At 65.1% G+C, this 57,671-nt stretch carries 51 protein-coding genes, 4 tRNA genes and 1 pseudogene (1 of these 56 running past the window's edge); 40 read left to right on the top strand and 16 right to left on the bottom strand.

The features are described 5' to 3' along the window. From DIE13_RS22710 to ftsB, 5 genes are all read left to right on the top strand, one after another. Positions 1–540, top strand: partial view of an alpha/beta fold hydrolase gene (locus tag DIE13_RS22710; protein ID WP_124829380.1) — the 3' portion only. 306 nt of this gene lie to the left of the window's left edge; 540 of the gene's 846 nt are visible here — the last part of the coding sequence; the start codon falls outside the window, past its left edge; it ends in the stop codon at positions 538–540. A gap of 173 nt (positions 541–713) precedes the next feature. Further along, on the top strand, positions 714–2,372 hold the full coding sequence (locus DIE13_RS22705; RefSeq protein WP_124829379.1) for a CTP synthase: 1,659 nt from the start codon (positions 714–716) through the stop codon (positions 2,370–2,372). Continuing rightward, a complete protein-coding gene (kdsA, locus tag DIE13_RS22700; RefSeq protein ID WP_124829378.1) occupies positions 2,369–3,223 on the top strand; it encodes a 3-deoxy-8-phosphooctulonate synthase in 855 nt (284 codons plus the stop codon). Before DIE13_RS22705 ends, kdsA begins: the two co-directional genes overlap by 4 nt. 106 nt (positions 3,224–3,329) lie before the next feature. Then, a complete protein-coding gene (eno, locus tag DIE13_RS22695; RefSeq protein ID WP_006478406.1) occupies positions 3,330–4,613 on the top strand; it encodes a phosphopyruvate hydratase in 1,284 nt (427 codons plus the stop codon). 82 nt (positions 4,614–4,695) lie between these two features. After that, the gene (ftsB, locus tag DIE13_RS22690) at positions 4,696–5,118 is read left to right on the top strand and encodes a cell division protein FtsB (RefSeq protein ID WP_124829454.1); all 423 of its coding nucleotides are present in this window, start codon (positions 4,696–4,698) and stop codon (positions 5,116–5,118) included. Between the two features lie 85 nt (positions 5,119–5,203). Here ftsB and DIE13_RS22685 read toward each other — a convergent pair whose 3' ends face one another. The 3 genes from DIE13_RS22685 to DIE13_RS22670 all read right to left on the bottom strand — a co-directional run bounded on the left by DIE13_RS22685 (position 5,204) and on the right by DIE13_RS22670 (position 7,226). Further along, positions 5,204–5,557 (bottom strand): hypothetical protein, encoded by a 354-nt coding sequence (locus tag DIE13_RS22685; RefSeq protein WP_124829377.1) that lies wholly within the window; start codon positions 5,555–5,557, stop codon positions 5,204–5,206. Positions 5,558–5,725: 168 nt separating this feature from the next. Further along, positions 5,726–6,676 (bottom strand): Hsp33 family molecular chaperone HslO, encoded by a 951-nt coding sequence (gene hslO, locus DIE13_RS22675; protein ID WP_124829376.1) that lies wholly within the window; start codon positions 6,674–6,676, stop codon positions 5,726–5,728. A gap of 25 nt (positions 6,677–6,701) precedes the next feature. Then, positions 6,702–7,226 (bottom strand): gamma carbonic anhydrase family protein, encoded by a 525-nt coding sequence (locus tag DIE13_RS22670; RefSeq protein WP_096507258.1) that lies wholly within the window; start codon positions 7,224–7,226, stop codon positions 6,702–6,704. A 144-nt stretch (positions 7,227–7,370) separates the two neighbouring features. On the opposite strand from DIE13_RS22670, the gene DIE13_RS22665 reads away from it, so the two are divergent. The 10 genes from DIE13_RS22665 (at position 7,371) to DIE13_RS22620 (ending at position 16,429) form a co-directional block, all read left to right on the top strand. After that, entirely contained in the window at positions 7,371–8,237 is an 867-nt protein-coding gene (locus DIE13_RS22665) for a ferritin-like domain-containing protein (protein ID WP_124829375.1), read from the top strand. A gap of 159 nt (positions 8,238–8,396) precedes the next feature. Beyond that, a complete protein-coding gene (locus DIE13_RS22660; protein WP_124829374.1) occupies positions 8,397–9,287 on the top strand; it encodes an alpha/beta fold hydrolase in 891 nt (296 codons plus the stop codon). 82 nt (positions 9,288–9,369) lie between these two features. After that, the gene (locus DIE13_RS22655; RefSeq protein ID WP_124829373.1) at positions 9,370–10,200 is read left to right on the top strand and encodes a 3',5'-nucleoside bisphosphate phosphatase; all 831 of its coding nucleotides are present in this window, start codon (positions 9,370–9,372) and stop codon (positions 10,198–10,200) included. A gap of 72 nt (positions 10,201–10,272) precedes the next feature. Then, complete coding sequence (locus DIE13_RS22650) at positions 10,273–10,905, top strand: L-threonylcarbamoyladenylate synthase (protein WP_124829372.1); 633 nt, start codon at positions 10,273–10,275, stop codon at positions 10,903–10,905. A 48-nt stretch (positions 10,906–10,953) separates the two neighbouring features. Further along, entirely contained in the window at positions 10,954–11,616 is a 663-nt protein-coding gene (locus DIE13_RS22645) for a site-2 protease family protein (RefSeq protein ID WP_124829371.1), read from the top strand. Between the two features lie 8 nt (positions 11,617–11,624). Next, positions 11,625–12,827: a tryptophan--tRNA ligase gene (locus DIE13_RS22640; RefSeq protein ID WP_124829370.1), complete on the top strand. Its 1,203-nt coding sequence runs from the start codon at positions 11,625–11,627 to the stop codon at positions 12,825–12,827. A gap of 9 nt (positions 12,828–12,836) precedes the next feature. Continuing rightward, positions 12,837–13,439, top strand: coding sequence for a class I SAM-dependent methyltransferase (locus DIE13_RS22635; RefSeq protein ID WP_124829369.1), 603 nt, complete (start codon positions 12,837–12,839; stop codon positions 13,437–13,439). A 47-nt stretch (positions 13,440–13,486) separates the two neighbouring features. Then, entirely contained in the window at positions 13,487–14,392 is a 906-nt protein-coding gene (gene dapA / locus DIE13_RS22630; RefSeq protein ID WP_124829368.1) for a 4-hydroxy-tetrahydrodipicolinate synthase, read from the top strand. Between the two features lie 111 nt (positions 14,393–14,503). Continuing rightward, positions 14,504–15,649 carry an outer membrane protein assembly factor BamC gene (gene bamC / locus DIE13_RS22625; RefSeq protein ID WP_124829367.1) on the top strand — a complete coding sequence of 382 codons (1,146 nt, stop codon included), beginning with the start codon at positions 14,504–14,506 and terminating at the stop codon, positions 15,647–15,649. Positions 15,650–15,652: 3 nt separating this feature from the next. Beyond that, entirely contained in the window at positions 15,653–16,429 is a 777-nt protein-coding gene (locus DIE13_RS22620) for an MBL fold metallo-hydrolase (RefSeq protein WP_124829366.1), read from the top strand. A 310-nt stretch (positions 16,430–16,739) separates the two neighbouring features. Here the strand turns inward: DIE13_RS22620 and DIE13_RS33850 are convergent, their stop codons facing one another. Continuing rightward, positions 16,740–16,985, bottom strand: coding sequence for a hypothetical protein (locus tag DIE13_RS33850; RefSeq protein WP_011657350.1), 246 nt, complete (start codon positions 16,983–16,985; stop codon positions 16,740–16,742). Positions 16,986–17,039: 54 nt separating this feature from the next. Beyond that, positions 17,040–18,260, bottom strand: a complete 1,221-nt coding sequence (locus tag DIE13_RS22605; RefSeq protein WP_124829364.1) for a cupin domain-containing protein — start codon at positions 18,258–18,260, stop codon at positions 17,040–17,042. A gap of 32 nt (positions 18,261–18,292) precedes the next feature. On the opposite strand from DIE13_RS22605, the gene DIE13_RS22600 reads away from it, so the two are divergent. Further along, positions 18,293–18,835, top strand: coding sequence for a peptidylprolyl isomerase (locus DIE13_RS22600; RefSeq protein WP_124829363.1), 543 nt, complete (start codon positions 18,293–18,295; stop codon positions 18,833–18,835). On the opposite strand, the gene DIE13_RS22595 is transcribed toward DIE13_RS22600, so the two are convergent. From DIE13_RS22595 to DIE13_RS22575, 5 genes are all read right to left on the bottom strand, one after another. After that, positions 18,815–20,089 (bottom strand): hypothetical protein, encoded by a 1,275-nt coding sequence (locus DIE13_RS22595; RefSeq protein WP_175751592.1) that lies wholly within the window; start codon positions 20,087–20,089, stop codon positions 18,815–18,817. The genes DIE13_RS22600 and DIE13_RS22595 overlap by 21 nt on opposite strands. Then, the gene (gene mutS / locus DIE13_RS22590) at positions 20,070–22,727 is read right to left on the bottom strand and encodes a DNA mismatch repair protein MutS (RefSeq protein WP_124829362.1); all 2,658 of its coding nucleotides are present in this window, start codon (positions 22,725–22,727) and stop codon (positions 20,070–20,072) included. The genes DIE13_RS22595 and mutS overlap by 20 nt, the downstream gene beginning before the upstream one ends. 338 nt (positions 22,728–23,065) lie before the next feature. Continuing rightward, on the bottom strand, positions 23,066–23,950 hold the full coding sequence (gene galU / locus DIE13_RS22585) for a UTP--glucose-1-phosphate uridylyltransferase GalU (protein ID WP_124829361.1): 885 nt from the start codon (positions 23,948–23,950) through the stop codon (positions 23,066–23,068). Positions 23,951–24,671: 721 nt separating this feature from the next. Further along, positions 24,672–26,294: an NAD(P)/FAD-dependent oxidoreductase gene (locus DIE13_RS22580; protein WP_124829360.1), complete on the bottom strand. Its 1,623-nt coding sequence runs from the start codon at positions 26,292–26,294 to the stop codon at positions 24,672–24,674. Positions 26,295–26,607: 313 nt separating this feature from the next. Then, positions 26,608–27,411 (bottom strand): inositol monophosphatase family protein, encoded by an 804-nt coding sequence (locus tag DIE13_RS22575; RefSeq protein ID WP_096507276.1) that lies wholly within the window; start codon positions 27,409–27,411, stop codon positions 26,608–26,610. Between the two features lie 280 nt (positions 27,412–27,691). On the opposite strand from DIE13_RS22575, the gene DIE13_RS22570 reads away from it, so the two are divergent. Both DIE13_RS22570 and cysE read left to right on the top strand, forming a co-directional pair. Next, a complete protein-coding gene (locus DIE13_RS22570; protein WP_124829359.1) occupies positions 27,692–28,516 on the top strand; it encodes an RNA methyltransferase in 825 nt (274 codons plus the stop codon). Positions 28,517–28,817: 301 nt separating this feature from the next. Next, on the top strand, positions 28,818–29,591 hold the full coding sequence (gene cysE, locus DIE13_RS22565) for a serine O-acetyltransferase (protein WP_124829358.1): 774 nt from the start codon (positions 28,818–28,820) through the stop codon (positions 29,589–29,591). Positions 29,592–29,620: 29 nt separating this feature from the next. Here the strand turns inward: cysE and DIE13_RS22560 are convergent, their stop codons facing one another. The 4 genes from DIE13_RS22560 to DIE13_RS22545 all read right to left on the bottom strand — a co-directional run bounded on the left by DIE13_RS22560 (position 29,621) and on the right by DIE13_RS22545 (position 32,362). Next, on the bottom strand, positions 29,621–30,421 hold the full coding sequence (locus DIE13_RS22560) for a UDP-2,3-diacylglucosamine diphosphatase (RefSeq protein ID WP_124829357.1): 801 nt from the start codon (positions 30,419–30,421) through the stop codon (positions 29,621–29,623). Between the two features lie 23 nt (positions 30,422–30,444). Further along, complete coding sequence (locus tag DIE13_RS22555) at positions 30,445–30,936, bottom strand: peptidylprolyl isomerase (protein ID WP_027784822.1); 492 nt, start codon at positions 30,934–30,936, stop codon at positions 30,445–30,447. An 88-nt stretch (positions 30,937–31,024) separates the two neighbouring features. Further along, on the bottom strand, positions 31,025–31,600 hold the full coding sequence (locus DIE13_RS22550; RefSeq protein WP_059450416.1) for a peptidylprolyl isomerase: 576 nt from the start codon (positions 31,598–31,600) through the stop codon (positions 31,025–31,027). Positions 31,601–31,639: 39 nt separating this feature from the next. Next, complete coding sequence (locus DIE13_RS22545; RefSeq protein ID WP_175770082.1) at positions 31,640–32,362, bottom strand: tetratricopeptide repeat protein; 723 nt, start codon at positions 32,360–32,362, stop codon at positions 31,640–31,642. Between the two features lie 234 nt (positions 32,363–32,596). Between DIE13_RS22545 and cysS the strand changes: the two genes are divergently transcribed. The 4 genes from cysS to tilS all read left to right on the top strand — a co-directional run bounded on the left by cysS (position 32,597) and on the right by tilS (position 37,414). Further along, positions 32,597–33,994, top strand: a complete 1,398-nt coding sequence (cysS, locus tag DIE13_RS22535) for a cysteine--tRNA ligase (RefSeq protein ID WP_124829356.1) — start codon at positions 32,597–32,599, stop codon at positions 33,992–33,994. A gap of 43 nt (positions 33,995–34,037) precedes the next feature. Next, a complete protein-coding gene (locus DIE13_RS22530; RefSeq protein ID WP_124829355.1) occupies positions 34,038–34,889 on the top strand; it encodes a DNA-3-methyladenine glycosylase in 852 nt (283 codons plus the stop codon). A gap of 103 nt (positions 34,890–34,992) precedes the next feature. Beyond that, entirely contained in the window at positions 34,993–35,964 is a 972-nt protein-coding gene (locus tag DIE13_RS22525) for an acetyl-CoA carboxylase carboxyltransferase subunit alpha (protein ID WP_006478433.1), read from the top strand. A gap of 43 nt (positions 35,965–36,007) precedes the next feature. Further along, on the top strand, positions 36,008–37,414 hold the full coding sequence (gene tilS / locus DIE13_RS22520; protein WP_124829354.1) for a tRNA lysidine(34) synthetase TilS: 1,407 nt from the start codon (positions 36,008–36,010) through the stop codon (positions 37,412–37,414). 122 nt (positions 37,415–37,536) lie between these two features. On the opposite strand, the pseudogene DIE13_RS33845 reads toward tilS, so the two are convergent. Further along, positions 37,537–37,774 (bottom strand): annotated as a pseudogene (locus DIE13_RS33845) (hypothetical protein); the annotation flags it as partial. Between DIE13_RS33845 and DIE13_RS22515 the strand changes: the two are divergent. The 14 genes from DIE13_RS22515 to DIE13_RS22450 all read left to right on the top strand — a co-directional run bounded on the left by DIE13_RS22515 (position 37,757) and on the right by DIE13_RS22450 (position 54,309). Beyond that, positions 37,757–39,010 (top strand): aspartate kinase, encoded by a 1,254-nt coding sequence (locus DIE13_RS22515; protein WP_059450411.1) that lies wholly within the window; start codon positions 37,757–37,759, stop codon positions 39,008–39,010. The pseudogene DIE13_RS33845 and the gene DIE13_RS22515 overlap by 18 nt on opposite strands. Positions 39,011–39,120: 110 nt before the next feature. Then, a tRNA-Ser gene (locus DIE13_RS22510) sits at positions 39,121–39,214 on the top strand. 184 nt (positions 39,215–39,398) lie between these two features. Further along, entirely contained in the window at positions 39,399–40,772 is a 1,374-nt protein-coding gene (locus DIE13_RS22505) for a hypothetical protein (protein WP_124829353.1), read from the top strand. 456 nt (positions 40,773–41,228) lie between these two features. Next, complete coding sequence (locus tag DIE13_RS22500) at positions 41,229–42,758, top strand: NuoM family protein (protein ID WP_124829352.1); 1,530 nt, start codon at positions 41,229–41,231, stop codon at positions 42,756–42,758. A gap of 268 nt (positions 42,759–43,026) precedes the next feature. Then, positions 43,027–43,914 (top strand): ubiquinol oxidase subunit II, encoded by an 888-nt coding sequence (gene cyoA / locus DIE13_RS22495; protein ID WP_124829351.1) that lies wholly within the window; start codon positions 43,027–43,029, stop codon positions 43,912–43,914. Between the two features lie 3 nt (positions 43,915–43,917). Next, complete coding sequence (cyoB, locus tag DIE13_RS22490; RefSeq protein WP_124829350.1) at positions 43,918–45,924, top strand: cytochrome o ubiquinol oxidase subunit I; 2,007 nt, start codon at positions 43,918–43,920, stop codon at positions 45,922–45,924. Then, positions 45,924–46,532, top strand: coding sequence for a cytochrome o ubiquinol oxidase subunit III (gene cyoC, locus DIE13_RS22485; protein WP_124829349.1), 609 nt, complete (start codon positions 45,924–45,926; stop codon positions 46,530–46,532). The genes cyoB and cyoC overlap by 1 nt, the downstream gene beginning before the upstream one ends. Further along, positions 46,533–46,865 (top strand): cytochrome o ubiquinol oxidase subunit IV, encoded by a 333-nt coding sequence (gene cyoD, locus DIE13_RS22480; protein ID WP_098555674.1) that lies wholly within the window; start codon positions 46,533–46,535, stop codon positions 46,863–46,865. 333 nt (positions 46,866–47,198) lie between these two features. Then, positions 47,199–47,534, top strand: coding sequence for a hypothetical protein (locus DIE13_RS22475; RefSeq protein WP_124829348.1), 336 nt, complete (start codon positions 47,199–47,201; stop codon positions 47,532–47,534). 200 nt (positions 47,535–47,734) lie between these two features. Beyond that, complete coding sequence (locus DIE13_RS22470) at positions 47,735–49,618, top strand: extracellular solute-binding protein (protein WP_124829347.1); 1,884 nt, start codon at positions 47,735–47,737, stop codon at positions 49,616–49,618. Positions 49,619–49,670: 52 nt separating this feature from the next. After that, positions 49,671–50,714 carry a microcin C ABC transporter permease YejB gene (locus tag DIE13_RS22465; RefSeq protein ID WP_124829346.1) on the top strand — a complete coding sequence of 348 codons (1,044 nt, stop codon included), beginning with the start codon at positions 49,671–49,673 and terminating at the stop codon, positions 50,712–50,714. Between the two features lie 75 nt (positions 50,715–50,789). Further along, positions 50,790–51,887 carry an ABC transporter permease gene (locus DIE13_RS22460; RefSeq protein ID WP_124829345.1) on the top strand — a complete coding sequence of 366 codons (1,098 nt, stop codon included), beginning with the start codon at positions 50,790–50,792 and terminating at the stop codon, positions 51,885–51,887. After that, positions 51,884–53,506, top strand: coding sequence for an ABC transporter ATP-binding protein (locus DIE13_RS22455; RefSeq protein WP_124829344.1), 1,623 nt, complete (start codon positions 51,884–51,886; stop codon positions 53,504–53,506). Before DIE13_RS22460 ends, DIE13_RS22455 begins: the two co-directional genes overlap by 4 nt. A 128-nt stretch (positions 53,507–53,634) precedes the next feature. Beyond that, positions 53,635–54,309, top strand: a complete 675-nt coding sequence (locus DIE13_RS22450; RefSeq protein ID WP_124829343.1) for a C40 family peptidase — start codon at positions 53,635–53,637, stop codon at positions 54,307–54,309. Between the two features lie 168 nt (positions 54,310–54,477). On the opposite strand, the gene DIE13_RS22445 is transcribed toward DIE13_RS22450, so the two are convergent. Next, positions 54,478–55,395, bottom strand: coding sequence for a patatin-like phospholipase family protein (locus DIE13_RS22445; protein WP_124829342.1), 918 nt, complete (start codon positions 55,393–55,395; stop codon positions 54,478–54,480). 280 nt (positions 55,396–55,675) lie between these two features. On the opposite strand from DIE13_RS22445, the gene gltX reads away from it, so the two are divergent. From gltX to DIE13_RS22425, 4 genes are all read left to right on the top strand, one after another. Continuing rightward, positions 55,676–57,085 (top strand): glutamate--tRNA ligase, encoded by a 1,410-nt coding sequence (gltX, locus tag DIE13_RS22440; protein ID WP_124829341.1) that lies wholly within the window; start codon positions 55,676–55,678, stop codon positions 57,083–57,085. A 137-nt stretch (positions 57,086–57,222) separates the two neighbouring features. Further along, positions 57,223–57,298: transfer RNA gene (locus DIE13_RS22435), tRNA-Ala, on the top strand. A 141-nt stretch (positions 57,299–57,439) separates the two neighbouring features. Beyond that, positions 57,440–57,515, top strand: a tRNA-Glu gene (locus tag DIE13_RS22430). 80 nt (positions 57,516–57,595) lie between these two features. Continuing rightward, a tRNA-Asp gene (locus DIE13_RS22425) sits at positions 57,596–57,669 on the top strand. The last annotated feature ends 2 nt before the right edge of the window (positions 57,670–57,671 follow it).

Genomic DNA, 57,671 nt, shown 5'->3' with positions numbered 1-57,671 from the left:
GCGGGCTGGCGCTCCGGCGCGCTGCGTGCGAGCCAGTGGGCGGGGCTCGACGAGCGGCTGTCGCCGGCCGCGGCGACCCGCAACCGGCGCACGCGCTGGGTCAGCCGCGATGAAGTGTGGCGGCACTTTCACGACAAGCCGGCGTTCGCCCGCTGGGACGAACGGATGCTGTCCGACTACATCGATCACGGCATTCCGCAGGCGGGCGCCGACGGCGAACGCGCGCTCGCCTTCGACCGGCAGATCGAATACCTGATCTACCGGACGTTGCCGCACACGCTCGGCCCGCGGCTCGCGCACGGCTCGCCGGTGCCGCTCGGCTTTCTTGCCGGGACGCGCTCGCGCGAAGTGCGCCAGGTCGGACTCGATGCGACGCGCCGCGCGGCACGCGGGCGCATCGAATGGCTCGAGGGCAGCCACCTGTTCCCGATGGAGCGGCCGATCGAGACGGCCCGCGCATTGCAGCGGATGCTGAATTCGCTGAAAGCGGAAGAGGGCGGCCTGCCGCGCGACAGCATGGCGCTCGCGAAGAGCGCCTGACGCATCGGCCGGCGCACCGGGCTCGCGGGTGCGGTTGCACCGACCGGCCGGCCGGTTCGCCCGGCCGCGCACGGCCGGTGCGGCGCCGCGCGAAGGGGCGGGATCATCGCGTCAATTGCTGAGAGAAGGGCGGGCTTTACGGTATAATCCGTTTTTCCCGCGAGCATCCAGCGATGACCAAATATGTTTTCGTCACCGGCGGCGTAGTTTCTTCCCTCGGCAAGGGTATTGCCGCCGCCTCTCTCGCCGCGATCCTCGAATCGCGCGGTCTGAAAGTCACCCTCCTCAAACTCGATCCCTACATCAACGTCGACCCCGGCACGATGAGTCCGTTTCAGCACGGCGAAGTGTTCGTGACGGAAGATGGGGCGGAGACTGACCTCGACCTCGGCCACTACGAGCGCTTCATCAGCACGAAGATGCGCAAGGCCAACAACTTCACGACCGGCCAGATCTACGAATCGGTGATCCGCAAGGAGCGCCGCGGCGACTATCTCGGCAAGACCGTGCAGGTGATTCCGCACATCACGAACGAAATCCAGGCGTTCATCGAGCGCGGGGCGGCATCGGCCACCTGCGGCGAACCGGACGTCGCGATCGTCGAGATCGGCGGCACGGTCGGCGACATCGAGTCGCTGCCGTTCCTCGAAGCCGCCCGCCAGATGAGCCTGCGCCTCGGCCGCAACAGCGCGTGCTTCGTGCACCTGACGCTCGTGCCGTACGTCGCGACGGCCGGCGAACTGAAGACGAAACCGACCCAGCACAGCGTGCAGAAGCTGCGCGAGATCGGCATCCTGCCGCACGTGCTGCTGTGCCGCGCGGACCGCCGCATCCCCGACGACGAATCGAAGAAGATCTCGATGTTCTCGAACGTGCCCGAAGACGCCGTGATCTCGGTGTGGGACGCCGACAGCATCTACAAGATCCCGCAGATGCTGCACGATCAGGGCCTCGACCGGATCATCTGCGACGAACTGAAGCTGTCGCCGAAGGACGCCGACCTGAGCATGTGGGCGGAACTCGTCGAGAAGCTCGAGAACCCGAAGCACGAAGTGACGATCGGCATGGTCGGCAAGTACGTCGATCTGACCGAGTCGTACAAGTCGCTGATCGAAGCGCTGCGTCACGCGTCGCTGCACACGGCGACCAAGGTCAACATCGAGTACATCGACTCGGAAGAGATCGAGGCGAACGGTGTCGACAGCCTGAAGCATCTCGACGCCGTGCTGGTGCCGGGCGGTTTCGGCCGTCGCGGCACGGAAGGCAAGATCGCCGCGATCCGCTATGCGCGTGAAGCGAAGGTGCCGTACCTCGGCATCTGTCTCGGCATGCAGCTCGCGGTGATCGAATTCGCACGCGACGTCGTCGGCCTGAAGCAGGCGAACAGCACGGAATTCGATCCGGAAACGCCGGAACGCGTGGTCGCGCTGATCACCGAGTGGTACGACCGCGACGGCAAGGTCGAGACGCGCACCGAGGAATCCGATCTCGGTGGCACGATGCGCCTCGGCTCGCAACGCTGCCCGATCAAGCCGGGCACGATGGCCGAAGAGATCTATGGCAAGGACGTGAACGAGCGCCATCGCCACCGTTATGAAGTCAATAACCGCTTCGTGCCCCAGCTCGAAGCCGGCGGCCTTATCATCAGCGCCCGTACCCCGAGCGAGGACCTGCCGGAAATGATGGAACTGCCGCGTTCGGTGCATCCATGGTTCGTCGGCGTCCAGTTCCACCCGGAATTCACGTCCACGCCGCGTGATGGCCATCCTCTGTTCAAGTCGTTCGTCGAAGCTGCGCTTGCCAACAAGCAGGCGCGCGGAGTGAAAGCATGAAGCTGTGCGATTTCGAGGTCGGTCTCGACCAGCCTTTCTTCCTGATCGCGGGTACCTGCGTCGTCGAATCTGAGCAAATGACGATCGACACGGCCGGCCGCCTGAAGGAAATCTGCGAGAAGCTGAACGTTCCGTTCATCTACAAGTCGTCTTACGACAAGGCGAATCGCAGCTCGGGCAAGTCGTTTCGCGGCCTCGGAATGGACGAGGGTCTGCGGATCCTCGGCGAGGTGAAGCGCCAGCTCGGCCTGCCGGTGCTGACCGACGTGCACTCGATCGACGAGATCGAGCAGGTCGCGTCGGTCGTCGACGTGCTGCAGACGCCCGCGTTCCTGTGCCGCCAGACCGACTTCATCCATGCGTGCGCGCGCTCGGGCAAGCCCGTCAACATCAAGAAGGGCCAGTTCCTCGCGCCGCACGACATGAAGAACGTGATCGACAAGGCGCGCGACGCAGCGCGTGACGCCGGTCTGTCGGAAGACCGCTTCATGGCGTGCGAGCGCGGCGTTTCGTTCGGCTACAACAACCTCGTGTCCGACATGCGTTCGCTCGCGATCATGCGCGAGACGAGCGCGCCGGTCGTGTTCGATGCGACCCATTCGGTGCAGTTGCCGGGCGGGCAGGGCACGAGCTCGGGTGGCCAGCGCGAATTCGTGCCGGTGCTCGCACGTGCTGCGGTCGCGACGGGCGTCGCGGGCCTGTTCATGGAGACGCACCCGAATCCGGCCGAAGCGAAGTCGGACGGCCCAAACGCGGTACCGCTGAACCGGATGAGCGCGTTGCTGGAGACCCTCGTCACGCTCGACCAGGCGGTGAAGCGCAATCCGTTCCTGGAAAACGATTTCAACTAAAGATCGAATGAACCTTGCGGCGGCTTCGCACGTCTGTAGCGAAAGCGCTTCCTGTGTGCGCGCCGTCGCAGTTTGAAGAATCCATCGTCATTCTCAGAGGAAACCCATGAGTGCAATCGTAGATATCATCGGCCGCGAGATTCTGGATTCGCGCGGCAACCCCACCGTCGAATGCGACGTGCTGCTCGAATCGGGCACGATGGGCCGCGCGGCGGTCCCGTCGGGTGCGTCCACAGGCTCGCGTGAAGCCATCGAACTGCGCGACGGCGAAGCCGGCCGGTACAACGGCAAGGGTGTGCTGAAGGCAGTCGAGCACATCAACACCGAAATCTCCGAAGCCATCATGGGCCTCGACGCGTCGGAACAGGCGTTCCTCGACAAGACGCTGCTCGAGCTGGACGGCACCGACAACAAGTCGCGTCTCGGCGCGAATGCGATGCTGGCCGTGTCGATGGCCGTCGCGAAGGCTGCTGCCGAAGAGGCAGGCCTGCCGCTGTACCGCTACTTCGGCGGTTCGGGTGCGATGCAACTGCCGGTGCCGATGATGAACATCGTCAACGGCGGCGCGCACGCGAACAACAGCCTCGACATCCAGGAATTCATGATCGTTCCGGTCAGCCAGCCGACGTTCCGTGAAGCACTGCGTTGCGGCGCGGAAGTGTTCCATGCGCTGAAGAAGATCCTGAGCGACCGCGGCATGAGCACCGCAGTCGGCGACGAAGGCGGTTTCGCACCGAACTTCGGCAGCAACGACGAGTGCCTGTCGACGATCCTGCAGGCGATCGAGAAGGCTGGCTACCGTGCGGGCGAAGACGTGCTGCTCGCGCTCGACTGCGCAGCTTCCGAGTTCTACCACGACGGCAAATACCAGCTCGCGGGTGAAGGCCTGCAGCTGTCGTCGGCCGAATTCACCGACTACCTCGCCACGCTCGCCGACAAGTTCCCGATCGTGTCGATCGAAGACGGCATGCACGAAAGTGACTGGGACGGCTGGAAGCTGCTGACCGATCGCCTCGGCAAGAAGGTGCAACTGGTCGGCGACGACCTGTTCGTCACGAACACGCGCATCCTGAAGGAAGGCATCGAGAAGGGCATCGCCAACTCGATCCTGATCAAGATCAACCAGATCGGCACGCTGACCGAAACGTTCGCGGCCATCGAGATGGCGAAGCGCGCGGGCTACACGGCCGTGATCTCGCACCGCTCGGGCGAAACGGAAGATTCGACGATCGCGGACATCGCGGTCGGCCTGAATGCCGGTCAGATCAAGACGGGTTCGCTGTCGCGCAGCGACCGCATCTCGAAGTACAACCAGCTGCTGCGCATCGAGGAAGATCTCGGCGATATCGCGAGCTACCCGGGCAAATCGGCTTTCTATAACCTGCGCTAACGCGCTACTATCGGGTTCGTCATCTCGACGCCGCTCTGTGCATGTCGCGCGGAGCGGCGCTTCTTATATCTGCGTTTCTTACATGCGGCTTGTCACTGTCGTCCTGATTGCCTTGCTGGCGCTCATTCAGTACCCCCTATGGTGGGGACACGGCGGCTGGCTGCGGGTGCACGAATTGCGTCAGCAGCTTGACGATCAGCTCCAGAAGAATGCGGACGAGAAGTTGCGCAACGAGCGGATCGCCGGCGAAGTGCAGGATCTGCAAAGCGGCACCGCGGCTATCGAGGAGCGTGCGCGCTACGAGATGGGCATGGTCAAGGACGGCGAAGTATTCGTGCAGTTCGTGTCGCCGAATGCACCGGCCGGCCCGCTGAACAATGCGCCGGCAAGCACCTCGATACGCGCGGACGTATCTGCGGCGCCCGTGCGCGTCGTGCCGAACCCTCAGCCGATGGCGAGATCGTCGCGGCATCACGGCGAGAAGGGCAAGGCCGCTCATCACTGAGCGAAGCAGTCCGAATCATTGAAAAAGCGCGGGAAATACCGCGCTTTTTTATTTCCCGGCAGTCGTCAATCGACCCGGCGAAGCATTACCACCACCAGCCCGGATAGCCGTAACCGTAGCCGATGCCGGTTCCCCACCGGTTTCCCCATCCGCCGTAATAGCCGCCATAGATCGTCACGGGCGGCGGCGAGTAATACGCCCACGCGCGTGCGGCCGCCTCGGCCGCCATTGCATTGCTCTGTTCGCGCAGCACCTGCTTGTCGATCTCGTCGTAGCGTTTGCGCTCGGCGCTCGACAACGCGGGCGGTTGGCCACCCGATGCGCCCGGTTCGGGCAGGCGGCTCAGGATAGTGGACGTGGGCTGGACCGCGCAGCCGGCGAGCGCGAGCGTGCCGGCGACGACAGCGGTCAGGACGACGGAGCGGAACGGGTAATCCATGTATCTCTCCAGCAGCCCGCCGACGGCGGGAAGCGGCTTGCACCGAAGGCCGGGCCTGCGGCGCCTGAGCCGTGCGTGCGACGCTTGTGCGTCATTATGCGCCCGCACTCGCACCCGCACCCGCACCCGCACCCGCACCCGCACCCGCATCGCAGGCGCGGGCGCGCGTCAGTGACGCTGCTCGGTCGCGGGCGTGATGCCGGTTGCGAGCTCCGGTGCGGCGAACAACTGCGCGACGTCGACCGGGTCGAACTCGTAGCGCTGGTTGCAGAACTCGCAGTGGATTTCGACGTGGCCGCGCTCGACGATCACGCTGTCGACTTCGTCGCGGCCGAGCATGCGCAGCATCGCGCCGACCTTCTCGCGCGAGCACGAGCACTGGAAGCGTGCACCGGTCGGCTCGAAGTGCTGCACGTTTTCCTGCCAGAACAGCCGCCGGAACACGACTTCGGGTTCGACCTCGAGCAGTTCCTTCGCGGACAGCGTGCCGCCGAGCGTGCAGACACGCTCCCACGTGTCGGCGTCCGTCTCGGCGTTGCGCGGCACGATGCCGCCGTCGCCCGGCAGCTTCTGCAGCAGCATGCCGACCGCGCGATCGCGATCGGCTGCAAGCCACAGCCGTGTGTCGAGCTGCTCCGAGTGGTGCATGTAATGCTCGAGCACCTGGGAAACCGATTCGTGCGGACCGTCGACGCCGTTCAGCGGGACGATGCCCTGGTAGGGTTGCTGGCCCGGCAGCTTGTCGGCCGGGTCGAGCGTGATCACGCAACGGCCGTGGCCGCTCGCGTTGACGAGCGACGCGAAGCTCGTGTCGTCGCCGATCGTCTGGGCCGAGTCGCCGGCGAACTTGGCCGTGGCCCGTATCGACAGATCCGAACTGCACTGGACGACCAGCATCTGGACCGGCCCGTCGCCGAAGATCTGCATGATCAGGGTGCCGTGAAATTTCAGGTTCGCGGACAGCAGCGCGCACGCGGCCATCATCTCGCCGAGCACGGTGCGCACCGGGGCAGGGTAGTCGCGGCGCGCGAGCACCTCTTGCCACGTGTTGCGCAGCGAAACGATCTCGCCGCGCACCGGTGCCGAATTGAACATGAATTTCTGTAACTGGTCGCTCACTCTTCTTCCTTGAAATCCGTGCGAATCACCCGATCCGCACGAGTTGCTCCTTGAAATGCGCACGCCGCTCGACGTACGTTTTCGCATTTGCGCGCAGCCGCGCGATGTCGTCTGCCGACAGCTCGCGTACGACTTTCGCCGGTGCGCCGAGAATCAGCGAATTGTCCGGGAACGTCTTGCCTTCCGTCACGACCGCGCCGGCACCTACCAGACAGTTGCGGCCGATTACCGCTCCATTCAAGACCACTGCCTGAATGCCGATCAGCGAACCCTCGCCGATCGTGCACCCGTGCAGCATCGCCTGGTGCCCGATCGTCACGTTTTCGGCAATCGTCAGGGGAAAGCCGGGGTCCGTATGCAGTACCGCGCCTTCCTGGACGTTGCTGCCGACGCCGACGGTAATCGTCTCGTTGTCGCCGCGAATCGTCGCGCCGAACCATACGCTCGCATTCTCCTCGAGCACGACCTTGCCGATGATGGCCGCCGTATCGGCGACGAACACGCTTTCGTGGATCGTCGGGGCCGTATCGCCCAGTTTGTAGATCGTCACGGAGTCTCCTGGTCTCTTCGATGATGGGCGCCGGTACAATGGCGCGTCTGGCGTGCCCGGCGCGTTGCGTCGCGGCACAAACGCATATTGTAAACCGTCGCGCGCGTGCGCTCCCGCGATGCGGGCGGGCGGTGTCCCGGTCTGATGAACATGGAGTCTTCTTCTGCTGCTGCCGTGCCGGCCTGCATGCGCCGCTTTGCGCTCGATGCGCTGCAGATGTCCGAGCCTGCCGCGAAGGCCGCGCAGGTACGCGCGCTGTACGACTCATTGCTGGCCGGACGGGCCGCGATCTCGCCGTTGCTCGACCTGAGCGAGCCGGCCGGGCTGCCCGGGCGTCCGGCGTGCCCGCCGCTCGTCGAGCCGCGCCAGCTTGAGCGGCGCAGCATGCGCTCGCCAGCCGGGCGCGCGGTGTTGCTGCACGCGCTCGCCCATATCGAATTCAACGCGATCAACCTCGCGCTCGACGCGGTGTGGCGCTTTCGCGGGTTGCCGGACGCTTTTTATGCGGACTGGCTGAAGGTCGCGGCCGAGGAGGCCTATCACTTCACGCTGCTGTCCGATCGGCTTGCCGCGTTCGGACACGGGTACGGCGACTTTCCCGCCCACAACGGACTGTGGGACATGTGCGAACGGACCAAGGCCGACGTGCTCGCGCGCATGGCGCTCGTGCCGCGCACGCTCGAGGCGCGTGGACTCGACGCGTCGCCGCCCATCCGCGCGCGGCTCGTGCAGGCGGGCGACGATGCATCGGCGGCGATTCTCGATGTGATCCTGCGCGACGAAATCGGCCATGTCGCGATCGGGAACCGCTGGTTCCGGCACCTGTGCGACGAGGCGGGGCGCGATCCGGTACCGGCTTACCGCGAGCTCGCCGCGCAATACCATGCGCCGCGGCTGCGTGGTCCGTTCAATTTCGACGCGCGCCGTACCGCGGGATTCGAGCAGGCGGAACTGGACGAACTCGCCGCGCAGGATGGCGCGGACGCGGGAGCCGGGAAGGCTGCGGACTAGCGTGGGCCGCCGGCGCGCCCGACGGCAATCGTCGGCGCCGGCCACCGCTTCATCGCGCCTTGGGTGCGTTGCCGCTAGAGACCCGCCTCCACTGCCGAGTGCCGGAACAAAGGCGTCGCCGCTATAATCGAACGACCATTCTTTTTTTGGGCGGCTGCAATGAATGCCTCGAGTTCTGTTTCCGACTTCGTCACGGTCCGCGGCGTCCGGCTGCATGTGCGGCGCTGGGGCCGGCCTGACGCGCCTACGCTCTTCATGCTGCACGGCTGGATGGACGTCGCGGCATCGTTTCAGTTCGTCGTCGACGCGCTCGCCGGCGACTGGCAGGTGATCGCGCCGGATGCGCGCGGCTTCGGCCTGTCCGACTGGCCGGTCGCGCGGCAGGGTGGCGGCCATTACTGGTTTCACGAGTACCTGGGCGATCTCGACGCGCTTCTGGACCACTATGCGCCGACCGGCGAAGTCAACCTGGTCGGGCACAGCATGGGGGCGAACGTCGTGTGCCTGTACGCGGGTGCACGGCCGGAGCGGGTGCGGCGCGTGGTCGATCTCGAAGGGTTCGGGCTTGCGCCGGCGCGAGCCGAGCAGGCGCCGCGCCGTCTGCGCGGCTGGCTCGACGAACTGCGCGAGCCGCCGGTGCTGCGCCCGTACGCGTCGCTCGACGAGGTCGCGGCCCGGCTGACCAAGACCAATCCGCGGCTCGATCCGCGTCGGGCCTCGTTTCTCGCCGCTCACTGGTCGAAGCGTGGCGACGACGGCCTGTATCACCTGCTGGCGGACCCGGCGCACAAGATGGCGGGTCCGATGCTGTACCGCCTCGACGAGGTGATGGCCGTCTGGACGAAGGTGCGCGCGAAGGTGCTGCACGTCGAGGCCGTCAATTCGCCGACGCTCGCGTACCTTGCCGGCGACATCCCGTTGCCGGAGTTCAAGGCCCGCTTCAGCGCGTTCCCGGACTGGCGCGAAAAGCTCGTCGAAGATGCCGGTCACATGGTCCATCACGACCAGCCCGAGCAGATCGCGGCGCTGATCGAGGCGTTCTGCGCATAGGCCGGCGGCGGCGGCGGCGGGGCAGGCGGGCGGCGGAATTGTCGCGTTGCAGTAGAATGAAGCTTCACCTGCCATACCGACAATGAACGCTGATCTCCACTGCCATTCGAATGTTTCCGACGGGTTGCTGTCGCCTGCCGACGTCGCGCGCCGCGCCCATGCCGGCGGCGTGACCCTGTGGGCGCTGACCGACCACGACGAAATCGGCGGCCAGGCGGCGGCGCGAAGCGAGGCGGAAGCACTCGGTATGCGTTACCTGAGCGGCGTCGAGATTTCGGTCACGTGGGCGTCGCGCACCGTGCACATCGTCGGGCTGAACATCGATCCTTCGAGCCCGACGCTCGTCGACGGCCTTTATCGCACGCGCCACGGCCGTGCCGCGCGTGCGCAGGCGATCGCCGCGCAGCTCGAGACGCTCGGCATTTCGGGCGCGTACGAAGGCGCGCTGAAGTACGTATCGAATCCCGACCTGATCTCGCGCACCCACTTCGCGCGCTTTCTCGTCGAGAACGGCCACGCCGCATCGACCTCCGACGTGTTCGACCGCCTGCTCGGCGACGGCAAGCCGGGTTTCGTTCCGCACCGCTGGGCGACGCTGCCCGACGCGGTTGCATGGATCCGTGCCGCGGGCGGCGAGGCCGTGGTCGCGCACCCGGGCCGCTACCGCTATACGCCGGTCGAATTCGACGCATTCTTCGGCGAATTCATCGATCTCGGCGGCCGCGCGATCGAGGTCATCACGGGCAGCCACACGCCCGACCAGTACCGCGAATACGCGGACGTCGCGCGCCGCTTCGGCTTCGAAGTGTCGCGCGGCTCGGATTTTCATGCGCCGGGTGAGGGCCGTATCGAGCTCGGCAGCCTGCCGCCGTTGCCGCCCGACCTGAAACCGGTCTGGGTGCGCTGGCTCTGACCCGAACCGGCCGTCCGCCGTTCGTGTTGCCGTCGACGCGCGCATCCGACTTTTCCCTCTTTACGTACCCCCATGTCCCAGTTCTTCAGGATTCATCCGGATAATCCGCAGCCGCGCCTGATCAATCAGGCTGCGGAGATCGTCAACAAGGGCGGCGTCATCGCGATACCGACCGATTCGAGCTATGCGCTCGCGTGCCATCTCGACGACAAGGATGCGGTCGAGCGGGTGCGCCGCATCCGCGGCCTCGACGAGAAGCAGCACCTGTCGCTGCTCGTGCGCGACCTGTCGGAGCTGGCCAATTTCGCGATGGTGGACAACCGCCAGTACCGGCAGATCAAGTCGGTGACGCCGGGCCCGTACGTATTCATCCTGCAGGCGACGAAGGAAGTGCCGCGCCGGCTGTCGCACCCTTCGCGCAAGACGATCGGGCTGCGTGTGCCCGATCACGCGATCACGCTCGCGCTGCTCGAGTCGCTCGGCCAGCCGCTGCTCGGTACGACGCTGATCCTGCCGCCCGACGACGAGCCGCTCAACGACCCCGAGGACATTCGCGCGCGGCTCGAGAAGCAGGTCGATCTCGTGATCGACGGTGGCGCGTGCCCGCGCGAGCCGTCGACGGTGATAGACCTGACGGGCGACGAGCCACAACTCGTGCGCGCGGGGCGCGGTGCACTCCAACCGTTCGGCCTCTCGGCCGCGTAAGCGCGCCGTTCATTTTTTGCGCGAATGCGCTTGTTACAATAACGCGATATGGATGCTTCCCTGATACAGACCATCGCCGTCTACGCGCTGCCCGTGATCTTCGCGATCACGCTGCACGAGGCCGCGCACGGCTACGCCGCGCGCCTGCTCGGCGACAACACCGCCTACATGATGGGGCGCGTGTCGTTCAACCCGATGCGCCACATCGATCCGATCGGCACGATCGCGATCCCGCTCGCGATGTATTTCCTGACCGGCGGCGCTTTCCTGTTCGGCTATGCGAAGCCGGTGCCGGTATCGTTCCGAAACCTGCGCGATCCGCGCTGGGGCAGCCTGTGGGTGTCGCTCGCGGGCCCCGCCTGCAATTTCGTGCAGGCGCTGATCTGGGGCGTGCTGAGCGTCGTGCTTGCAGCGACCGGTATCGACGAACCGTTCTTCACGCGGATGGCGTACGCCGGCGTCAGCGCCAACCTCGTGCTCGGCGTGCTGAACCTGTTCCCGCTGCCGCCGCTCGACGGCGGCCGCATACTGGCGGCGCTGCTGCCGCCGAAGCAATCGATCGCGCTGTCGCGCATCGAGCCGTACGGTTTCATCATCGTCCTCGTGCTGGTCGCGACGGGCGTGCTGACGAACTTCTGGCTGCGTCCGCTCGTGAACGCCGCCGCCGGCATCCTGAGTGCCATCCTGTCTCCATTCGCCTCGCTTTTCTAACGACAATCATGTTCCCAGATCGTATTTTCTCCGGCATGCGACCCACCGGGTCGCTGCACCTCGGCCACTACCACGGCGTGCTGAAAAACTGGGTGAAGCTGCAGTCCGAGTACCCGTGTTTCTTCTGCGTGGTCGACTGGCATGCGCTGACGACGCACTATGAAACGCCCGAGGTCATCGAGAAGAACGTGTGGGACGTGCTGATCGACTGGCTCGCGTCCGGCATCGATCCGGCGCAGGCGACGCTGTTCATCCAGAGCAAGGTGCCCGAGCATGCAGAGCTCGCGCTGCTGCTGGGCATGAGCACGCCGCTCGGCTGGCTCGAGCGCGTGCCGACCTACAAGGAGCAGATGGAGAAGCTGAAGGACAAGGATCTGTCGACCTATGGGTTCCTCGGCTACCCGGTGCTGATGGCGGCCGACATCCTGCTGTATCGCGGCTCGCTCGTGCCGGTCGGTGAAGACCAGGTGCCGCACGTCGAGATGACGCGCGAGATCGCGCGCCGCTTCAACTACCTGTACGGCCGCGAGCCGGGCTTCGAGGAGAAGGCGCTCGAAGCCGCGAAGAAGCTCGGCGGCAAGCGCGCGAAGCTCTATCACGAACTGCGCAATGCATACCAACAGGAGGGCGACGACGAGGCGCTCGAACAGGCGCGCGCGATGCTGCACGAATCGCAGAGCCTGTCGATGAGCGACCGCGAACGCCTGTTCGGGTACCTCGAGGGCGCGCGCAAGATCATCCTGGTCGAGCCGCAGGCACTGCTGACCGAAGCGTCCCGGATGCCGGGCCTCGACGGCCAGAAGATGTCGAAGTCGTACGGCAACACGATCGGCCTGCGCGAAGACGCGGAGACGATCACGAAAAAGGTCCGCACGATGCCGACCGATCCGGCGCGCGTGCGCCGCACCGATCCGGGCGACCCCGACAAGTGCCCGGTGTGGCAGCTCCATCAGGTCTATACCGACGAAACGACGCACGACTGGGTGCAGAAGGGCTGCCGCTCGGCGGGCATCGGCTGCCTCGACTGCAAGCAGCCGGTCGTCGAAGGGATCCTGCGCGAACAGCAACCGATGCTCGAGCGCGCGCAGAAGTACATGGACGATCCGTCGCTGCTGCGTGCGATCGTCGCGGACGGCTGCGACAAGGCGCGCAAGCACGCGGTCGAGACGATGCGCGACGTGCGCGACGCGATGGGCCTGTCGTATACCTGAGCTGGCGGCATGCGCGAACCTGTCATTGCCGCCGCGGGCGGCCACGTCGCCCAGACCGAGCCGTCGCGCTGGGTCGCCCGGTGGTCCGGGCTCGTTCCGGCAGGCGGCGCGGTGCTCGACGTCGCTGCGGGCGGCGGCCGCCACGCACGCTGGTTCGCGTCGCGCGGGCATCCGGTCGTTGCAGTCGACCGTGACCCGGCCGCGCTCGCCGTATTGCGCGCGATTCCTGGTGTCGACGTGCGCGAAGCCGATCTCGAGGGCGCGCCATGGCCGCTGCCGGCCGAGCAGTCGTTCTCGGCCGTGATTGTCACCCATTATCTGCATCGTCCGCTCTGGCCCCATCTGCTTGACGCATTGGCGCCGGGCGGCGTGCTGATCTACGAAACCTTCGCGCAAGGAAACGAAACGGTCGGCAAACCGTCCAATCCCGCGTTCCTGCTCGCTCCTGGCGAGTTGCTGGACGCGGTGCGCGGCCGCCTGCGGGTGGTTGCGTACGAGGACGGTTTTGTTGCCGCGCCGCGCGAGGCATTCGCTCAGCGCATCTGCGCGGTACGCGAGGGCGCGACCCCGACGGCGGGGGCGGGAATTCCACGTTACGAACTGCCCGGCTAATCCGCTACAATCTCAACGTTTACCGGTACATCAATCAATCGCGTTTCATGGCTAACGGCACCCAAGACGGCATTCAAATCCGCGGCAGCATCCCCGCGATCGTCACCCCGATGCTCGAAGACGGCAGTCTCGATCTGCCGGCGTTCCGCAAACTGATCGACTGGCATATCGAGGAAGGCACCGATGCGCTCGTCGTGGTCGGCACGAGCGGCGAGTCGGCAACGCTCAGCGTCGAAGAGCACATCCTGATGATCCGCACGGCGGTCGAGCATGCGGCGAAGCGCATCCCGATCATCGCCGGCGCGGGCGGCAACTCGACGGCGGAGGCAATCGAGCTGACGAAGCACGCGCAGGCCGTCGGCGCCGACGCGACGCTGCAGGTCGTGCCTTACTACAACAAGCCCACGCAGGAAGGGATGTACCGGCACTTCAAGACGATCGCGGAAGCGGTCGACCTGCCGGTGATCCTGTACAACGTGCCGGGCCGTACGGTCGCCGATATGGCGCACGAGACGACGCTGCGCCTCGCGCAGGTGCCAGGCATCATCGGCGTGAAGGAAGCGACGGGCAACATCGATCGCGCCGCGCACCTGATCAAGGCCGCGCCGAAGCATTTCGCGATCTACAGCGGCGACGATCCGACTGCGATCGCGCTGATGCTGCTTGGCGGCCACGGCAACATTTCGGTGACGGCAAACGTCGCGCCGCGCGCGATGAGCGACCTGTGCCGCGCGGCGCTGGCCGGCGACGTCGCAACGGCGCGCGAACTGCACATGAAGCTGCTGTCGCTGCACAAGAACCTGTTCATCGAGGCGAACCCGATTCCGGTGAAATGGGCGCTGCAGGCGATGGGCAAGATGCAGGGCGGCATTCGCCTGCCGCTCACGCCGCTCGACGAGCGCTGCCACGATGTCGTGCGTTCGGCCCTCGTCGAGGCCGGCGTCCTCGCCTGATGCCGAGGCGGCCGCGTCCTGCGGCCGCCGGCTCGACCCCTCATCAACCCGCACCGGCCGGCTCCGTCCGGCGCCGCTCCTGACGAGCGTTCTAGCAAGACGAAGGATTTCATGAAACGTTTCGCCTTTTCCTCTCGCGCCATCCAGGTTTCAGTGGTGGCGCTGGCGCTGGGCGCGCTCGCCGGCTGCGATACGCTGAACGACTACCTGGCCCCTGACCGGGTCAACTACAAGAACACGGGTTCGGCGCCGCCGCTCGCGGTGCCGAGCGACCTGAAGCCCGTGCCGACGACGCAGCAGTTCGTTGCGCCGCCGACCAACGCCGGCCTCGGCACGCTGCCGCCGCGGGCGACGACGACCGCCGGCAACGCTACCGACGGCGTCCCGAACGCACAGGATCCGCTCGGCATGCATATCGAGCGCGATGGCGACCACCGCTGGCTTGTCGTGGACGGGCGCACGCCCGAGCAGCTGTGGCCGATCCTGAAGGAATTCTGGCAGGAAAACGGCTTCTCGCTGAAGACCGACGCGCCGTCGACCGGCATCATGGCCACCGACTGGGCCGAGAACCGCGGGAACATTCCTGACGACTGGTTTCGCCGCACGATCGGCAAGGTCATCGACTTCGCATACTCGTCCGGCACGCGCGACCGTTTCCGTACGCTCGTGACCCGCACGCCGAACGGCAACACCGACATCTCGATCACGCACAGCGCGATGGAGGAAATGATGGTCGGCCCGCAGGGCGGCACGTCGTCGCGCTGGGAAGAGCGTCCGCGCAATCCGGTGCTCGAGGCCGTGTTCCTGTCGAAGCTGATGCAGAAGTTCGGCCTGACCGATGCGCAGGCGAAGCAACTGCTGGCCGATGCGCATCCGGCAGCGGCGCAGGCGCAGGTCAGCGATGCGAGCAACGGCGCGGCGACGCTGCAACTGGCCGAGTCGTTCGATCGTGCGTGGCTGCGTGTCGGTCTTGCACTCGACCGCACCAACTTCGCGGTCGACAATCGCGACCGCGAGAAGGGCCTGTACACCGTCCGCTACGCGAATACGATGGAAGAGCTCAAGCGCGACGGACTGTTCGGCAAGCTGTTCTACGGCGGCCCGACGGCAGCCAAGCCCGGCAAGGAATACCTGGTCAACGTGCGGGCTCAGGGCAATGGCGGCACGCAGGTCGCTGTGGTCGACGCAAACGGCCAGATCGACAACTCGTCTGATGCGCAGCGGATCATTTCGCTGCTCCACGCGCAGTTGAACTAACGCGTGCGCTTCGCCAGCCTCGGTAGCGGCAGCGAAGGCAACGCGCTGGTCGTCGAGGCCTCGAGTGGCACGACGACCACCCGCGTACTGCTCGACTGCGGCTTTTCAGCAAAGGAGGTCGAGCGCCGGCTCGGCCGCCTGAATCTCGGCATCGACGATCTCGATGCGATCCTCGTCACCCACGAACACAGCGACCACGTCGGCAGTGCGCTGACGCTCGCGCGGCGCGGGTCACTGCCGCTCTACATGAGCTGGGGCACGGCACGCGCGGTGGGCGCGGACGAGGCCGATGTTGATCTCCACGTGCTGTGGGGCGACGAGACGGCTTCGATACGCGATCTGGCCATCATGCCCTATACGGTGCCCCACGACGCGCGGGAACCGCTCCAGTTCGTCTTCATGGACGGTTGCAGCCGGCTCGGCGTGCTGACCGATGTCGGGATGGCCACGTCGCACATCACAACCGTCCTGAGCGGCTGCGACGCACTGGTGCTTGAATCCAACCACGATACCGCGATGCTCGCGGGAAGCCGCTATCCGCAATCGCTGAAGGCACGGATCGGCGGCAATCACGGCCACCTGAGCAACGATGCGGCGGCCGGTATCCTCGCGTCGCTCGAACGCAGCCGTTTGCGGCATCTGGTTGCTGCGCACCTGAGCCAGCAGAACAATCGGCCGGAGCTGGCCCGCCAGGCGTTGGCCGGCGTGCTGGGAACGGACGGGGAGGAGGTGGTCGTGGCCACGCAGGATGCGGGCTTCGACTGGCTGACGCTCGGCTGAGCGGGGGCGGGCGGCGGCGCCTGGCCCGATCCGACGGTTGTCCGGCACGATGCGCGTACCGGCAGACGTAAAAAAACCGGCCCCTCGGGCCGGTTTTTTTTCAGCTGACGCTGAGGCTTACTGGCTTGCGCCCGAAGCCGGAGCAGCCATAGCAGCCGAAGCGTCCGACGCTGCAGCAGCCGTTGCGTCGCTCGCAGCAGCCGCTGCCGACGAAGCAGCAGCAGCAGCGTCGCTCGCAGCACCAGCAACTGCCGAAGCAGCCGACGAAGCAGCAGCCGATGCGTCGCTAGCAGCCGACGAAGCAGCTTGATCAGCGCTCTTGTTGCAAGCAGCCAGTGCAACAGCAGCCAACAGGGAAGCTACGAGGAGGGATTTCTTCATGATCACGTCCTTTTATGGTTAAAGGTAAGCAACAGCGCGAAACAATACCGGTAATGTGCTCCAACACCGACCTGGGCCGCTGGTGGAGACGCACTTCTAGAGCGTGAATCTTCCCTACGGCTTGGGCGGAAATTATATGCACTTTCCTATCGACCGTCGACAAATGCGGGGTCAATACGTTGTCTTTCCCATACAGAATTTGATCTGTACGGGCATACGGGGCGGCCCACTAAACCCGGTTTCCGACCCGTATCCAGCCCGCACAATACCACTCGTGCAGCAAGGCTGTCATTGAGGGAACCCGGGATAGTGTTACAAACCGTTTCGCCTCCATCCGGCGCAGATTGGCCAGTTCGGGCAGCCATTCGCCGGCCTGCTCGAGCGGTTCTTCCTCGCCATTAATGAAGTACGAGCGCGCGTTATACATCAATGCGGCGCGTCTGTCGAGATACACGCCACGGCGTGACGCCTGGGCAACGAAAGCGGCCTCGGACAGCGGGCGTGCCGGCGGCTCGAATACGACGTTCGATTTCGGCTCGCTCAGGTAGCAGCCGAGGAATTGCGCGACGTCGCGCTTGCGCCAGCGGATCGAATCGACGATCTCTGCGACGCGTTCGACCATCGCCGGCGGGAGCTCGGCTGGCGAGCCGACCGCGGGCTGCTTCGGGTCGCGGTAGAGCGTGTCGCCGTGCTCGTCGCGCAGGCCGCCGCGTTCGGCGAGGTAGTACAGGAACTGCGCGCCCAGTTCGCCGGCGGACGGCGCCCGAAAGCCGATCGAGCAGGTCATGCATTCACCTTCGGCCACGCCGTCGTGCGCGATGTGCGGCGGCAGGTACAGCATGTCGCCGGGTTCCAGCACCCATTCGTCGCTCGGCTCGAAATGCTCGAGGATCTTCAGCGGCACGTCCGGCTGCAGCGACAGATCCTTCTGGGCGCCGATGCGCCAGCGGCGCCGGCCTTCGACCTGCAGCAGGAACACGTCGTACGAGTCGAAGTGCGGGCCGACGCCGCCGCCGTCCGTCGCATACGAGATCATCAGGTCGTCGAGGCGTGCGTCGGGGATGAAGCGGAAGCGGTCGAGCAGCGCGCGTGCCGCGTCGACGTGCAGGTCCAGCCCTTGCACGAGCAAGGACCAGGACTTGCGCGAAACGGCAGGCAGCGAACCCGGTTCAAACGGACCGTGCGCCAGTTGCCACTTGTTACGAAAATGCGTGATCAGTCGCGATTCCGCGTCATAGTCGGCAGCCAGCTCAAACAGCGCGTCGCGCGTGATCGGCGCTTTTACGCCGGGAATCGCCTGGCGGATCAGCAACGGCTTTTTCTGCCAGTAGCGGCGCATGAATTGCGCTGGCGTGAGACCACCGAGCAGCGGCGTGGGAAGATCGGGGGGCGGCGCGCCGAGCGCGGCGGCAGCGGCATCCCGAGGTTCGGCTTGAGACCGGTTGCGCATCGTATAATGAGACTTGTATTTGGGAGAATTGGATGAAAATCGCAAAAAACACCGTCGTGTCGGTCACTTACAAGCTGTCGGATGCACATGGCAATCTGATCGAGGAAAGCGACGAGCCGATGATCTATCTGCACGGCGGCTATGATGGCACGTTCCCCAAGATCGAGGAACAGCTCGACGGCCAGGAGCCGGGTTACCAGGCGCAGGTTCAGCTCGAACCGCAGGACGCATTCGGTGACTACGATCCCGAGCTCGTGAAGATCGAGCCGCGCGATCGTTTTCCCGAGCCGCTCGAAGTGGGCATGCAGTTCGAAGGCACGCCGGAAGACGGCGACGAGGAAGTTGATTCGCTGATCTACACGGTCACCGACATTGCCGAAGACAAGGTGGTGCTTGACGGCAACCACCCGCTCGCGGGCATGGCGCTGCGTTTTGCGCTCACCGTGAAGGACGTGCGCGAAGCGACCGAAGATGAGATCGAGCATGAACACGCGCATGGCGCGGAAGGGCTGGAAATCGTCGACGAGGACGAAGACGAGGACGGCGATGCGCCGTCAGGGCGTACCCTGCACTGAACTGTCCGGCAGGCCCGGCGCCGGCCCTGAAGCAGGGGGCGGCGCGGGCCACGACGCAGTGCCCGGCATCGTGCCGCCGCCTTGCAGCGGCGGTGCAACCGACGACGAGTCGGGCAGGGCCGGCAATGCCGGAATTTCCGGCATCTGGGGCAGCGGGACATCGTCGCGCGGCACGAGCGGCAGCGCGGGCGGGATCGGCAGATTCTTCGGCACGTCCTGCAGGCTCACGTTGAAGATCGTCTGCCGGGCCGGCGAGACGCTTACCTTCACCCACTGATTTGTCGGATGGCGCGGCCCGATCGCGACGCGCGTCACGTTTCCCACCAGCGCACCATCGTCCGCATGCAGCGGGCGGTCGATCAGGAATCCGTTCGCGAGCGGCTCGCTGCTTGCGTGCATCACCAGTATCGGGCCGCGGAATGCCGCTGCCGCCTTCACCAGCGTTCGTTTCAGTTCACGGAAGCCGTCGCGCACGCGCGGCCGGTTGAAACGCAGCCACGCAAACCGTTCCGCGCGATCGTAGCGATCGAACTGCGGATCGCCTTCGAAAATCACCACCATTGCACGCGCTTCACGCCGCTTCGCATATTCGGCCGCATGGTCGATCCAGAAATTGTTCGCGATGATGCGGTCTTCGAATTCGCCGTTGCGGCCGCCGGCCGTCAGGAAGTGGTTGTTCGGCGCCGGCGCGTTCAGCGTGACGTAGACGACGTCGTCGTGCATCCAGCGCGCATTCTCGCGATATGGCCGGAACCGGGCGACTTCGCTTTCGCGCGTGATCGGCAGCGCGCCGGCGTCGGGCAGGGCTGCATCGGCGAGCAGTGTCTGACGGAGGAAGTCCAGTCGCTCGACGGGATCGTAGCTGCCGCCTGCCGCGGTGCTGCATGTTACCCAGTCGTCGTGACCGGGGACGAATACGAGCGGCACGCGCGACGCGTCCAGGATCGCGCCGCGCTGCGTATAGAGCGAGTCGCGGCACGCTTCCTTCGCGCCCTTGATGTCGCCTGCATAGACGACGAAGGCCAGGTTGCGCTCGCGCGCGATCGATTCGAGCAGTCGTTGCGCCGCGGGCTCGTCGGCGGGTACGCTGATGACACCCGAGATGATCGCGAACGAATAGGGCGGGACCGCGCGCTTGGGTGGCGCGGCCAGCGCGCCGGCCTGCGCCAGCATGAGCGTCGCCGCCGTGGCGAGCGCGGCGGCGACGCGGGCCGGCCGGCCCGACGAGATGCGGTCAGGCGTGCCCGTCGGCATCGTGCGAACGGACCAGCGTGCGCAGTTCGTACAGCAGGTCGAGCGCGTCGCGCGGCTTGAGATCGTCGGGATCGATGTTGCGCAGCCTTTCGAGTGCCGGATGCGGGACGTCGGACGGGGGCGGCGCATCCGCGCATTCGAATTCGTCGGCCGCCGCGGGCGGCGCGCTGAACAGGTCGAGTTGCGGCGTGTGCTGCGTGGCCGACTGCTGTTCGAGATACGCGAGATGCTTGCGCGCGGCGCGAATCACGGGTGCCGGAACGCCTGCGAGTTGCGCGACCTGCAGCCCATAACTCTGGTTCGCCGGACCTTCGTTGACTGCGTGCAGAAACACGATGCCGTGACCGTGCTCGACGGCCGACAGGTGGACGTTGGCCGCTTGCGGGAATTCGGCGGGCAGTTGCGTCAGCTCGAAGTAGTGCGTTGCGAACAGCGTGTAGCAGCTGTTTTGCGCGAGCAGGTGGCGCGCGATGGCCCATGCGAGTGCGAGGCCGTCGAACGTTGACGTGCCGCGACCGATTTCGTCCATCAGCACGAGGCTTTGCGGCGTCGCGTCGTTGAGGATCGCTGCGGCTTCGGTCATTTCGACCATGAACGTCGAGCGGCCGCCGGCGAGGTCGTCGGCCGCGCCGATTCGCGTGAAGATGCGGTCGATCGGGCCGAAGCATGCCGATTTCGCGGGCACGTAGCTGCCGACGTACGCCATCAGCGCGATTAGCGCGGTCTGCCGCATGAACGTCGACTTGCCGCCCATGTTCGGGCCGGTGATCAGCAGCAGCTTGCGCTCGGTGCTGAACCGGCAGTCGTTCGCGATGAACTGCTCGACCTGCGCTTCCACGACCGGGTGACGCCCCTGTTCGATCTCGATGCCGACTTCATCGGTGAAGGCGGGCGCGACCCAGTCGAGCGTGCGGGCGCGCTCGGCGAACGCGGCGAGCACGTCGAGCTCCGCGAGCGCCGACGCGACGCGCTGGCACTCGGGAATGAACGGCAGCAACGCCTGCAGCACGCCGTCGTACAGCGCACGTTCGCGTGCCAGCGCACGTTCCTGGGCGGACAGCGCCTTGTCCTCGAAGGTCTTCAGTTCGGGCGTGATGTAGCGCTCGGCGTTCTTCAGCGTCTGGCGACGGCGATAGTCGTCGGGCACCTTGTCCGTCTGGCCGCGCGTGACCTCGATGTAGAAGCCGTGCACCTTGTTGTATTCGACCCGCAGGTTCGCGATGCCGGTGCGCGTGCGCTCGCGTGCTTCGAGATCGATCAGGAATTGTCCGCAGTTCTCGGAAATGTCGCGCAGCTCGTCGAGTTCCGCATCGTAGCCGCGTGCGATCACGCCGCCGTCGCGCACCATCGCGGCTGGCTCGGGCGCGATCGCGCTCGTCAGCAGGTCGAGGCATTCGGCGGGCGGCGCGAGCGCTGTATTGACGCGCGTGAGCGCATCCGCGTTCGCGACGATCGCGCTGATGCGCTCGCGCAATGCGGGCAGGGCCGCGAACGTGTCGCGCAGGCTCGACAGGTCGCGCGGCCGCGCGGACAGCAGGGCCAGGCGCCCGGTGATCCGCTCGACGTCCGCGATCTGGCGCAGCGCGCTGCGCAGCGCATCCAGGCTCGCGTTCGCGGGGGCGTCTAGCAGCGCGCCGATCGCCTGCTGGCGCGACTGCGCGGCTACCGACGCGCGCGGCGGATGATGCAGCCAGTGACGCAGCAGGCGGCTGCCCATCGTCGTGCAGCAGGTGTCGAGCAGCGAATACAGCGTCGGCGATTCGGTGCCGCGCAGCGTTTCGGTCAATTCGAGGTTGCGGCGCGTCGCCGGATCGAGGCCGATGTATTCCGTTTCGTTCTCGACCTTCAGGCTGCGCACGTGACGCAACTGCTGACCTTGCGTCGCGGCCGCGTACAGCAACAGCGCGCCCGCCGCGCCGCATGCGCTCGTCAGCGAGTGCGCGCCGAAACCGTCGAGGCCGGCGACGTCGAGCTGGTCGCACAGACGCTGCGTGCCCGAGGCGATATCGAAGTGCCATGCGGGCACGCGCCTGATCGCACCGGCGCTCGCCGGCACGGCGTCGGTTGCGCCGTCCGCCGTCAGGATCTCGGCCGGCCGGATGCGTTCGAGTGCGGCGCCGAGCTGGTCGGGTTCGATTTCGGCGAGTCGCAGCGCGCCGCTCGCGAGGTTCAGCCATGCGAGGCCGATATTGACCGCGACGCCGCGCTTGTTGTGGCCGGTGCACATCGCGAGCAGGTAAACGTCGTTCTTGTCGGACAGCAGCGCGGCATCGGTCAGCGTGCCGGGCGTGACGACGCGCACGACCTTGCGCTCGACCGGCCCTTTCGACGTGGCCGGGTCGCCGATCTGCTCGCAGATCGCCACCGATTCGCCCATCTTCACGAGCTTCGCCAGATACTGTTCGACCGCGTGATGGGGGACGCCGGCCATCTTGATCGGTGTGCCGGCCGACGCGCCGCGCTGCGTAAGGGTCAGGTCCAGCAGGCGTGCGGCCTTCTCCGCATCGTCGAAGAACAACTCGTAGAAGTCGCCCATCCGGTAGAAGACGAGCGTGTCGGGATGATCGGCCTTGATGCGCAGGTACTGCTGCATCATGGGGGTGTGGCCTGCAAAGGCCTCGGGCGACAGCGTGGTCATAGATCCGGCGTAAAGTTGTTGCTTGAGTCGCCCGAGTTTACCAGTGGCTCCGGTCGTTACGGCCGATGTTCGCCGATCGGCCGATTTCGGTCCGCGATTCGGAGACCGTCGGGTATTGTATTTCGGCGTGATGCCGGGTGAGTCGCCGGGCGTCTTCATTTTTTTCAGCGGCTCGCTGGATGGGCCTGCGGAGGCGGTGTCCCGGAAATCCGAAGTGTAGGGACAGATAATGTAGCGAACTGGGTCGACGTTGGCGCGGGAACTCCGATGCCCCGGCAATGGATGACGCGGAACGCGTCCCGAATGCCGGCACATCGAATCAGCCAGCCTTCTTCAGGTCATTCCGCCGGCGTCGCGTGCGCCCGTGCAGCCAGATACGCGGTGAAATCACTCCCGACCTCGGGATGGCGGAGCGCGAAATCGACTGTCGCTTTCAGGTAGCCGAGCTTGCTGCCGCAGTCGTATCGGGTACCGGCGTACCGATAGGCGAGAACCTGCTCTTCTGCGAGCAACGCCTGAATCCCGTCGGTCAATTGAAGCTCGCCACCCGCGCCAGGTTTCAGTCCGCGCAGGTGTTTGAAAATCCGCGGTTTGAGAATATAGCGGCCGACGACGCCAAGATTGGACGGTGCGACATCGGGTGCCGGCTTTTCGACGATCCCGGACATCTTGATGATCGACTCTTCCCATTCTTTACCGTCTACCACCCCATACGATTTCGTATCGGACGGCGGAATTTCTTCGACGCCGATAACCGAGCTATGGTAATGATCGAATACATCGACCATTTGTTTCATGACGGGCGGCTCACCGTCGAGCAGGTCATCGGCCAGAACGACTGCGAATGGATGATCGCCGACGAGCTTTTCGGCGCAGAGCACGGCATGCCCGAGCCCGAGTGCTTCGGGCTGTCGTACGTAAAAGCAGTCCACGTTGCGCGGCTTGATGCTGCGCACGAGATTCAGCAGTTTTTCTTTGCCGCGGGCTTCGAGTTCTGCCTCGACCTCGTACGATTTGTCGAAATGATCTTCGATGGCACGCTTGCTTCGGCCCGTGACAAAGATCATTTCGGTGATTCCGGCGGCGATCGCTTCCTCGACGGCGTACTGAATCAGCGGTTTATCGACGACGGGCAGCATTTCTTTCGGGCTGGCCTTGGTTGCCGGCAGAAAGCGTGTGCCTAAACCGGCTACGGGGAAAACTGCTTTCGTCACTCTTAGCATTGCATTTTCCTGATAGGAGTCGTCGCGGATCCGGACGCATTGCCGAAGCAATGCATCCCGCCGTCTTTCGTTTACCCGAATGAATTGTGCGTCGGGTTTTATTATGAATCGGGATTTTCAACCGGCGCTCGAATACCGCGCCAACGGAAACGGGAGTCTACTGAAGCGCCGCGTCATTGAAAAGCCGGGAGGCAATTTGGCCGAATCAAACGGGTATCGGAATCCGTCAGTTCTCCGATGACCATTCAATAACACGCGGTCGCCTTGAAAAGACGCAGGTACCGCCGGATTTTCGTGCGCGAGTGGGGGGCGGCGCACGGACAGCCCGGTGACCATCGCGTCGCCGCACTCGATCGCCACGCGCGCGATGGCCGTGCGAGGGTTATCGAGATTGTGGCAGGCAGGCACGAATGCGCTCGAGGTTCAGCTTCGGAGGCGGATCGTGCGCGGTGATGGCCGGGAGGTCGTCTGGTGCGCAAATCAGGAGGAGGGTGTTTGCCGTCGGAGGAATTGCCAAAAAGGCGAGTGCGACCGGCCCGGGAAGATCCGCAAGGATGCGGTCGGCTTTGCGTTCAGTTCGCTGCTTTCCGGCGGTTTTAACGAGGCTGCCGCCGTGGGCAACTCACCTCGCGGACGTGCTGGAGCAGCGCAGGCACCCCATGCTGTGCTGTCAGGTCCGACTCGGCACACGAGCCTTCGTGTGCCGAGCCTTTTCGGCGACTCAGGACGTGTGCGTCGACATCAGGTCGAGCGCCACGGCCTGCGCGACTTCGATGCCGTCGATGGCCGCCGAATAGATGCCACCCGCGTAGCCCGCGCCTTCGCCGGCCGGATAGAGTCCTGCGGTGTTCACGCTCTGGTAGTCGTCCTTGCGGCGAATCCGGATCGGTGACGACGTGCGCGTCTCCACACCGGTGAGCACGGCATCGTGCATCGCGAAGCCGGCGATCTTCTTGTCGATCTGCGGGAGCGCTTCACGAATGGCTTCGATCACGTAGTCGGGAAGTGCGGTGCTGAGATCGGTCGGGTGCACGCCGGGTTTGTACGACGGCACCACGGAGCCGAGCGACGTCGACGGCCGGCCCGCGATGAAATCGCCGACCAGCTGCCCCGGTGCGCTGTAGTCGCCGCCGCCGAGTTCGAACGCGCGTTCTTCCCATTTGCGCTGGAATGCGATGCCCGCCAGCGGGCCGCCCGGATAGTCTTCCGGCGTGATGCCGACGACGATACCCGCGTTCGCGTTGCGCTCGGCGCGGGAATACTGGCTCATCCCGTTGGTGACCACGCGGCCCGGCTCGGAGGTCGCCGCGACCACCGTGCCGCCGGGGCACATGCAGAAGCTGTAGACCGCCCGTCCGTTGCTGCAGTGGTGGACGACCTTGTAGTCGGCTGCGCCGAGTTGCTTGTGGCCCGCAAACTTGCCGAAGCGGCTGCGATCGATCAGCCCTTGCGGATGTTCGATCCGGAAGCCGAGCGAAAACGGCTTCGCTTCGACGTAGACGCCGCGATCGTGCAGCATCTGGAACGTGTCGCGCGCGCTGTGACCGACGGCCAGCACCACATGGTCGCATCGCAGCGTTTCGCCGTTCGACAGCTTGAGCGCGCGAACCTTGCCCTGATCGATTTCGATGTCCTCGACCCGGGTTTCGAAGCGTACTTCACCGCCCAGTTCGTGGATGGTCGCGCGCATTTTTTCCACCATGCTGACGAGGCGGAACGTGCCGATGTGCGGCCGGCTCAGATACAGGATGTCCTCCGGCGCGCCGGCCTTGACGAATTCGTCGAGCACCTTGCGGCCGTAGTGGTTCGGATCCTTGATCTGGCTGTACAGCTTGCCGTCGGAGAACGTGCCGGCCCCGCCTTCGCCGAACTGCACGTTGGACTCGGGGTTGAGCACGCTCTTGCGCCACAGGCCGAAGGTGTCCTTGGTGCGCTCGCGCACGGCCTTGCCGCGTTCGAGGATGATCGGGCGAAAGCCCATCTGCGCGAGGATCAGCCCTGCAAAGAGGCCGCACGGCCCCATACCGATGACGACCGGACGCAGGAAGTTGCCATGTTCGGGGGCCTTCGCGACGAAGTGGTACGCCATGTCGGGCGTCACGCCGCAATGCGGCGTGCCGGCGAGCCGCGGGAGCACGGCCGCTTCGTCCTTGACTTCGACATCGACGATATACGTGAGCTTGATGTCGGAGCGCTTGCGTGCATCGTGCGCGCGGCGAAACACCGTGTAACGGACGAGTCTGTCCGCCGCCACGCCGAGTTCCGCGAGGCGTGCGCGAATTGCAGCTTCGAGGGCGCTTTCGGGGTGGTCGAGAGGGAGTTTAAGTTCGCTTAGCCGTAACATGAGTATTCGGATACGGTTGCCACGAAGTCGTGGCGGTGTTGAGACGGGCGGGGGCCGGCATGCCGATGGCGACGTGGTGCGCCGCGCGAGCATTTCGCAGGCAACCCGGTTGGTGCCGGGAAACGCTCGGCGGGCTGCAGCACACTGACCAGACTGGACGACTCGCGCAATGTCAGGATAGGCGCCTGAAGCGGTTCTTGCGTGAGGAACATTTCGTTGTTCCTCAGCGCAATCGAACGGCGGCAGGCGCTCCATCATGACGGTACCGGCGCATGGTTCGCGCGAACCCGCGCCGCGCGGGCGCGGCTCGGGCTTACTCCGCTGCCGGGTGCAGGCGGCTGTAACGGTTCAGGATCGGGATCATCTGCGCGTAGATCTTCGGGTTCGCGGCGACGATCTCATGGCGATGCAGGAAATCGGCGTCGCCCGTGTAGTTGCCGACGAGGCCGCCGGCCTCGGTGATCAGCAGGCTGCCCGCAGCCATGTCCCACACGTTGATGCCTTGCTCGAAGAACGCGTCGAGACGGCCGGCCGCGACGTTCGCGAGGTCGAGTGCCGCGGCGCCCGGACGGCGCAGGCCCGTGCATGCCTGCGTCATTTCGGTGAACAGGCGCGCATAGGCGTCGAGGCCATCCTTTTCGCGGAACGGGAAGCCCGTGCCGACCAGCGCGTCCGACAGGCGGTCGCGACGGCCGACGCGGATGCGGCGATCGTTCAGGTAGGCGCCGCGACCGCGGGTGGCCGTAAACAGGTCGTTCTTGTTCGGATCGTAGACGACGGCCTGCGTGACGACGCCCTTGTGTTCGAGCGCGATCGATACGCAGTAGTACGGGAAGCCGTGGATGAAGTTGGTCGTGCCGTCGAGCGGATCGATGATCCACTTGAATTCGGATTCGTTCTCCGATTCGCCCGATTCTTCCGCGAGGATCGCGTGGTCAGGGTAGGCAGTCTTCAGCGTCTCGATGATCGCCTCTTCGGCGGCCTTGTCCACTTCGGTAACGAAGTCGTTCTGCTGCTTCTTGCGAATCTCGATCAGGTCAAGATCGAGGGAGGCACGATTGATGATCTGTCCGGCGCGGCGCGCAGCCTTGACAGCAATGTTGAGCATGGGATGCATGAGCCTGAATCCTGTAGCGGGCGGCACGAGCCGCCACGAAGTGGGACAACCCGCCCGGAACGGCGCAAACGTGCCTGGCGAGATGAGACGCAAATTGACAAAGAGCGGGGTACGACCCGCGTCGCACGAGGTGCGACGCGTAAACGCATGATTTTACCCGATTTTCGAGAGTTTCAGGTGACCGGAGTGCGGGGAAACCCCACTGTCCGCCCGGACGAGTGGGTTTGCCGGGGCGATGGCGATACCATACTGCCATTCTGATGAACCGAGTCGTATCGTAGTGGAAACTCCGCAGAACACCGCCGCACTGTCCGAATCGGGCGCGGCCATGTCCCCGCCGCCGTCGGGCGGCTTCACGTCCACCCGCTTCGTGCTCGTCGAGCCGAGCCATCCCGGCAATGTCGGGGCGGCCGCCCGCGCGCTGAAGACGATGGGTTTCTCGCGGCTCGTGCTGGTCGCGCCGCGCGTGCCGCACGTCCAGAGCGACCCGGAGGCGATCGCGATGGCGAGCGGCGCGGACGACGTCCTCGCGTCCGCGCATGTCGTGCCCACGCTCGGCGATGCGCTGTCCGGCGTCCACTGGTCGATCGCGCTGACCGCCCGCACGCGCGAATACGGGCCGCCGCGCCTTGCGCCGCGCGCGGCTGCCGAGCAGGCGTGCGCGCAGGTCGGCACCGGCGACATCGCGCTCGTGTTCGGCAACGAGCGCACGGGTCTCGCGAACGAGCACGTCGAGCAGTGCAGCGTGCTCGCGCATATCCCGGCAAACCCGGCCTACAGTTCGCTGAACCTCGCCCAGGCCATCCAGGTGCTCGCGTACGAGCTGCGCGTCGCGTTCCTGGAGCAGGGCAGCGAGTCGTTGCACCCGGCACCGGCCGAGGTCGGCACGCTCGCGCAGAGTGACGAGATCGAGCGGATGTACGCGCATCTCGAGAGCGCGCTGATCGCGCTCGATTTTCTCGACCCGCGCAATCCGAAAAAGCTGATGCCGCGGCTGCGGCGGCTGTTCGCACGCACGGGCCTCGAGCGTGAGGAGGTCAATATCCTGCGCGGCATCGCCAAGCACATCCTGCTGAAGTCCGGTACGTCCGACGGCGACGCTTGAGCGGGCGGTGCGCTGGGTGCCGGACGCCGCGAACACGGTGTTCCGGCCGGCAGCGGTCGCACCGCACCGGTCGTCTCCGGCAGTGCCGATTCGGCTTGCGCCGGTTCGCCACCCGGTCCGGGAAAGCCTTCACCGCAAGCGTCCTGCGCCAATACCCGCGCCGGCGGCGGGGTGAACGCGCGGTGCTGTGCGGCCGCGCGCGACTGGCCCTACAATCGCCAGACGTCATAAGCAAATTACCCGGTGCGATAACGGCCGGCCATCGCCGGCGGGGCACGCCGGCCTTTTCCCCGATCAGATCATGTTCACTAGACTGCGCGAAGACGTTGCGACGATTCGCGAGCGGGATCCCGCCGCTCGCAGTGCCTGGGAAGTGCTGACCTGTTATCCGGGGCTGCACGCGCTCGTCCTGCATCGTTTCGCGCACGCGTGCTGGCGCGCGAAGCGCTACTGGCTCGGGCGCTTCGTGTCGCAGGCCGGGCGCTTCCTGACCGGTATCGAGATTCATCCGGGTGCAACGATCGGCCGGCGCGTGTTCATCGATCACGGGATGGGCGTCGTGATCGGCGAGACGGCGATCATCGGCGACGACTGCACGATCTACCAGGGCGTGACGCTCGGCGGCACGTCGCTCACGCGCGGCGCGAAGCGCCATCCGACGCTCGAGGCAGGCGTAATCGTCGGCGCGGGCGCGAAGGTGCTCGGCGGTTTCACGGTCGGCGCGGGCGCGAAGATCGGTTCGAACGCAGTCGTCGTGAAGCCGGTGCCGGCGGGCGGTACGGCGGTCGGCAATCCGGCGCGCATCGTGATGCCGGCTCAGCCGAAGCCGCAGCCGGAGCGCGCTGCGTTCTGCGCATACGGGATCACGCCCAACGCCGACGATCCGATGTCGCTCGCGATTCACGGCCTGATCGATCATGCGGCAAAGGAAAGCCGGCGCGTCGACGAAATCGTCGCGGCGCTCGAGCAACTCGGCACGCATCTGGAAACGTTGCAGGGCGCGGACGCGGCGCGTCTGGACCTGCGCCGGCTGTCGGCGGTGCTGGAAGGCAAGACGGTCGAGCGCCAGTCGTAACGCGATGCATGCCGGCGGCTCGGTTTGCGTCAGTCGAGCGGCATCGCGTGGATGCCTTCCGCGTCGACGCGCAGATAGCCGCCGCGTGGCCTGCCGTGGTCGAGATCCCAGTCGGGCAGCACCCAGCGAATTCCATCGGGTTCGACGTGCCGCGCAGGGCGGTGCGTGTGGCCGTGGATGATCACGCCCGCCCGGCTTTTCCGGAACAGGGCGGCTACGCCTTCACGCGTGACGTCGTAGATCGACGAAGCGGGGCGCATCCGGCCTGCTTCGCTGTTCGAACGCATCCGCTGCGCGAGGGCGCGGCGCCAGCGAAACGGCCATGCGAGAAACAGCCACTGCGCGATGCGATTGCGGGCGAACCGCCGGAACACCTGATAGCCGCGATCGGCCGTGCATTGCGCATCGCCATGGGCGAGCACGATGCGCTGGCCGAATGCCATGATCAGCGCCGGATCGGGCAACAGCATCGCGCCGGCCGCCTTCATGAAGCGCCGGCCGAGCAGGAAATCGCGGTTGCCGTGCATCACGTAGAGCGCGATCCCGCGCTCCGAGAACGTATGCATCAGCGCGGCCATGCGTGCCGCGAACGGATCGTCGTCGAGTATGTCGTCGCCGATCCAGTATTCGAACAGGTCGCCGAGGATGAACACCGAATCGGCGCTGTCGGCTGTGTATTTCACGAAATGCTCGAACGCGGCGACCGTCTTCGGAATCGCTTCGCTCAGATGCAGATCGGAGAGAAACAGGAACGGGCGTGCGGCTTGCGCGTATTCGCGCTCGCCAGGCACGCCCGCGGAGACGCTTCGCGGCGGACTCTCCTGCAACATCGAAGTGCCTCCGTTAGCGCGCGTCAGACCACGACGGCCTTTTCGATCACGACGTCGTCAGCCGGCACGTCCTGATGGAAGCCTGCGTTGCCCGTCTTGACGCCCTTGATCTTGTCGACCACGTCCTGGCCTTCGACAACCTTGCCGAACACGGCGTAGCCCCAGCCTTGCGGCGTCGGCGACGAGTGGTTCAGAAAGTCGTTGTCGTTCACGTTGATGAAGAACTGCGCGGTCGCCGAATGCGGATCGTTCGTGCGCGCCATCGCGACCGTGTAGTTGTCGTTCTTCAGGCCGTTGTTCGCTTCGTTGTCGATCGGCGCGTCGGTCGGCTTCTGCTTCAGGCCCGGCTCGAAGCCGCCGCCCTGGATCATGAAGCCGTTGATCACGCGGTGGAACACCGTGCCGTCGTAGTGACCTTTCTTGACGTAGTTCAGGAAGTTTTCGACTGTCTTCGGTGCCTTCTCGGCGTCGAGCTCGAGCTTGATCACGCCGTGGTTCGTGTGCAGTTCAACCATGATGAATTCCTTCGGTAAGGCGGTTTAAATGGCACGCGGCCGGTCGTGCGACGCGGCCGCGTGTGGCGCCGGACGTGCCGGCAGGTGCTTATTTCGAGACGATGCTGGCCGATTCGATCACGACCGGCTGGGCCGGCACGTCCTGCATCGGGCCGCGCGAGGTTGTTGCGACGCCTTCGATCTTCTTCACGACGTCGAGGCCCGATACGACCTTGCCGAACACCGCATAGCCGTTGCCGTCCGGGTTCGGGTAGTCGAGGCCGCTGTTGTCGACCGTGTTGATGAAGAACTGTGCGGTGGCCGAATTCGGATCGCTCGTGCGTGCCATCGCGATCGTGCCGGTCAGGTTCTTCAGACCATTGCGGCTTTCCAGCGGGATCGGCGCGCGCGTCGGCTTCTCCTCGAAGTTGGTCTTGTAGCCGCCGCCCTGGATCATGAAGCCCTTGATTACGCGATGGAAGATCGTGCCGTTGTACTGGCCGGCCTTCACGTAATCGAGGAAGTTGGCGACCGTTTTCGGCGCCTTCTCCGGGTAGAGCTCGACGCGGATGTCGCCCTGCGAGGTCTTCAGCTGCACGACGGGGTGCGCGGTAGCCGATTGCGCGAACGCGGGAGCGGTCGCGAGAAGGGCGGCGCCGCCAAGCGCCAGCAACAGACGTTTCATTGCGATCCTCAGGTTGGGAGGGAAGAAAGGTTGCGCCGCTTACTGCGACGGCGCGACGTACGGCGCCGCCAGCGCCCCCGACGGCCCGTTGAACTGGAACGTCGGCGACATCGGCAGCGTGGTGGTGCTCACGTTCGCGGCGGCGCGGTCGGTATACTCGCGCGTTGCCGGCGTGACGGCGCGCGCGTTCGCGACGGACTTCGGCGGCGATATGATCTTCTGCAGATCGGCGAGGCGCTGGGCCGTCGCGCCGCTCGTGTGGCCGAGCGATTGCGCGCGCTTGTACGATTCGGCCGCGAGGCGCAGGTACAGGTCGCCGAGGTTCTCGTACGCGAGCGTGTAGCTCGGGTTCGATTGCGTCGCGGTGACGAGCGCGCTTCGCGCTTCGTCGTAGCGCCCGTGCTTCGCGTAGAGCGCCGCGAGGTTGTTGTAGGGTTCGGGGAGTTCGGGGTACGCCTGCGTGATCGCGACGAATTGCTGGATCGCGTCGTCATCGCGGTTCAGGCGCGCGAGCACGGTGCCGCGCTTGAACTGCGCCTGTACGTCGTGCGGGTTCGCCGCGATGCGGGCGTCGAGTTGCGCGAGCGCCTGTTTCCACTGCTTGCCGGCGATCGACGCGTCGATTTCAGGGGTGCCGTCGGCGACGGCCGGGGCCTTTTGCGCATGCGCCGCAGGGGCTGCGAAAAGCGCCAGCGCGACGCCCATGACGGCGGTCGCAACGAGGGTCGCAGCGCTCGGCGCGCGGCCGCGATGAGGTTTCATAGGCGTAAATCGGAATGTTATACTCCGAGCCATTCTAACAAAACGTCTGCGCGTTCCGGCGAGCCGCAGACAGTCTTTCTTTGCCTCTCGTGGCCGTCACCGCTGTGCTTGCAGCCTGACCGCCCCATGTGATATCGAGGACGCGCGGCGTCGTGCCGCAGCAGGTGGTCCGTCCGTTTCGCATGCTGGGCGAGCTTCGCCAGGGCGGTTTCCTTCGGCTCACGGTTCATCTCTATGGAATCACTGCGCATCTACAACACGCTCGCGCGTGACAAGCAAGTTTTCGTGCCGCGCCATTCCGGCGAAGTGCGGATGTACGTATGCGGGATCACCGTCTACGACTATTGTCACGTGGGCCACGCGCGCATGCTGGTCGTGTTCGATCTCGTCCAGCGCTGGTTGCGTGCGATCGGCTATCGGGTCACGTACGTGCGCAACATCACCGACATCGACGACAAGATCATTCGCCGCGCGGTCGAGAACGGCGAGACGATCAAGTCGCTGACCGACAGGTTCATCGGCGCGATGCACGAGGATGAAGCCGCGCTCGGGATCCAGCGGCCCGACATCGAGCCGCGTGCGACGCAGTTCATTCCGCAGATGCTCGGGATGATCGAGAAGCTCGAGACGAACGGCTACGCGTACCAGGCGGGCGACGGCGACGTCAATTATTCGGTGCGCAAGTTCGCGAACTACGGGAAGCTGTCGGGCAAATCGCTCGACGATCTGCGCGCGGGCGAACGCGTCGCCGCGAACGACGCGAAGGAAGATCCGCTCGATTTCGTGCTGTGGAAGCGTGCGAAGGCCGACGATCCGGAAGGCACGTCGTGGGCGTCGAAGTACGGGATGGGCCGGCCGGGCTGGCACATCGAGTGCTCGGCGATGGGCTGCACGCTGCTCGGCGAGCATTTCGACATTCACGGCGGCGGCCAGGATCTGCAATTCCCGCACCACGAAAACGAGATTGCGCAGAGCGAGGGCGCGACCGGCACGACGTTCGTCAATTACTGGATGCACAACGGCTTCGTGCAGGTCGACAACGAGAAGATGTCGAAATCGCTCGGAAACTTCTTCACGATCCGCGAAGTGCTCGAGCGGTACGATGCCGAGGTCATGCGCTTTTTCATCGTGCGCACGCACTACCGGTCGCCGCTCAACTACAGCGACGTGCATCTCGACGATGCGCGCGCGTCGCTCACGCGCCTGTACACGGCGCTGAAGGATGTCGAGCCCGACGCGCTCGCGCTCGACTGGAACGAGCCGCACGCGCAGCGCTTCGCGGCCGCGATGAACGACGACATCAACACGCCGGTCGCGGTGGCAACGCTGTTCGAGCTTGCGGGCGAAGTCAACCGCACGCGCGATGCGTCGCTCGCGCGGCAACTGAAACAACTCGCGGGCCTGCTGGGCCTGCTCGGCCGCGAACCGCGCGCGTTCCTGCAGCACGGCGCCGGCACCGCGCAGGCGGGCGGACTCGCGGCCGACGAGATCGAAGCGAAGATCGCCGCGCGCATCGCGGCGAAACAAGCGAAGGACTATGCCGAAGCGGACCGGATCCGGGCGGAACTGCTCGGGGCCGGGATCGCTCTTGAAGACAAACCGGGCGGATCCACCGAATGGCGTCGCGTATGAGCGCGGCGCGTTCCACTGACCGATCCGTCAGGTAGGAGGCAAGATGGCAACGGCCAGAAAAGCGCCGGTCAGGCGTGCGACTCCGGTCGCCGCGCGTCCGGCAGCCAAGCGCGCGCCAGCGGCGAAGGCGGACGCGACGCGCGCCGTGCCGAACGGCGCGCTCAACGGTCATGCGAAGCCCGCGCGCGCGAAAGGCGCGGATGCGGGGCAGCCGGAGGCTGCGATGGCGGCCGCCGACGCGGCCCGCGAGGCGGCAGCCGACGGCGTCGATGGCGTCGTGCGTCCCGCATACTGGGACAAGGCGTGCGCCGATCTCGTCAAGCGCGACCGGATCATGAAGAAGCTGATTCCGAAGTTCGGTCCCGCGCATCTCGTGAAGCGCGGCGATCCGTTCGTCACGCTCGCGCGTTCGGTCGTCGGCCAGCAGATCTCGGTGCCGTCTGCACAGGCGCTGTGGGCGCGCATCGAGGATGCGTGTCCGAAACTCGCACCGCAGCCGGTCATCCGGCTCGGCGCGGACAAGCTGATTGCGTGCGGGTTGTCCAAGCGCAAGACGGAATACATCCTCGATCTCGCGCAACACTTCGTGTCCGGCGCGCTGCACGTCGACAAATGGACGTCGATGGACGACGAGGACGTGATCGCGGAACTCACGCAGATCCGCGGCATCAGCCGCTGGACGGCCGAGATGTTCCTGATCTTCAACCTGTCGCGGCCGGACGTGCTGCCGCTCGACGATCCGGGCCTGATCCGCGCGATCAGCGTCAATTACTTCAGCGGAGAACCCGTCACGCGCAGCGAGGCGCGGGAAGTGGCCGCCAACTGGGAGCCGTGGCGCACCGTCGCGACCTGGTACATGTGGCGCAGCCTCGACGCGCCTGACGCCGACGCCTGATTGACGGCTATCGGGTTTTAAACATCAATAGTTGAGAGCTGGTCTTGCGTATCGCGTGCGCGGGTAGAATACGCGCTGCCGCAAGACCCAAGGATTCGAACACATGAAGACCACGTTTCTGGATTTCGAACAGCCGATCGCCGAACTCGAGGCCAAGATCGAAGAACTGCGATTCGTGCAGGACGACTCGGCTGTCGATATTTCGGAAGAAATCGAGCGGCTGTCGAAGAAAAGCCAGCAACTGACGAAGGACCTCTACGCGAATCTGTCGCCGTGGCAGGTTTCGCAGATCGCGCGGCATCCGCAGCGTCCGTACACGCTCGATTACGTTGCGGAACTGTTTACCGATTTTCACGAGCTGCATGGCGACCGCGCATTCGCGGACGACCTGTCGATCGTCGGCGGTCTCGCGCGTTTCGGCGGCCACCCGTGCATGGTGATCGGCCATCAGAAGGGCCGCGACACGAAGGAGCGCGCTGCGCGCAACTTCGGGATGCCGCGTCCGGAAGGCTATCGCAAGGCCGAACGCCTGATGCGTCTCGCCGAGAAGTTCGGGCTGCCGATCTTCACGTTCGTCGACACGCCGGGCGCGTACCCGGGCATCGGTGCGGAAGAGCGCGGCCAGTCGGAGGCGATCGGCCGCAACCTGTACGTGATGGCCGAACTGAAGACGCCGATCATCACGACGGTGATCGGCGAGGGCGGTTCGGGTGGTGCGCTCGCGATCGCCGTGGCCGACACCGTGATGATGCTGCAGTTCTCGACCTATTCGGTGATCTCGCCGGAAGGCTGCGCGTCGATTCTGTGGAAGAGCGCCGCGAAGGCGCCCGAAGCCGCGGAAGCGCTGGGCCTGACCGCGCATCGACTGAAGGCGCTCGGCCTGATCGACAAGATCATCAACGAGCCGCTCGGCGGCGCGCATCGCGATCCGAAGGGCATGGCCGCGCTACTGCGTCGCGCGCTCGCCGATTCGCTGCGTCAGTTCCAGGGCATGAGCATCGATGCGTTGCGCGAGCGTCGCTTCGAGCGCCTGATGGCCTACGGCAAGTTCAAGGAAACCACGCCCGGCGCATGACCGGCGTGCTCGCATCGCGCGCCGTGCGGCGCGCGCTTCTCTCGTGATCCCCCCGACCGAATTTTCCGCCGACCGCGTCGTACTCGATGCGGTCGGCGTTGCGCTTTCCGACGTCCCGTCCGATGCACGCATCGCGATCGCGTACAGCGGCGGCCTCGACTCGACGGTGCTGCTCGACGCGGCCGTGCGCGTCGCAGGCACTGCGCGTTGCGTGGCGCTGCATGTGCACCACGGCCTGAGCGAGAATGCCGACGCGTGGGTCGCGCACGCGCAAGCGACGGCCGACCGGCTCGGCGTCGCGTTCGATGCGGAGCGTGTCGATGTGCCGCGCGACAGCGGTCTCGGCATCGAGGCGACGGCGCGTGAGCGTCGTTATGCGGTGCTCGACGCGATGTGCGAACGTCACGGTGCGGTCGCGCTATGGGTCGCGCAGCATGCGGACGACCAGGCGGAGACGGTGCTGCTGCAGTTGTTGCGCGGCGCGGGGATCGCCGGTCTGGCCGCAATGGCGCCGCGCTATCGCCCGGACGGCGCGAGCGTCGAGCGCGTGCGTCCGCTGCTCCGATTGTTGCGCGCGCAACTGGAGCGTTATGCGGCGCAGCGCGAACTCACATGGATCGACGACGAATCGAACGGCGACACGCGTTATGCGCGCAATGCGCTGCGCATCGACGTGCTGCCGGCGCTTGCCGTGCATTTCCCGGGCTTTCGCGATGCGCTGGGCCGAGCGGCCCAGCATGCGGCCGCCGCACAGCGGCTGCTCGACGATCTGGCCGAACTGGATTTCGCGACTGCCGCGCGCGACGACGGACGCGCGCTGTCGCGCGATGCGCTGGTCGCGTTCGACGATGCGCGCGGCGCGAACCTGCTGCGTTTCTGGATGCGCCGGCTCGGCTTGCCGAGTGCGTCCGCCGGCCGGCTCGCGAACATGATGCGGCAGTTGCGGGCCGCGCACGATGCGCATGCGCTGCGTGTCGATCACGCGGGCCAGTGCCTGAGGCTGTATCGCGATGTCGTGTACTGGGAGGCGGGCGACAGTGCCGAGCCGGCCGATGACGGCACCGGGACGCCGCACCCGGAATCGGTGCTCGGCTGGGACGGACAGGAAATCTGGCGCCTGCCGGCGTGGCGCGGCACGTTCGTGTTCGCGCCGGCCGAAGCAGGCAGCGACGGGGCGGTGCCGGAGGCGCTGCTGCGCGCCGCGGCGCTTGCCGCGCGTGCCCGCGCGGGCGGCGAGCGGATGCGCACGTCGCCCGGCGGCCCGGGCCGCACGTTGAAGAACCTGTTCCAGGAGCGCGGCGTGCCGGCATGGCTGCGCGACGTGCCGTTGTTGTTCGCGGGCGACCGGCTCGTCTACGTGCCGCGGCTCGGCATCAATCACGGCGACGGATTGTCCGGCGACGGTGCGTGGCGCCGGATCGAGTGGCGTCCCGACCTGCTGATCGCGTAGCTGCGGCAGGTTTCCGGCGGCGCGATCGCTCGCCGGTTTTCACCATTTGGTAAACAGCGTCGGAACGCCTGCCGGCGCGGCGATCGGCTTGTCAAGCGGGCCTCTATCGGGTACGCTCGGACGTTTGCTCGGCTCGATTTTTGAGCGATTTGTGCAGGTTTTCCGCGTGACGTACCCGGTTTGCGCGGCCTGATCGGCCTTCCGGGCAAAATCCGTCACGCTTGCGTGTTGCGTCCCAGCCGTTCTCCTCGTCGTCCGTCCACAGCCACAAGCCGCGTGACCGAACGGCAACGCGGCCTGCCCAGCGCGCCCGTGCGGTTTCACCTCCAGTTCAGAACGACAATGGCACTCATCGTACACAAATACGGCGGCACTTCGATGGGCTCGGTCGAGCGCATCAAGAACGTCGCGAAACGCGTCGCAAAATGGCATCAGGCCGGGCACCAGATGGTGGTCGTGCCGTCCGCGATGTCCGGCGAAACCAACCGTCTGCTCGGTCTCGCGAAAGAGATTTCGAGCCAGCCGAGCCCGCGTGAGCTCGACATGATCGCATCGACCGGCGAGCAGGTCAGCGTCGGCCTGCTGTCGATCGCGTTGCAGGAAATCGGCGTCGAAGCCGTGAGCTATGCAGGCTGGCAAGTGCCGATCAAGACGGACAGCGCTTTCACGAAGGCGCGCATCCACTCGATCGACGACGAACGCGTGAAGGCCGATCTGAACGCAGGCAAGGTCGTGATCATCACGGGCTTCCAGGGCGTCGATCCCGACGGCCACATCACGACGCTGGGCCGTGGCGGCTCGGATACGTCGGCGGTGGCGGTTGCGGCCGCGCTGGGTGCCGAAGAGTGTCTGATCTACACGGACGTCGACGGCGTCTACACGACCGATCCGCGCGTGGTCGAAGAGGCGCGACGCCTCGATCGCGTGACGTTCGAGGAAATGCTGGAAATGGCCAGCCTCGGCTCGAAGGTCCTGCAGATCCGCTCGGTCGAATTCGCCGGCAAATACCAGGTGAAGACGCGTGTGCTGTCGAGCCTGACCGATCCGCTGATTGCGCTCGACGAAGAAATGCGCTCGGGCACCCTGATTACTTTTGAAGAAGACGAGACCATGGAAAAGGCAGTCATTTCCGGCATCGCGTTCCAGCGCGACGAAGCACGCATTGCTGTGATGGGCGTGCCCGACAAGCCCGGCATCGCGTATCAGATCCTCGGCCCGGTCGCCGATGCGAACGTCGACGTCGACATGATCATCCAGAACCAGAGCGTCGAAGGGAAGACGGACTTCACGTTCACGGTCGGCCGCGGCGACTACCAGAAGGCGATGGACATCCTGACCAACCAGGTGCAGGGCCATGTGAGCGCCGAGCGCGTGCAGGGCGACCCGAAGGTGTCGAAGGTGTCGGTCGTCGGCGTCGGCATGCGTTCGCACGTGGGCGTCGCGAGCAAGATGTTCCGCACGCTGTCGGAAGAGGGCATCAACATCCAGATGATCTCGACGTCCGAAATCAAGATTTCGGTGCTGATCGACGAAAAATACATGGAACTGGCCGTCCGCGCACTGCACAAGGCTTTCGAACTCGATCAGGCAGCGTGAATTTTTTGTGATGCATTGAAGAAAATGCATCACGGAAATTGACGGCCGGTTCGAAACCCTATATTATTTCGTTCTCGTCGCACTGCCTCCCTGGTGCGAGCGAAAGTTTGGGAGACGTGGCCGAGAGGTCGAAGGCACTCCCCTGCTAAGGGAGCATCTGGGCCAAAACCTGGATCGAGGGTTCGAATCCCTCCGTCTCCGCCAAAAGCGGTGACAAAGCCCCGCAAGTTCTCGGACTTGCGGGGCTTTTTCTTTTCCCCTTCGTTTTTTGGACTCGCCGATCGGCGCGTACTTGGTCCGGATAGCCAATCAATGCTCGACTTGGGCGACGCACATGCGCTAAATAGACGTATCGCCCGTAGCGCCCCAAGCTGGAGTCGAGGCACGCATGCATTCCGTACTGACTTTTCTTTCTCATCGACCCGTCGACGGGCTCGTTGCCAACCACGAGCATTACGCAGGACGCCACGGCTACCGGCATACGATCGTCGACGGCATGCATGTGTACGGCGAGCGCCAGCAGGTGCTGCACAAGTACCACGCAATCGTCGCGCAACTCGTCGCGATGGAGCAGGGCGCGTTGCTGCTCGTGCTCGATCCGTTCTCGGTCGTATTCGGCGAGCATGCGCTGCCGGACGTCGCGAACGGCTACGACGCGATCCTCACGACGCAGACGTCGCAATCGCCGCTACCCGCGGCAAGCGGCATGATCTTTCGCAATGTGCCCGACGTGCGCGAGCGCTTGCGCAAGCTCGCGGTCGAACTGGGCGAGTGGGCGATGCGCCTGCCGGCGCGGCGGCACGCATGCGAGGCGACGCTGCTTGCCGCGCATTTCCCGCCGCTGCCGTTCGATCAGCCGCTCGCGAGCGGCTATTTCGCATCGGCCCAAACGGTGTGGGCCGATGCGTATGCCATCGATGCCGTCGTCGTCGCAGATCCGCTCGTTGCGCACCATGCGCCCGAATGGCGACAGTCGGACGGTGAGTGGGCGCCACCGCCGGACTACGACTTTCGCTACGTGGTCGCACTCGTCGACGACGCGGAGCGGGCCCGGCGCGGCGAGCAGCCGCGCGCGATGGACGACTGGCGTGCCGCGCAGCAGCGGCCGCGCGAACCGGCGCGACATGTGAATCCGCATGCGCGCATTGCGTTCGTGAGTCTGCACACGTCGCACATCGCCGGCTACGGCGATCTGCACGAGGAGAACTTCGTGCGCTACTGCACGCGCCACGGCTATGCGTACCATGCGTATCGCGAGCCGCCGGCGTTCCTGCCGGCAGGCATCGATGCGAACTGGGCGAAGCTGCATCTGATTCGCGAACATCTGCCGGATCATGCGTTCGTGTTCTGGGTCGACGCGGACATCCTCGCGATCGACCAGAGTCAACCGGTCGACGGCGTGATCGACGGCCGCGATTTCGTGATCGGCACCGACCATACGGCCTGGGCGATCAACTCGTGCATGATCGGCGTGCGCAATGTCGCGCCGATGCGCGAACTGGTCGAGCGCATGTGTGCGCGCATCGAGAGCTTCGACGATCGATCGTCCGTCTACGCGAGCGGCGGCGATCAGCAGGCGATCTATGTCGAGTTGCTGCAGGCGGGCATGATCGACGCGCGCTTCATCGTCGACGCGATCACGCTTGCGACTTCGCCGGTTTATGCGACGCCCGACAGTCGCTTCGTTCATTTCCCCGCACAACACAACCACTACCGCGCGGTGGCGATGCGCATATGGGATCGGCTGAGTCATCGGCGCTAGCCGGAAGGACTGCGACACGCGGCATCGCGCGCCCTCGGGGCGCTTTGATGATGGCAAAACGAAAGAAAAATGAAAGTATCGTTGTAAGATTTGTGCCGGGCGTGCTCATCGTTCCCTGCATCCTGTTCAGGCACGCCAAAACAGCGGTCTGACGACAAAAATGCGGCATCGCACCGATTCGCGCGCGTCGCGACCTTCGATAATACAAAAAATTACATATAAAAATCAGGTGGTTGCAAACGCGTCGAAGAACTAGAGTCTGTTGCGATGCAAAATTTCTCCAATCGATTTATCCTCGTTAACCCGATTGCGCTTGAGCCGCGTCAAACTTCGTTCTGACGTTGCTTTACATTTTGCCAACAAGGGTGATTCGCGAAATCTATCTTACGATTTGATTTCGATTCTTTCGTCCCGCCTGTCCCGATGCAGTGCGCGACCCTCTCTAGGTTTGTTGACATGCATGATTTTCCCTTTCTGAGCCTGGCGATCTGGGCTCCGATCCTGGTCGGCGCGTGCCTGCTACGTGCCGGCAGCGACCATCATCCCAATCGCACGAGGTTGATCGCGCTCATCGGCGCACTGATCGGGCTGGCAGCAGTCGTCCCGCTCGTCACCGGTTTCGATTCGCATTCGGCTGCGATGCAGTTCGTCGAAACCCGCGACTGGCTTGCTGCATTCAACTCGGGCTGGCGTGTGGGCATCGACGGCGCATCGCTTTGGCTCGTCGTGCTGACCGCGTTCACGACGCTCATCGTGGTGATCGCATCGTGGGAATCGATCACGGTTCGCATCGCGCAGTATTACGCGTCGTTCCTGATCCTGTCGGGGCTGATGGTCGGCGTGTTCGTCGCGCAGGACGGGCTGCTGTTCTTCATTTTCTTCGAGGCGACGCTGATCCCGCTGTACCTGCTGATCGGTACGTGGGGCCGTGAGCATCGTGTGTACGCGGCGGTGAAGTTCTTCTTCATCTCGTTCGCGGGTTCGCTGCTGCTGCTGATGGCGATGCTCTACCTGTATGCGAAGTCGCACACGTTCGACATGAATGCATGGCGCACGCTGGAGCTCGGCTTCTCGCCTCAGCTGCTGGTGTTCCTCGGCTTCTTCGCCGCGTTCGCGGTCAAGGTGCCGATGTGGCCGGTTCACACGTGGCTGCGCGACGTCTATACGGACGGCCCGACCGGCGCCGCGCTGATGCTCGCGATGCTGAAGCTCGGCGGTTACGGTTTCCTGCGCTTCGCGCTGCCGATCACGCCTGATGCAGCGCACTTCTTCGCGCCGGCCGTGATCGCACTGTCGCTGTTCGCGATCGTCTACGCGAGCCTGGTCGCGCTGGCGCAGACCGATCTCACCAAGCTGCTGGCGTATTCGACGGTCGCGCACATGGGGATCGTCACGCTCGGCCTGTTCCTGTTCAACCAGATCGGCGTCGCGGGCGCGATCGTGCAACTCGTCTCGTACGGTTTCGTCGCTGGCGCAATGCTGCTTTGCGTGAGCGTGCTGGTCGATCGCACCAAGCAGCGCGAGATCGCCGCATACGGCGGCGTGGCCGGCGTGATGCCGCGCTTCGCGATGTTCGCGGTGCTGTTCGCGATGGCCAACGTGGGCCTGCCGGGCACGTCGGGATTCGTCGGCGAATTCATGGTCATCATGGGCGCGATCCGTTTCAACTTCTGGATCGGCGCCATCGCGGCGCTCACGTTGATCCTCAGCGCATCGTACACGCTGTGGATGATCAAGCGCGTCGTGTTCGGCAAGGTCGATAACGCACGTGTCGCGAAGCTCTCCGACCTTAGCCGCCGCGAGATCGTGGTATTCGCGTCGTTCGCACTGATCGTGCTGGGCGTCGGCATTTATCCGAAGCCGTTCACCGATGCAATCGACCCGACCGTCGCGCAACTGATCGAAGACGCCAGCCGCTCGAAGGTGCCGGCAGGGGACGGCATCACGCCGCCGCAGCCGGCCTACATGGCCTCTGCGCACAACTGACCGCAGTGCTGGCGCACGACGGCCGCATCGCATGACGATGCGGCCGTTGCGCGCACATCCATCGGAGCAGGTGCCGAGCGCACCTGCCAACTTGCGCCTGCATGAAATCGCCCCGCGACAATCTGTCTCACAGCAGATTTTGCAATGATGATTTGCCGCATCCACCGGTTTTTCATCGTGCGCGCGCGACGTATGATTCGGCCCACTTTCGTGGATCGAATGCGCATCGGGCATACGCTACGGATTCAATGACCCCTCGGGCTGTGTGATGAAAAGAAAAGCTTCAAAAGGCTGGACGGCGCTGATGTCAATCGGCGCGGCGCTGAGCCTGTCAGGCTGTAATTTAGATGTACTAAATCCGAAAGGGAGTGTCGGTGCCGCCGAAAAGGCACTGATCGCAACCTCCACTTGGGCGATGCTGATCGTCGTCGTGCCGGTGATTCTGCTCACGCTGTGGTTCGCGTGGCGTTATCGCGCGTCGAATCGCAACGCCACCTACGCGCCGAACTGGTCGCACTCGACCGCGATCGAAGTCGTGATCTGGACGGTGCCGACGCTGATCATCCTGTTTCTCGGCGTGCTCACGTGGAAGACCACGCACGAGCTCGATCCGTACAAGCCGCTCGAGTCGTCGGTGAAACCGATCGACGTCGAGGTCGTCGCGCTCGACTGGAAGTGGCTGTTCATCTATCCGGAACTCGGCATCGCGTCGGTGAACCAGCTCGCGATTCCGGTCGGTACGCCGGTGAACTTCCGCATCACGTCGGATTCGGTGATGAACTCGTTCTTCATTCCGCAGCTCGGCGGCCAGGTCTACGCGATGGCCGGCATGCAGACGCGCCTGCACCTGATCGCCGACGAAGCCGGCGATTACGCGGGCACGTCGGCCAACTTCAGCGGCCGTGGCTTCTCCGACATGAAGTTCCGCACGCTGGCCGAGCCGCGCGAGCAGTTCGACGCATGGGTGCAGAAGGTCAAGGCATCGCCTGACCGTCTCGACGCGACCGTGTACGGCTCGGTTGCGCAGCCGAGCGAGAAGGCGCCGGTGCGCTACTTCTCGTCGGTCGATCCGCGGCTCTTCCACAACATCATCGCGAAATACAACGATGGCCACGTCCTCGATCTGAAGGACGCCGCCTGCGGCACGAAGGGGTAACGCATGTTCGGCAAACTCACACTATCGGCGATCCCGTTCGATCAGCCCATCATCATGGTGGCCGGTGCCTTCATGGGGCTGGCCGTTCTGGGCGTGCTCGCCGGCCTGACGATCACCGGCCGCTGGAAGTGGCTGTGGACGGAGTGGCTGACGACGGTCGACCACAAGAAACTCGGCGTGATGTACATCATCGTCGCGCTGATCATGCTGCTGCGCGGCTTCGCCGACGCGATCATGATGCGCATGCAGCTCGCGCTCGCGTACAACGCGCCCGGCTACCTGCCGCCGCACCACTATGACCAGATCTTCACGGCACACGGCGTGATCATGATCTTCTTCATGGCGATGGTGTTCATGGTCGGCCTGATGAACCTCGTCGTGCCGCTGCAGATCGGCGCACGCGACGTCGCGTTCCCGTTCATCAACTCGCTCTCCTTCTGGATGACGGCGGTCAGCGCGATCCTGATCAACATCTCGCTCGTGATCGGCGAATTCGCACAGACGGGCTGGCTCGCATACCCGCCGCTGTCGGAACTGCAGTTCAGTCCGGGGGTAGGGGTCGACTACTACCTGTGGGCGCTGCAGATCTCGGGTGTCGGCACGCTGCTGACCGGCGTGAACTTCTTCGTGACCATCATCAAGATGCGCGCGCCCGGCATGACGCTGATGAAGATGCCGGTATTCACGTGGACGGCCCTCTGCACGAACGTGCTGATCATGGCGTCGTTCCCGATCCTGACCGCGACGCTCGCGCTGCTCGGTCTCGACCGTTACCTCGGCATGCACTTCTTCACGAACGAAGCCGGCGGCAACGCGATGCTGTACCTGAACCTGATCTGGGCGTGGGGCCATCCCGAGGTCTACATCCTGATCCTGCCTGCGTTCGGCATCTTCTCGGAAGTCATCGCGACGTTCTCGAAGAAGCCGCTGTTCGGCTACAAGACGATGGTGTACGCGACCTGCGCGATCATGGTGCTGTCGTTCCTCGTGTGGCTGCATCACTTCTTCACGATGGGCTCCGGCGCGAACGTGAACGCGTTCTTCGGCATCATGACGATGATCATCGCGATCCCGACCGGCGTGAAGGTGTTCAACTGGCTGTTTACGATGTATCGCGGCCGGATCGAATTCACGACGCCCGTCCTGTGGACGATCGGCTTCATGGTCACGTTCACGATCGGCGGGATGACCGGTGTGATGATGGCGATTCCGGGTGCGGACTTCGTGCTGCACAACAGCCTGTTCCTGATCGCGCACTTCCATAACGTGATCATCGGTGGCGTGCTGTTCGGCTATCTCGCGGGCTTCAACTACTGGTTCCCGAAGGCGTTCGGCTTCAAGCTGAACGAGAAGCTCGGCAAGGCTGCGTTCTGGTTCTGGCAGGTCGGCTTCTACGTCGCATTCGTGCCGCTGTACGTGCTCGGCTTCATGGGCATGACGCGTCGTCTGAACCACTACGACAACCCGGCGTGGCATCCGTGGCTGTTGGTCGCAGCATTCGGCGCCGTGCTGATCGCGATCGGCATCGCATGTCAGCTGCTGCAACTGGTCGTCAGCATCCGCAACCGCAACCTGCCGGAATACCGCGATACCACAGGCGATCCGTGGGGCGGCCGCACGCTCGAGTGGGCCACCACGTCGCCGCCGGCGGACTACAACTTCGCGGTGATCCCGCAAGTGCGCACGCTGGACGCGTACGCCGACATGAAGGCACGTGGCGATGCCCGTCCGAACCCGGCATCGATCCGCGACATCCACATGCCGTCGAATACGTGTGCGGGTCTCGTGGTCGCGATCTTCAGCCTCGTGCTGGGCTTCGCACTGGTGTGGCATATCTGGTGGATGGCGATCGGCGGCCTGGTCGGGATCGTCGCGACGCTCGTGATCTATAGCTCGCGTGACAACGACGGCTACTACATCCCGGCGACCAAGGTGCGCAAGATCGAAGAGAAGCAACCGGCGGTGCGCGTGGCCACGCGTGTCGACGACGTGGAACTGGAGGCCAACTGATGTTGCAGAAAACCTTGAGCGCAACCTTGCTCGAGCACGACGACCATCCGCCGTCGCACTCGGTGTTCGGCTTCTGGCTGTATCTGATGACCGACTGCGTGATCTTCGCGGCGCTGTTCGGGACGTTCGCCGTGCTGGGCAACCAGTATGCGGGCGGTCCGACCGCGAAGGACCTGTTCGACATTCCGGGCGTCGCGCTGGAAACTGCCGCGCTGCTGCTGTCGAGCATCACCTACGGCTTCGCGATGCTGGCCGCGTACAAGCAGCGCCGCGGCGTGATGCTTGCCTGGCTGGCAGTGACGTTCCTGCTCGGCGCGGCGTTCCTCACGATGGAACTGCGCGAGTTCTCGCACCTGATCGCGGAAGGTGCAGGCCCGCAACGCAGCGCGTTCCTGTCGGCGTTCTTCACGCTGGTCGGCACGCACGGCCTGCACGTGACGGCGGGCCTGCTGTGGATGGTCGTGCTCGCCGGGCAGATCGTGCTGCGCGGCGGCGACCTGACCGATCGCGACCTGCGTCGTCTGACGTGCCTGAGCCTTTTCTGGCACTTCCTCGACATCGTGTGGATCTGCGTGTTTTCCTTTGTCTATCTTGCGAGCGTGATCTAAATGGCCCATTCGCATTCGTCTCAACTCGAAGAAGGTCACGGCAGCGTCGGCGGCTATGTCGCCGGCTTCATCCTGTCGGTGCTGCTCACGGCCGCATCGTTCGGCCTGGTGATGGAAGGCGTGCTGTCGCCGCACGCGTCGCTGATCGCGCTTGCCGCGCTCGCGCTCGTGCAGATCGTCGTGCACCTCGTGTACTTCCTGCACATGAACGGTTCGTCGGGCCAGCGCTGGAACGTGATGGCGTTCAGCTATACCGTGCTGACCGCGGCGATCCTGATCGTCGGGACGTTGTGGGTGATGCACAACGTCAGCATGAACATGATGTCGCGCTGAGCGATGTCGCGGCGCAACGCGCCCGCCATGAAGAAGCGGCACGCGAGTGCCGCTTTTTTTTCGCCTGCGAAATCCGCGCGCATCATTTCAATCGCATTGGCAGGGCGAACGAGCGTCCGGACGCAGTATGATTCGACGCGCGTCCGGACGAGAAGCCCGGCGGGCAGGCCGGAGCGGCGCGCCCGGCAGTGGTCGGGCCGTCAATTGTTACAAGACGTTAGCGGGCGCTTCCCGTTGCGATGCCGCGCATCAGTTCTTACAAACTTGAAATATGCTGGGACGGCGCTTGCCGTTATAGTCGAATCACACATGACACAACTCAAAGAGGAATCCATGAAGACTTTGCGTGTTGCCTCGCTCTTGACCGGTATGACGGCCTTGCTCGTGTCGGGCGCAGCAATGGCGGGAGTCAATGTCGGGATCAACGTCGGCGTGCCGGCTCCGGTCTACGTCGCGCCCGCGCCCGTGTATGCGCCGCCGCCTCCGCCGGTCGTCTATCAGCCGGCGCCCATGTACGCTCCCGCGCCGGCGATCGTGATCGGCTGGCACGGCGATCGCTACTGGGACGGCCGCCGCTACTGGGGCCGCGACGAGTGGTATCGTCATCATGGCCGCGGCTGGGGCGGCGATCGTGGTCACGGGGACCACGGCCGCCACGGCTGGCACTGATCGACATGCCGCACGCGCGCGACGCGTGCGCGCACGAGAAAAACCGCCTTCGTGGCGGTTTTCTTTTGTCCGCGCGAATCGTGCGCGGGCGTTGCGGGCGCGGCGGCTGCAGGCAAGAACTGCCGCGGGATGGCTCGACGCCGAATTGAATGGGTAGAATCGACCCTCGTTACACCCCTCAATCGACCGACAGGGCCTCTATGACGAAGGGTTCGCCCCGGATTGTCGCCGCGCGCATCCGCTTCGGGGCCGCACATGCCGTACGGGTTGCCGGCCGCACGGCGGCAGTATTGGCAATACAGGCGGTGCTGGCCGCGACGGCCGCACACGCAGCGTATGCGATCGCGCAATACGGCGAGCCGAAATATCCGCCGGGCTTCAAGCATTTCGACTACGTCAATCCGGACGCGCCGAAGGGCGGCACACTCGTGCTCGCCAACCCGAACCGGCTCACGTCGTTCGACAAGTTCAATCCGTTCACGATGCGCGGCAATCCCGCGCCGGGCATCGACATGCTGTTCGAGAGTCTCGCGACTGGCAGCCTCGACGAACCGGCTTCCGCGTACGGGCTGCTCGCCGACGACATCGAGATCGCGCCGGACCGCCGCTCGGTCACATTCCATCTGAACCCGCGCGCACGCTTCTCCAACGGCGACCCGGTCACGGCCGACGACGTCAAGTATTCGTTCGACACGCTGAAGAGCAAGCTCGCCGCGCCGCAGTTCGGCGCGTATTTCGCCGACATCGCGAAGGCCGTGGTGGTCGACCCGGCGACCGTGCGCTTCGAGTTCCGCAGTGCGAATCGCGAGTTGCCGCTGATTGCCGGTGGCGTGCCGGTGTTCTCGCACAAGTGGGGCTTGCGCGCGGACGGCTCGCGCATCCCGTTCGACCAGCTCGCGTTCGAGCAGCCGATCGGCAGCGGGCCGTACCTGATCGAGCGCTACGACAACGGCCGAACGATCACGTACCGGCGCAACCCCGCGTACTGGGGCGCCGATCTGCCGGTGCGGGTCGGCACCAACAACTTCGAGCGGATCGTCTACAAGCTGTACGGCGACGGCGTCGCGCGGCTCGAGGCGTTCAAGGCCGGCGAATACGACGTGCTCGTCGAGTACATCGCGCGCAACTGGGCGCGACGCGACGTCGGCAAGCGCTTCGACAGCGGCGAGCTCGTGAAGCGCGAATTCCGCCAGCACAACGGCGCGGGTATGCAGGGTTTCTTCATGAACTTGCGCCGTCCGCTGTTTCGCGATGTGCGCGTGCGCCAGGCGCTCGACCTCGCGTTCGATTTCGAATGGCTGAACCGCCAGTTGTTCTACGGCGCGTACACGCGCCTCGACAGTTATTTCGCCGACACCGACCTGCAGGCAACGGGCACGCCGGACCAGGGCGAGTTGAAGCTGCTCGCGCCGCTGCGCGCGCAACTCGATCCGGCCGTGTTCGGCCCGATGGTCACGCAGCCCGACACCAATCCCCCGGGCTCGCTGCGCGCGAACCTGCTGAAGGCCCGTGTGCTGCTCGCGCAAGCCGGCTGGACCTACCGCGACGGCGCGTTGCGCAATGCGAAGGGCGAACCGTTCACATTCGAGATCCTCGACGACTCGGGCGCGGCGATGGAAGGCATCGTGACGGCCTACCAGCGCAATCTCGCGAAGCTCGGCATCGACGCGCGTTTTCGCACGGCCGACTATGCGCTGCTGCAAAAGCGGCTCGACGCGTTCGACTACGACATGACGACGGTCCGCTATCCGGGCGTGCAGGTGCCCGGTGCCGAGCAGTTCTCGCGCTTCGACAGCAAGTTCGCCGACGAACCGGGCTCCGACAACATCATCGGCCTGAAGTCGCCGGCCGTCGACGCGTTGCTGCATGCGCTCGGCGCCGCGCAGACCCGCGACGAACTGCTCGATGCGACGCATGCGCTCGACCGCGTGCTGATGCACGGCTATTACGCGGTTCCGCAGTGGTACAGCACCACGCACCGGATCGCGTACAAGCGCACGCTCGCCTATCCGCAAACGCTGCCGCTGTACTATTCGGCCGAGGGCTGGGTCGTGTCGACCTGGTGGGCCAAGCCCGATCACTGATGCTTGCCGGCCCTTCGTTCAACCCAGCCTATCGATCGCGAGTCGACGCCCTATGTGGAGCTACATCCTCAAACGCCTGCTGCTGATGATCCCGACGCTCGTCGGCGTGCTCACGCTCACGTTCGCCGTGATCCAGTTCGTGCCCGGCGGCCCCGTTGAGCAGGCCGTGCAGGAGCTTCGCAAGGGTGCGACGGAGCAGGGCGCGGCGCCGTTCGGCATGCGCGCGCATACGGGCGTCGACGCGCAGCAGCTCGCGCAACTGAAGGCACTGTACGGCTTCGACAAGCCGCCGCTCGAGCGCTACTGGCTGATGCTGAAGCGCTTCGCGCGCTTCGATCTCGGCGACAGCTACTTCAGGCACCAGAGCGTGTGGTCGCTGATCGTGCAGAAGCTGCCGGTGTCGATCAGCATCGGCCTGTGGACGTTCTTCATCACCTACCTGATCTCGGTGCCGCTCGGCATCGCGAAGGCCGTGCGCAACGGCTCGCCGTTCGACGTCGCGACGAGCCTCGTCGTGCTGGTCGGCTATGCGATTCCAGGTTTCGTGCTAGGCGTGCTGCTGCTCGTGCTGTTCGGCGGCGGCTCGTTCTGGCAGCTGTTCCCGCTGCGCGGGCTCACGTCGGACAACTTCGACCAGTTGTCGCTGATCGGCAAGGTGCTCGATTATCTGTGGCACATCGCGCTGCCGATCACGGCGTCGGTCGTCGGCAGCTTCGCCGTCGTCACGATGCTCACGAAGAACGCGTTTCTCGACGAGATCCGCAAGCAGTACGTTCTGACTGCGCGTGCGAAAGGGCTCGCCGAGCGCACCGTGCTGTGGAAGCACGTGTTCCGGAACGCGATGCTGCCGCTGATCGTCGGCTTTCCTGCCGCGTTCATCGGCGCGTTCTTCACGGGCAGCCTGCTGATCGAGACGCTGTTCTCGCTTGACGGCCTCGGGCTGCTGTCGTACGAGTCGGTCGTGCGGCGAGATTATCCGGTCGTGCTCGGCACGCTGTACCTGTTCACGCTGATCGGGCTCGCGACCAAGCTGATCTCCGATCTCTGCTACGTGTGGGTCGACCCGCGCATTCAATTCGACAACCTGGAGCGCTGACATGAAACCGTCCGTTCGCACGCCGCTTGCCGGCGCGCCTGCCCGCATGCCCGGCGTCGCCGGGCGAGGTGCGCGATGAGTCGGGTAGCCGTGTCGTCCCGCACCGACGCGGCACGCGCGCGCGTGTCGCCGTCTCCCGCGCGCCGCGTATGGCAGCGCTTTCGCCAGCAGCGTCTCGGCTACTGGAGCTTCGTGATCTTCGTCATCGCGTTCGCGGCAAGCCTCGCCGCACCGCTGTGGTCGAACGACAAGCCGCTCGTCGTGCACTACGACGGCCACTACTATTTCCCGATGTTCCATGCGTATCCGGAGACGACCTTCGGCGGCGATTTCCCGACGCCGGCGGACTATCTCGATCCGTACGTCCGCAAGCGGATCGAGGCGCCGGGCAACTTCGTCGTCTACCCGCCGAATCGCTACTACTACGACACGCTGAACTACTTCTCGACCGTGCCCAACCCGGCGCCGCCGTCGCGCGCGAACTGGCTCGGTACCGATGCGCAGGGGCGCGACCTGCTCGCGCGGCTCGTGTACGGATTCCGCGTGTCGGTCGAGTTCGGGCTGATCCTGACCGTGATCGGCACGCTGCTCGGGATCGCCGCGGGCGCCGTGCAGGGTTTCTTCGGCGGCCGCATCGACATCGTCGGGCAGCGGCTGATCGAGATCTGGAGTTCGCTGCCCGAGCTTTACCTGCTGATCATCTTCGCGTCGATCTTCGAGCCGAGCTTCCTGCTGCTGATCGTGCTGCTGTCGCTGTTCGGCTGGATCGGGCTCGCCGATTACGTGCGCGCCGAGTTCCTGCGCAACCGTACGCAGGACTACGTGCGCGCGGCCCGCGCGATGGGGCTCACGAACTGGCAGATCATCTGGCGCCACGTGCTGCCGAACAGCCTGACGCCTGTGATCACGTTCCTGCCGTTCCGGATGAGCGGCGCGATCCTCGCGCTCACGAGCCTCGACTTCCTCGGACTCGGCGTGCCGCCGCCGACGCCGAGCCTGGGCGAGTTGCTCGCGCAGGGCAAGGGCAATCTCGATGCGTGGTGGATCTCGCTGTCGACGTTCAGCGTACTGGTCGCGACGCTGCTGTTGCTGACTTTCATGGGCGATGCATTGCGCAACGCGCTCGACACGCGGATCTCCGACTCGGTGCGTGCAGCGGGAGGCCAGCGATGAGCGACACGGCCGTATCGAAGCAGGGCGAGCCGCTGCTGTCGCTCGAGCATCTGCATGTGCGCTTCGGCGACACGGTGGCCGTCGATGACGTGACGCTCGCGATCGGTCGCGGCGAGCGCGTCGCGCTGGTCGGCGAGTCGGGCTCGGGCAAGAGCGTGACCGCGTTGTCGATCCTGCGGCTGCTGCGCGATGCCGACGTGAGCGGCACGATCCGTTTCGCGGGGCACGATCTCGCCGGCAAGAGCGAGCGCCAGATGCGCGGGCTGCGCGGCTCGGATATCGCGATGATCTTCCAGGAGCCGATGACGGCGCTCAATCCGCTATATACGATCGGCGTGCAGATCGGCGAGACGATCGTGCTGCACGACGGCGTGACGGCGGCCGAGGCGCGCAAGCGTGCGATTGCGCTGCTCGCGCGCACGGGCATCGAGGAGCCGGAGAAGCGTGTCGACAGCTACCCGCACCAGTTGTCGGGCGGTCAGCGCCAGCGCGCGATGATCGCGATGGCGCTTGCATGCCGGCCGCGGCTGCTGCTCGCCGACGAGCCGACCACCGCGCTCGACGTAACGATTCGCGCGCAGATCGTCGACCTGCTGCTCGAACTGCAGCGCGAGGAGGCGGAAAGGCGCGGGATGGCGATCCTGCTGATCACGCACGACCTGAATCTCGTGCGGCACTTCGCCGAGCGGGTTGCGGTGATGGAGCACGGCAAGCTGGTCGAAAGCGGGCCGGTCGAGCGGATCTTCGCGGAGCCGGAGCATCCGTACACGCGGCGTTTGCTGAACAGCCGGCCGCAGCGTGCGGTCGCGCCGGTGATGCCGATCGCGCCGGTCGTGCTCGATGCGCGCCACGTCAGTGTTCAGTTCGCGCGCAAGCGGCCGGGCTTTGCCGGCTGGTTCGGCACGATGCCGGTGACGGCGGTCTCGGACGTCTCCGTGTCGGTGCGGCAGGGCGAGACGCTCGGCATCGTCGGCGAATCCGGCTCCGGGAAATCGACGCTCGCGATGGCGCTGCTCGGGCTGCAGCGGACGGCGCACGGCGAGATCGAATTCCAGGGTCGTGCGCTGTCGTCCTATCGCGGTCGCGAGCAGACCGCGCTGCGCTCGAACATGCAGGTTGTCTTTCAGGATCCCTTCAGTTCGCTGTCGCCGCGCCACACGATCGAGCGGATCGTCGGCGAGGGGCTCGAACTGCATCGCCCGGAATTGACGCCCGATGCGCGCCGCGCGAAGTCGCTCGCGGTGCTGCGCGAAGTCGGCCTCGACCGCACGGTGCTGCATCGCTATCCGCACGAGTTCTCGGGCGGGCAACGCCAGCGGATCGCGATCGCGCGCGCGCTCGTGCTGGAGCCGCGCATCCTGATCCTCGACGAGCCGACTTCCGCGCTCGACGTGTCGATCCAGCAGCAGGTGCTGAAACTGCTCGCGAATTTGCAGCAGAAATACAACCTCGGCTATGTATTCATCAGCCATGACCTGGAAGTGATCGGCGCGATGGCGCATCGGGTCGCGGTGATGCAGGGCGGGGCGGTCGTGGAGTCCGGCGACGTTGCCGACATCTTCACGAAACCGTCACATCCTTACACACAAAAGCTGTTGAAAGCGGTCTGGAAAGCGTGATACGCGTCCAATGGTCTGACCATCTCGATTGTATTTTTTAATTTGTTTTGACAAACGATTACGCGCTGGCTAGTATCGACCGAAATTTTCCGCCAATCAGCTGATTTTTAAGCAAATTCCATCGACCAATGCAGCATCGATCCCTGACCCAGGCATGCGCGCGCACCATCGCCGGGCTGTTCATCGGCGCCCTGTTCGCAGCAGCTCCCGGCGCGTTCGCCGACGAAGTCAGCAGTTTTAATCAAAATGTCACGAATTCGACCCAGATCGGGTCGAATTCCTCCCTCCAGCAGACCAGTGCACAGCCGTCGAGCGGCGGCGCGAAGTCGTTCCTGTCCGGCATGGCGGGCAAGGCGGGCGACGTCGTCGTCAGCGCGCTCAACATGATCGGTGTGCGCTATCGCTGGGGCGGCAACTCCCCGGATTCCGGCCTCGATTGCAGCGGCTTCGTGCGCTATGTGTTCCAGGACACGCTCGGCATGTCGCTGCCGCGTCGTGCGGAAGAGATGAGCCGCGTCGGCGAAAAGGTCAGCATGAGCAACCTGAAGCCGGGCGACCTCGTGTTCTTCAACACGATGCGCCGCACGTTCTCGCACGTCGGCATTTATATCGGCGACAACAAGTTCGTGCATTCGCCGTCGACCGGCAGCACCGTTCGCGTCGACGATCTCGACAACGGCTACTGGGAAAAGCGGTTCACCGGCGCGCGCCGGATCGAATCGGAGTTTCCGATGAAGGCCGACGATCTGCGTCAGCGCGTGCGCGCGACGATCGGTGACGATACGGCGAACGGCAACAACTGACGCTCGCCGGCAAACCGCCGGATCAAAAAACCCTGTCACCGAAAGGCGGCAGGGTTTTTTGTTTTGGTGCGCGCGATGCGCGAGTGGCAAGCGGATCGGCAGCCGACGGCGGCCGGAGCCGCTGTCGGCTGCCGCGCGCCGTGTGTCGCGCGCGCTTGGTCGTTCGTGTTACGCGGCCGCGACGCCGCGAGCCGCCGCGAGCTTGCGCTGCAGCTCGGGCATGATGCGCGCGACAGCTTCCTCGCCCGCGAGGATCGCTGCGTTGCGCTGGTTGAAGTCGCTGCCGCCCATCGCCGCGAGGTTCGGGCGGATCACGACATCCGCGTATTTGTCGAGCTCGTAGGTCTTGATCGTCTGCCCCATGATCGTGAAGGTCTGCAGCAGCATCTCGATCGGGTTATTGGTCGCGGCACCGTCCGGGCGCGCCGAGATGTCGACTGCGATCACGAAGTTTGCACCCATCTTGCGCGCGAACGACGCGGGCACGGGACTCACGAGACCGCCGTCGACGTACTCGCGGTTGCCGATCTTCACGGGTTCGAACACTGACGGCACGCTGCATGAGGCGCGCACCGCGAGACCCGTGTTGCCCTGCTGGAACAGGATCGGCTGGCCGCTCTGCAGATCGGTCGCGACGACGCCGAGCGGTCTGGTCATCTTTTCGATCGGCCGGTTGTTGAGCGCCTTGTTCAGAAAGTTCTGCAGCGCGACGCCCTGCAGCAGCCCGCGCGAGCGGAACGGCAGCGCCCAGTCGCTGATCGACGCCTGATCCATGTCGAGCGCGATCTTGTTGATCTGCAACCCGCTCATTCCGGATGCGTACAACGCGCCGACCACCGAGCCCGCACTCGTGCCCGCGACGATGTCGATCGGGATGCCGCGCGCCTCGAGCGCCTTCAGCACGCCGATGTGCGAGAAGCCGCGGGCGGCGCCGCCGCCGAGCGCGATGCCGATCTTCACGGGCTTCTCGTGCGATTGCGCGGCGTTGTCGGGACGGGACTTGTCGCCGAACGACGTGCAGGCGGCGAGGCTGGCGGACGCGCACGCGATCGTGAAGTGGCGGCGCGACAGGCGAGGGGACGACATCGAATGGTTCTCCGGCGGCTTAGCGGCGGGCCGTGCGGCCCGCGGCGGCGATTGGTTCCGAGCGGCCGTGCGGCGGGATCCGTGCGGCCGGCGCGGCGCCGGCTGGCGGCCGCGGCGCGCACATCATAAAGCAAGCGGTGCGCTTGGCGCGATGACCGGCGCGAGTATAATTCCGGCTTCTTTCCCGTTCCGGGCGCGGCCGGCCCCATTGCTGTCCGGGCTGTTGCCGTCGATCCCGCGTCGAATCATTCATGCGCCCCAGGCGTTCGAGTTACCGTTTATGACCCGTCCTGTCCGTACCCGCTTCGCGCCGAGTCCCACCGGCTTCATTCACCTCGGCAACATCCGCTCCGCGCTTTATCCGTGGGCGTTCGCCCGCAAGATGAAGGGCACGTTCGTGCTGCGTATCGAGGATACCGACGTCGAGCGTTCGTCGCAGGAAGCCGTCGATGCGATCCTCGAGGGAATGCAGTGGCTCGGCCTGGATTTCGACGAAGGCCCGATCTACCAGATGCAGCGGATGGACCGCTATCGCGAGGTGCTCGCGCAGATGCTCGAGAAGGGCCTCGCGTACCCGTGCTACATGTCGGCCGAGGAACTCGACGCGCTGCGCGAGCGCCAGCGCGAAGCCGGCCTGAAGCCGCGCTACGACGGCACCTGGCGTCCGGAGCCGGGCAAGGTGCTGCCCGAGCCGCCGGCCGGCGTGAAGCCCGTGCTGCGTTTCCGCAACCCGCTGACCGGCACGGTCGTGTGGGACGACGCGGTGAAGGGCCGTGTCGAGATCTCGAACGAGGAACTCGACGACCTCGTGATCGCGCGTCCGGACGGCACGCCGATTTACAACTTCTGCGTGGTCGTGGACGACATGGACATGAACATCACGCACGTGATCCGTGGCGACGACCACGTGAACAACACGCCGCGCCAGATCAACATCCTGCACGCGCTCGGCGGCGAGCCGCCCGTCTATGCGCACCTGCCGACCGTGCTGAACGAGCAGGGCGAGAAGATGAGCAAGCGGCATGGCGCGATGAGCGTGATGGCGTATCGCGACGCAGGCTTCCTACCGGAGGCCGTCGTCAACTATCTCGCACGTCTGGGCTGGTCGCACGGCGACGCCGAGATCTTTTCGCGCGAGCAGTTCGTCGAATGGTTCGATCTCGAGCATCTCGGCAAGTCGCCCGCGCAGTACGACCACAGCAAGTTGAGCTGGCTGAATGCCCACTACATAAAGGAAGCCGACAACGCGCGCCTCGCCGCGCTGGCGAAGCCGTTCCTCGATGCGCTCGGTATCGGCGATGCGGCCATCGCGACGGGCCCGGCGCTCGACGCCGTTGTCGGCCTGATGAAGGACCGTGCAACGACGGTCAAGGAAATCGCGGAGGGCGCCGCAATGTTCTACCGTGTGCCGGCACCGGAAGCCGATGCGATCTCGCAGCACGTGACCGATGCCGTGCGACCGGCGCTGGCCGATCTCGTCGCCGCGTTGAAGGCGGCCGACTGGACGAAGGAAGCGGTGTCCGCCGCGCTGAAGGCGACGCTCGGCACGCACAAGCTGAAGATGCCGCAGCTCGCGATGCCGGTGCGTCTGCTGGTGGCCGGTACGACGCATACACCGTCGATCGACGCGGTGCTGGTGCTGTTCGGTCGCGACGTCGTCGTGTCGCGCATCGAGGCTGCGCTGGCCTGAGGTTCTGGCATGCGGGAAGCCGTCGGCACGTCACGTCACGTCGCGTCGCGTCGGCTTCGCAAAAATTTCGCTCGAATCGCAAAAAGGGTATTTACAAGTTCGAATTCGGTCCATATAATCTCATTTCTGTTCTGCAAGGGGGTATAGCTCAGCTGGGAGAGCGCTTGCATGGCATGCAAGAGGTCAGCGGTTCGATCCCGCTTACCTCCACCATCAGAACAAAAGATTGATTTGCGAAGCAGTCGTGGCGGTAGTAATAAATGCTTCACAAAATGATTTAAAGCAGTTAAAATTTTGGCCTTCGCTGTTGACGATAAGTGAATAGCGAAAGTCAGACTGATCTGAAAAGATCATGTCCCCTTCGTCTAGAGGCCTAGGACATCACCCTTTCACGGTGAGTACAGGGGTTCGAATCCCCTAGGGGACGCCAGATTCAGCGGCGTTTCGTAGAAGTGTCGCGAGGCTTGCAGGAACGTAACCGACGTCCTGCAGGTAACGGTGCAGAAAGTTGGAGCGGTAGTTCAGTCGGTTAGAATACCGGCCTGTCACGCCGGGGGTCGCGGGTTCGAGTCCCGTCCGCTCCGCC

Source organism: Burkholderia sp. Bp9016, assembly GCF_003857765.1.
Classification (GTDB): domain Bacteria; phylum Pseudomonadota; class Gammaproteobacteria; order Burkholderiales; family Burkholderiaceae; genus Burkholderia.
This window is presented reverse-complemented; position numbering and strand designations above follow the sequence as displayed.

Coding starts and splice junctions, on each gene's coding strand:
- DIE13_RS22705 (WP_124829379.1), top strand. CDS start 714: ATGACCAAATATGTTTTCGTCACCGGCGGCGTAGTTTCTTCCCTCGGC.
- kdsA (WP_124829378.1), top strand. CDS start 2,369: ATGAAGCTGTGCGATTTCGAGGTCGGTCTCGACCAGCCTTTCTTCCTG.
- eno (WP_006478406.1), top strand. CDS start 3,330: ATGAGTGCAATCGTAGATATCATCGGCCGCGAGATTCTGGATTCGCGC.
- ftsB (WP_124829454.1), top strand. CDS start 4,696: ATGCGGCTTGTCACTGTCGTCCTGATTGCCTTGCTGGCGCTCATTCAG.
- DIE13_RS22685 (WP_124829377.1), bottom strand. CDS start 5,557: ATGGATTACCCGTTCCGCTCCGTCGTCCTGACCGCTGTCGTCGCCGGC.
- DIE13_RS22665 (WP_124829375.1), top strand. CDS start 7,371: ATGAACATGGAGTCTTCTTCTGCTGCTGCCGTGCCGGCCTGCATGCGC.
- DIE13_RS22660 (WP_124829374.1), top strand. CDS start 8,397: ATGAATGCCTCGAGTTCTGTTTCCGACTTCGTCACGGTCCGCGGCGTC.
- DIE13_RS22655 (WP_124829373.1), top strand. CDS start 9,370: ATGAACGCTGATCTCCACTGCCATTCGAATGTTTCCGACGGGTTGCTG.
- DIE13_RS22650 (WP_124829372.1), top strand. CDS start 10,273: ATGTCCCAGTTCTTCAGGATTCATCCGGATAATCCGCAGCCGCGCCTG.
- DIE13_RS22645 (WP_124829371.1), top strand. CDS start 10,954: ATGGATGCTTCCCTGATACAGACCATCGCCGTCTACGCGCTGCCCGTG.
- DIE13_RS22640 (WP_124829370.1), top strand. CDS start 11,625: ATGTTCCCAGATCGTATTTTCTCCGGCATGCGACCCACCGGGTCGCTG.
- DIE13_RS22635 (WP_124829369.1), top strand. CDS start 12,837: ATGCGCGAACCTGTCATTGCCGCCGCGGGCGGCCACGTCGCCCAGACC.
- dapA (WP_124829368.1), top strand. CDS start 13,487: ATGGCTAACGGCACCCAAGACGGCATTCAAATCCGCGGCAGCATCCCC.
- bamC (WP_124829367.1), top strand. CDS start 14,504: ATGAAACGTTTCGCCTTTTCCTCTCGCGCCATCCAGGTTTCAGTGGTG.
- DIE13_RS22605 (WP_124829364.1), bottom strand. CDS start 18,260: ATGCGCAACCGGTCTCAAGCCGAACCTCGGGATGCCGCTGCCGCCGCG.
- DIE13_RS22600 (WP_124829363.1), top strand. CDS start 18,293: ATGAAAATCGCAAAAAACACCGTCGTGTCGGTCACTTACAAGCTGTCG.
- DIE13_RS22595 (WP_175751592.1), bottom strand. CDS start 20,089: ATGCCGACGGGCACGCCTGACCGCATCTCGTCGGGCCGGCCGGCCCGC.
- mutS (WP_124829362.1), bottom strand. CDS start 22,727: ATGACCACGCTGTCGCCCGAGGCCTTTGCAGGCCACACCCCCATGATG.
- galU (WP_124829361.1), bottom strand. CDS start 23,950: ATGCTAAGAGTGACGAAAGCAGTTTTCCCCGTAGCCGGTTTAGGCACA.
- DIE13_RS22580 (WP_124829360.1), bottom strand. CDS start 26,294: ATGTTACGGCTAAGCGAACTTAAACTCCCTCTCGACCACCCCGAAAGC.
- DIE13_RS22575 (WP_096507276.1), bottom strand. CDS start 27,411: ATGCATCCCATGCTCAACATTGCTGTCAAGGCTGCGCGCCGCGCCGGA.
- cysE (WP_124829358.1), top strand. CDS start 28,818: ATGTTCACTAGACTGCGCGAAGACGTTGCGACGATTCGCGAGCGGGAT.
- DIE13_RS22560 (WP_124829357.1), bottom strand. CDS start 30,421: ATGTTGCAGGAGAGTCCGCCGCGAAGCGTCTCCGCGGGCGTGCCTGGC.
- DIE13_RS22555 (WP_027784822.1), bottom strand. CDS start 30,936: ATGGTTGAACTGCACACGAACCACGGCGTGATCAAGCTCGAGCTCGAC.
- DIE13_RS22550 (WP_059450416.1), bottom strand. CDS start 31,600: ATGAAACGTCTGTTGCTGGCGCTTGGCGGCGCCGCCCTTCTCGCGACC.
- DIE13_RS22545 (WP_175770082.1), bottom strand. CDS start 32,362: ATGAAACCTCATCGCGGCCGCGCGCCGAGCGCTGCGACCCTCGTTGCG.
- cysS (WP_124829356.1), top strand. CDS start 32,597: ATGGAATCACTGCGCATCTACAACACGCTCGCGCGTGACAAGCAAGTT.
- DIE13_RS22530 (WP_124829355.1), top strand. CDS start 34,038: ATGGCAACGGCCAGAAAAGCGCCGGTCAGGCGTGCGACTCCGGTCGCC.
- DIE13_RS22525 (WP_006478433.1), top strand. CDS start 34,993: ATGAAGACCACGTTTCTGGATTTCGAACAGCCGATCGCCGAACTCGAG.
- DIE13_RS22515 (WP_059450411.1), top strand. CDS start 37,757: ATGGCACTCATCGTACACAAATACGGCGGCACTTCGATGGGCTCGGTC.
- DIE13_RS22505 (WP_124829353.1), top strand. CDS start 39,399: ATGCATTCCGTACTGACTTTTCTTTCTCATCGACCCGTCGACGGGCTC.
- DIE13_RS22500 (WP_124829352.1), top strand. CDS start 41,229: ATGCATGATTTTCCCTTTCTGAGCCTGGCGATCTGGGCTCCGATCCTG.
- cyoA (WP_124829351.1), top strand. CDS start 43,027: ATGAAAAGAAAAGCTTCAAAAGGCTGGACGGCGCTGATGTCAATCGGC.
- cyoB (WP_124829350.1), top strand. CDS start 43,918: ATGTTCGGCAAACTCACACTATCGGCGATCCCGTTCGATCAGCCCATC.
- cyoC (WP_124829349.1), top strand. CDS start 45,924: ATGTTGCAGAAAACCTTGAGCGCAACCTTGCTCGAGCACGACGACCAT.
- cyoD (WP_098555674.1), top strand. CDS start 46,533: ATGGCCCATTCGCATTCGTCTCAACTCGAAGAAGGTCACGGCAGCGTC.
- DIE13_RS22475 (WP_124829348.1), top strand. CDS start 47,199: ATGAAGACTTTGCGTGTTGCCTCGCTCTTGACCGGTATGACGGCCTTG.
- DIE13_RS22470 (WP_124829347.1), top strand. CDS start 47,735: ATGACGAAGGGTTCGCCCCGGATTGTCGCCGCGCGCATCCGCTTCGGG.
- DIE13_RS22465 (WP_124829346.1), top strand. CDS start 49,671: ATGTGGAGCTACATCCTCAAACGCCTGCTGCTGATGATCCCGACGCTC.
- DIE13_RS22460 (WP_124829345.1), top strand. CDS start 50,790: ATGAGTCGGGTAGCCGTGTCGTCCCGCACCGACGCGGCACGCGCGCGC.
- DIE13_RS22455 (WP_124829344.1), top strand. CDS start 51,884: ATGAGCGACACGGCCGTATCGAAGCAGGGCGAGCCGCTGCTGTCGCTC.
- DIE13_RS22450 (WP_124829343.1), top strand. CDS start 53,635: ATGCAGCATCGATCCCTGACCCAGGCATGCGCGCGCACCATCGCCGGG.
- DIE13_RS22445 (WP_124829342.1), bottom strand. CDS start 55,395: ATGTCGTCCCCTCGCCTGTCGCGCCGCCACTTCACGATCGCGTGCGCG.
- gltX (WP_124829341.1), top strand. CDS start 55,676: ATGACCCGTCCTGTCCGTACCCGCTTCGCGCCGAGTCCCACCGGCTTC.